Source organism: Saccharothrix sp. CB00851, from assembly GCF_001905065.1.
Lineage (GTDB): Bacteria > Actinomycetota > Actinomycetes > Mycobacteriales > Pseudonocardiaceae > Actinosynnema.
On sequence record NZ_LWLC01000056.1, the window covers coordinates 230687 to 288357 of the forward strand.

A 57671-nucleotide genomic window follows, 5' to 3' on the forward strand; every position below is an offset into this window, starting at 1 on the left:
GGCGCTAGGGTGGGGTGTGTAGCGGCTGGCGTGAGTGAACTCGGTGAGCGGTTCTCCCGGTGTCTTGTAGGGAGAGTGGGATGTAGCCCGTCCGCATCGCGGTGTGGGTGCTGAACGCACTGTGCGTGATGCTACTATCCGACTTGTCAGTTACCCCTGCGAGGAAGGCTCGGCGCACCATGGGCGTTCGGCGTGACTACGGCCAGTTCTGCGGGCTGGCCGGCGGGCTGAACGTGGTCGGTGAGCGGTGGACGCTGCTCATCGTGCGCGAGCTGCTGATCTCGCCCATGCGCTTCAACAACCTGCTGGAGAACCTGCCGGGCATCGGGCCCAACCTGCTCACCGACCGGCTCCGGATGCTGTCGGAGCACGGGGTGATCGAGCAGTTGCCGGTGGAGGGCGACTCGCGCGGCCGGATGTACCGGCTCACCGGGAAGGGCGCGGAGCTGCGCGAGCCGGTGCTGGCGCTGGCCAAGTGGGGCATGGGCTTCCTGGCCGAGGAGGACAGCAAGAAGGCCGTCCGCGACGAGTGGGGCTTCCTCGCGCTCCAGGCGATGATCGACCACGACCACGTCCCGGACGTGGACGAGACCTACGAGTTCCGCGTCGGCGACAGCAGCTACGCCATCGAGGTGCGCGGCGGCGAGATCTCGTTCGTCCTGGGGCCGGTCGAGACGCCCGATCTGACGATCACCTGCGCGGCGGGCGTGTTCGTGCGCATCGGGGCCCGGCTGCTCACCCCGTTCGACGCCATCGTGACCGGTGACGTGAAGGTGGACGGCCCGGCGGAGTCCATCCACCGCTGCACCAGGATGCTCGGCCTCGCCTAGCAGGTCGGCCGGAACGGTCTACGTGCGTCGTCGCGGGGACGTCCGGGTGACGCCCGACCGGGCGTAGGCGCCGGGGGTGGTGCCCAGCATCCGGCGGAAGTGGCGGGTCAGGTGGGAGCGGATGCACCCATAGGCGCCAGTCGACGTCGCCGGTACGAGACGGTGGCGACAGCCCCATACCGGCCGGAAGCACCCCGGCAGCCAGGCGCCCCACTCCGCCGCGGTGCACCGGCGGGCGAGGGCGAAGCGAAGGTCGGGTCGGCCCGGGCACGGTCGAGAACCACGTCGCGTCCATCCGGGATCGGCACCGCGAACCGGCCCGCGATCGCCGCGTCGGCCAGGGCCACCGGCCGGGTCGGGCTCTGACCGGGTGCGGAACCGCCGTTCGGCCGAGGGCGAGGCCCTGACCTGCGTGTCCCACGCGGACCCGGTGCCGGTAACGTCGTCGCGGCACGAGTGCCGGGGCGAGTGCGAGGCGGGGTGGGGGAATGGCGGGGCAGGCCGAACTCCTGCTGCGGCGGTTCGGCCGTCGGTACGCGGTGGTCGTGCGGCTGGCGACGGTGCTGCCGATCTGCGCGATCGCCCTGCTCAGGGTGAAACCGGAACAACTGCCGGCCACCGCGCTCACCGTCGGCGTCGCGATCGTGTGGACCTGCGGGTACGGGTGGTGGCTCCAGCGGACCGAGAGCGGGCTGCCGGTCGTGGTGGACGTGGTGGTGCTGCTCGGCGTGTCCGGGAGCATCTTCGTGACCGACGCCGTGCAGCACACCAACTACGGGTGGATCAGGCTCCTCGTCACGTTCGCCTGCGTGACCTACCAGTGGCACACGTCGCTGCCGGCGGGTGTCGTCGCGGCCCTGGTGGTCGACGGCGGGCTGCTGGTCGTCACCCGGGTGGAGGGCGCCGATCGCGACTTGGTGGTCTCGCAGGTCTGGATTCTGGTGGCGGCCGGGCTGTCCCGGGTGGCGTGGCTGCTGGTGCGGCGGGCCGCCGAACGGGCCGACCGTGCCGCCGCCGAGGCGGCGCGGGCGCGGCGGGACTCGTCGGTCGCGGCGGCCCTGCGGGCGGAGGAGCGGGAGTTCGCGGCATCGCTGCACGACACCGCCGCGGCGACGTTGCTGATGGTCGGCAGCGGGCAGGTGCCCGCCGGCAGCACCTGGCTGGCGGCGCAGGCGCGCCGTGACCTGGAGAGGCTGCGCTCCGGCCGCACGGACCTGCCCCGGCACGTCGACCTCGTGCGGCTGCTGCGCACCGAGGTGGAGGCCGTGCACCTGGACGTGGAGTTCGACGCGCCGACCCGGCTGCCGCTGCCGTCCGACGTGGCGACGGTGTTCGCCGACGCGAGCCGTGAAGCGCTGAACAACGTCCGGCGGCACGCGGGCACCACGCGGGCGACCGTCCGGCTCGACGGCGACGAACGGCGGCTGCGGCTGGAGATCGCCGACGCCGGCCGGGGTTTCGCACCCGACGAGGTCCCGGCCACGCGACGCGGGCTGCGGGAGTCGGTGCACGGCCGGTTGGGCCGCATCGGCGGCACGGCGACGGTCCTGTCCGGTGCAGGCGCGGGCACCGTGGTGCGGCTGGAGTGGCGTGATCGCGATGAGTGACACGGTCCGGGTGCAGCTGCTGTCGGGTCTGCGGGTCGCGACCCTGCTGGTCACCGCGGTGGTGGTCGGCGGGCTCGGCCTCGCCAACCTGGTGCGCCGGTGGGCTGCCCACGACTTCCCGCTCGTCCAGCTGACGGCGTGGGCCGTGCTGGTCGCCGTGCTCGCGGTCGAAGCGGTGCTGCTGGTCCGGCGCCGACCTTGGGGTCGGCTGCGCGTGCCCGCCGTCGCGGCGGTCCTGGTCGCGTTCGCGGCGGCCACCGCGACCCTGCCCGACGAGCGCACCGCGAGCAGCGTGGACTGGGCGTTCGGCGCGGCCAACTGGGTCGGCCTGGTGGTGCTGCTGGACCGTCCACTGCGGACGATCGCGGTGTTCCTGTGGGCGCACGAGCTGATCGCGCTGTCGCACATGCTGCTGTTCGACGACGTGCACAAGGGCGACCTGGCCCGGCTCGCCACCGGCTCGGTCACCGTGATCGGCTTCCCGCTGTGCGTGGCCGTGGTGGCGTCCGTGCTGCACCGGCTCGGCGCCGAAGCCGCGACCGCGGCCGCCGAGGTCGAGCGGTTGCGGACCGCGGAGGCCGTCGCGGTGCAGTCGCACCGGCGCAGGCAGCAGCGGTTCGCCGAGCTGTCCGCGGGCGCGATCCCGTTGCTGGAAAGGCTCGCCGACGGCTCGCTGAGCCCGCGGGACCCGGAGGTCCAGCGCCGCGGCGCGATCGAGGCCGCCCGGGTGCGGAGGCTGTGCGCGGAAACGGACGTGGTGACCAACCCCCTGCTGCACGAACTGCGCCACTGCGCCGACATCGCCGACCGCAAGGGCGTCGTGGTCGAATTGGAGGCACGAGGCGACTGGCCGACACCGCCGGTCGCCGTCCGGCGCGACCTGACCGACGCCGCGCTCACCGCCCTCGCGACGGCCGGTTCGTGGGCGAGGGTCACCGTGGTCGGCGACCGGGAACTGGTGTCGGTCAACGTGGTCGCGGACTGCGAGGAGGTCGTGCCGCCGAGCCCGGCGACGCCCGGCGTGCGGGTCGAGGTGCTCGGCCACGGGGGAACTACCTGGGTGGAGGCCGAATGGCAGCCGATGAGGTGATCACGGCGGTGATCGTGGACGACCACGCGGCGATCACCGCGGGCGTCCGGTACTGGTGCGAGCAGGCCGTGCCGCCGATCCGCCTGGTCGACGCGGGCGACCGGCTCGCCGCGGTGTGGACCGGCCCCGGTGCCGTCGCGGACGTGGTGATCTTCGACCTGGAGCTGGTGCCCGGTCGACCGGACTTCGCCGAGCTGCGCAGGCTGGTGGACAACGGCCGCCGGGTCGTCGTCTACTCGCAGCACGCGGACAGCGCCACCGCGCTCAAGTGCGTCGACCTCGGCGCGTTGGCCTACCTGACCAAGCGCGAGGGCCTCGACCACCTGATCCCCGCCATCAGGGCCGCCGCCCAGGGCCTGCCCTACACCGCGCCGTCGCTGTCCGGCGCGCTCGTCGCCGACGACGCCCCCGACCGGCCGCGCCTGTCCCCGCGCGAGGCGGAAGTGCTGCGGGCGTGGTTCACCTCGTCGTCCAAGGAACTCGTCGCCGCCAAGCTGAACATCACCGTGAAGACGGTCGACACGCACATCACCAGGGTGCGGGTGAAGTACGCGAACGTCGGGCGGACCGCGCGCACCAAGAGCGAGCTCGTGAGCCGGGCCCTGGACGACGGGCTGGTCACGCTCGCGGAACTCAACCAGACCGACACCGCGCTGTAGGGCGTTCACCGGACACCGCGCGGACCGCTGCCCGGTTACGGTCGGCACCCGGACACCGCCGGCGGACTCCCGCCTGCGCACCGCGCCTTGGTGGGGTAGGCGCGGTCCGTTGACGGGTCGGCGGGCGGTCCGCAGCGACCGCCGTGACGCGCGGGTCCCCGTTCGCCGAGTTCCCGAAGGCCCTGGTCGAGGAGGTTTGATGACGCACCCCGGTGCGCCACCGCACTACCCGCAGTTCCCTCCGCAAGGCGGGCAGTACGGACAGCAGCCGGGACCAGGACCGCACCCGCAACCAAGCCCGCCGCCAGGGCCGCATCCGGGGCCAGGGCCGCACTCGCAGCAAGGCCCGGGGCCGTGGGCAGGAGCGGGACCAGGGCCGCAGCCGGGGCCGGGGCCGGGAGTGGGGCCGGGAGTGGGACCGGGGCCGCAGCTGGGACCAGGGCCGGGAGTGGGACCAGGGCCGGGAGTGGGGCCGTGGGCGGGACCAGGGTTCGGGCCGGGGGCGGGGCAGGTACCCGGGCTGGGGCCGGGAGCTGGGGCGCCTCCCGGTCATCCGCACCAGTACCCGCCGGGCATGCCGGGTGGACCGCCTCCCCGAAGCGGCGGGAAGGGGCCGCTGGTCGCGGTGTTGGTCATCGTGCTCGTGCTCGGGCTGGGGGTCGGTGGGTACTTCGTGTACCGCGGACTGGACGACTCGGCCAAGGCGAAGCCGGTCGTGGACTCGTCCCAGGACCTGGAGAAGGCGCCGATCGGCTGCGCGATGTTCGACGAGGCCGAGGTGGCGCCGTACATCCCCGGCCGGATGGACTACGAGGTCGGCTCGGCCAACCCGGGGCCCGGCGAGTCGTACGACCAGGGCCAGTGCGCGTGGAACAACCCGGACTTCACCAAGCAGAAGGTCCGGCCGGCGCACGTGATCGTCACCAGCTACGTCTACCACGCGAACCTGAAGATGTCCGGCGTGGACCGGGCCAAGGAACACCTGGACCGGCGCGTGCGGACCAGAGCGGTCGCGGTGAACGTGGAGGACGCCGACGACGCCCTGCTCGTGGAGCAGAAGAAGGTCGACTGGTCGGTGGAGGTCGTCGTCCGCTACCACAACGTCGTCTACTCGATCGTCTACTCCAACCAGACCGAAGGCGCGAACGTCAAAGGCGGTGCGACCGCGCTGGCCACGATCGCGATCGGCAAGGTGGCGAAGGACGACTGAGCCGGCAGGTGCCGGTGGTCGGGGGACCACCGGCACCTGTGGGGAAACCGCGGTGCGGTTTCAGTTGGCGGGTTCGCCCGAGGGCGCGGTGAGGGTGGTGCCGAGGCGGACCGGGGTGCCGAAGTTCGGTGTGCCGTCCGCGTTCCAGGTGAACTTCTGGGCGCGGGTGGAGCGGTTCATGTCGCAGCCGCCGCTCGCCGAGTCGTTGGCGTGGTAGACGATCCAGTCCTCGGTGCCGTCCGGTGACTTGAAGAACCCGTTGTGGCCGGGTGCGTAGACGCCGTTGGCGTCGTTGCGCTGGAACACCGGGTTGGGCGACTTGGTCCAGTGCGCCCGGTTGAGCGGATCGGTGCCGGTGAGGGTGAGCAGGCCCAGCTTGTAGTCCGGGCCCCAGCAGGCGCTGGCCGAGTACACGATCATGGTGCGGCCGTTGTGGTACAGCGGTTCGCCGCCCTCGTTGACCGGGTGGGTCTGGCGTTCCCAGGACAGGGTCGGCTGGGAGATGGTGCGGCGGGAGCCGCTGATCGTGTACGGGTTGGACAGCGGGGTGATGGTCAGCGACTGCGTCCCGTCGGTCGCGCTGCCCAGCAGGTACAGCCGGCCGTTGTGCTGCAGGATGCTCGGGTCCAGCTCCCAGGTGTTGCCCAGGTCGGCCTTGAAGCTGTACGGGCCCATCGGGTCGGTGCCTGCGCTCTCCAGCACGTGCAGCCGCTGCGTCGGGTTGAAGTCCGGGACGTTCTGCCCGGCCACGTAGTACAGGTACCAACGCCCGTTGAGCAGGTGGAACTCCGGCGCCCACATGTTGCAGCACCCGTTGGGCCTGGTCAGGTTGAAGATCACCTGGTCGGCCGCGGTGGACAGGCCGGCCAGCGTGCGGGACCGGCGCATCGTGATCGTGGAGTTCCAGGTCGTCGTGGCCAGGTAGTAGTACCCGTTGTGGTACTGCAGCCACGGGTCCGGGCCGTTGCGCTTGATCGGGTTGGTGAACGTGCCCGGTGCGGGCGCGCCCAGCCTCACCAGCTGCCACTGCTGGTTCGTGCCACCGGTGTCCGGCCACTGGATCACCTGCGCGCCGTTCGCGGTGGAGAAGTCCAGCACGTCGACGGCCTTGCCGCTGGCGCGGTTGAGCAGCCGGACGTACCCACCGGCGGAGTCGGCGAGCCGGAACTGCTGACCGGTGCGGTTGGCGTCGGTGTTCTGCACCAGACCGGTGCGGTCGGCCGTGGACGGGAAGTCCAGCACCTTCCCGCTGTGCCGGGACTTCAGGCGGTAGTAGCCGCCGCCGGAGTCCACGAACTGCCACTGCTGCCACGCACCGTCGTTGCGCGTGTACTGCGAGATCCGCGCGCCGTCGTTCGTGGCGAGGTCGTAGACGTCCAACGCCTTGCCGCTGTTGCGGTTGACCAGGACGTAGGACGCGGTGGTGTCCACCACGGCCGCGGCGGCCGTGGGTGGTAGGGCCGAGGTGATGCCGCCGATGAACGCGGCGGTGGCCAGGAGGACGAGAGGCGTCCGGCGGCCGGTTCTGCTGATCGGTGTCAAGGTGCGCTCCCTGCGACGTTGCACGGGTTACCGGTCGTCAGCGGACGTAGGGCCAGCCGGCGGAGTCCCAGCCGAGCCAGTTGATGCCCAGCAGTGACGCGTTGTTGTCGGCGTAGTAGTGGTAGACGAGGATGTCGTTGTCGGTGTCGGCGAACACGTCCTGGTGGCCGGGGCCGTGGACGCTGCCTTGGCCGGCGAGGATCTCGGTGCCGCCGCCGGAGGTCATGGCCGTGCCGTTGCGGGCGACGTACGGGCCGGTGACGCTGGTCGAACGGCCCACCATCACGCGGTACGTGCTCGCCGCGCCCTGGCAGCAGCGGTCGAACGAGACGAACAGGTAGTAGTAGGAGCCCTTCTTGAAGATGTTCGGCGCCTCGATCGCGCCGCCGTTGCGGCCGGCGATGGAGCGGATCGTGGAGTCGGACCGCAGGCCGGTGGACGGGTTGAGCGCGATCATCTTGATGCCCGACCAGAACGAGCCGAAGCTGAGCCACCAGCGGCCCTGGTCGTCCACCACGAGGTCGGGGTCGATGGCGTTGAAGTTGTCGCTGGTGCGGGACTCGATGACCAGGCCGCGGTGGGTCCAGGTGCCGGAGTTGCCGCTGGGGCTGGTGGCCAGGAAGATCGCCGACCGGTTCGAGCCGAACGTGGAGGCCGAGTAGTACAGGTAGTACTGGCCGTTGCGGTAGGAGATGTCCGGCGCCCAGAGGTTGCGGCTGCCGTTGGTGTAGGTGGTGGTCCAGGAGGCGCCGTTGGGGAACACCGAGCCCGCGTTGCGGAAGGCGGTGCGGTCGGTGGAGGTCTTCAGCGCGATGTTGTTCCCGGTGTGCGCCACCAGGTAGCTCCCGTCCGGGCGCTTGACCACGCTCGGGTCGTGCACCCCGACGTCACCGGTCACGCGACCCGGTCCGGGGTAGGCCGACGCGTGCGGCGCGAGTGCGACCGTCACGGCCATTGTGGTCAACAGCGTCAAGGCCAGTTTTCTCAATGCGACCACGGTTTCCTCGAATTCCTCGGGTTGGGGGGTGGTGGCGGCGAGCTGGCGGCGTGGGTGTGGACGGGCAGCACTGAGCCCGACGCCACGGCGGTGCCGGGGCGAGGAGCGTGGGTGCTGGGCTCAGCGGGGGTGCGCGGACCTCGGTCGCCGATGGGCTGACGGGCGTGGCGCGGGGCTGTCGGAACACGGCAGCCCGGCGGCTCTGGACGTGCGCGGACCCATGCTTCGCCTCCTTGCGAGCAGGAATCGTCAAGCGCGACCGGGCGGGTGCCGGGTACCAACCGGCCGGGAACGCTCCCTGGAACCATACGAGAGGTCTCCGGCGCCGGCAAGCCTCCTGTTATCGCTAACAGCAGCAGCGCGCTGGTCGAACCAGTTCGAAGGGGTGAGCGTTTCCTGCGCTTGGCGGGCGTGGTCCGGGCTCTATGTTATCGCCAACATCGATCAAGAAAACATCCCGGGTCCGCTGTGGACGAAAGGGGGCCGGGGGAGCGATGTCCCCCGGCCCCGCCGCTGACCAACGCCACCCGTCGTGACTCGTCCACGTGGTCCCCCTCTTGGCCGTGTACACCGATCCGAAGTGTCTTCAGTGGATGGTCCCGGCCTCCCGAGCCGACGGCGCGGGCGCCGCCGACGGGCGCATCCGCGACGCCACGACCAGCGTGAGGACAACGACCACCGCCATGGCCGGGAACACGTCGGAGTACGCGGCACCCTCGGGCTCGGGGGTAGAAGGGGTTGACCGCGCCGGCGCCGCTCTCCAGCCGGGCGGACACCAGCACGCCGAACACCGCCGGACCGGTGCCCGCGCCCAGGAACTGGACGCCCTGGAGGACGCCGAGGCCGACGCCGACCTGGTCGCCGGGCAGTTCGGCCGCCGCGGCGCCGATGAGGGTCGTCATCACCAGGATGAAGCCGATGCCGAGGACCAGGCCCGCGCCGAGGCCGAGCAGGATGCCGCCCGGGATGTCGATCGGGCCGCGGCCCGCCGGCGAGTCGTCCGGGAGCACGCGCAGCGCCGGCGGCACCAGCACCAGGGCGACCACCAGCATGATCCAGGACAGCGCCGGCCAGCCGAGCCACTGCCCGACCAGACCGCCCACCGCCGGACCGGCCGCAGTGCCGACGCCCGCGCCCGCGGAGACCACGCCGATGCCGATCCCGCGCTTTTCGGTGGAGGGTTCAGGCCACCACGCCGTCGACCTGGAACGTCTGCACCTGACCGGCGCCGAACGGGACCCGGAGGACCTTGCCGCCGACGCGGGTGTCCCGGCGCTGGACGTACCGGTCGCCGCCCGCGGTGGTGGTGGACCAGCGCGTGACCACGCCGTCGGGTACCTGGCCGAAGCGGGACAGGTCGAAGGTGAGGGTCTGCGCGGAGCCGGTGTTGGCGGCCACGATGGCCAGGCGGCGCGCGGTGGCGTCGTAGGCGGCGACGGCCAGGTCGCTGCCCGTGTCCAGGATGCGCATGCCGGGTCGGATGTGGCGGGTGAACTGGGCCAGCACGTAGTACTTGGTCTCCACCGCGCCCGCGCGCAGGGTGCCGCCGTCGTACTTGATGGCGCCCCAGCCGGCGGTGGGGTCCATGACCTGCCAGTAGCACCAGGCGGTCGGATGCAGCCAGGTGAAGTCCAGCAGCAGGCAGCGGGCCGTCTGCAGGCCGGAACCGTCGCCGTCGCCGTGCTCGGAGTTCCACAGCACCTTGCCCGCCGCGCGGACGTCGCTGGACAGCAGGTCGCGTCGGCCGCCGGTGCCCTGGTAGCCGTGCACGTTGACCTGGTTCACCAGGCCCTTGGTGGTGGCGTCGAAGCTGTTCCAGGTGGTGCGGGCCAGGTCGTAGCCGGTCTCGTCGGACGCGGAGATCCTCGTGCCGCTCAGGCCCTGCCGGTTGAGCTCGGTGCGCAGGTGGGCCAGCACGCTGCGCTGCGTCGTGGCGTCGATCTTGCAACCCTCTTGGGTGCCGTTGGCGTGCCAGTAGTTGGAGGACGGCTCGTTGAACGGGTCGACAGTGCGGAAGTTCACGCCCCACTGGTCACGGGCGCGGCGCGCGGTGACGGCCAGGTGGTGGGCGTGCTGGCGGTGGTTCCACGGCTGGAGGTTGGTGTCACTCGCGCTCGCCGCGCCGGAAGGGTTGTGGTTGAGGCACATCCACCACATCGGCGAGTTGGCGAACAGTTCGCTCATCGCGCCGCGCTGGGTGGCCTTGACCAGGGCGGCGCGCTGCTTGGCGTCGGCGTTCCAGTTCCACGCCGCCGAGTTCGGGTCCTCGTTGTTCCAGTCCTGCCAGAAGCCCTCGATCTGCTTGAACCGAGGGATGTTCGGTGAGGCGACCATGCGCTCGCCGTTCACCGCGTTCCAACTGGACGCGCCGAGGTTGTAGCGGGCGATGTTCAGGCCGAGACCGGGCATGGCCACGCCGTTGTAGGTGACGGTCTTCGTGGTGAAGAACAGGTCGGCGAAGTCGTCCCGGTCGCCGAACACGTTGGCCCACCAGGCGAGGGAGGTGCCCCAGCCCTCCCAGGTGCCGTAGTTGACGCCGGGGTTCACGCCGATGGTGGCGTCGGCGCGGGCGGTGCCCGTGCCCAGCGCGCCGCTCGCCGCCGCGACACCGGCCGCGGCCAACACCGTTCTGCGGTTGATCATGAATGCTCCTGTCGGGAGTCGGTCATCGCTGAGCGGTGGCGGCGGCCGTCAGCCGGTCGGGGAAAGCGAGGCGGTGTTTACGCAAACATCGGTGACCTGACCGTAACGTCGGGTACACCGGGCTGTCCAGGGTCGGTCAACGTTGTCAATCGAAATCCAACGAAATCCGGCACGGATCCCGGCCTGTCATCGCGGAGTCAACAAAAGTGCACATCGGTGGCAGGGGTCGGCTCACCCGCCCGGGTCTCACGGTCGTGCGGGCCGGCGTTTCCCGGACGTGAGAGCGGGTATGGCCCCGACACGGGCTCGTATCGGGAACGCACGGAGGTGGCGATGTCCGCATACACCACTCGCGACCGGCTGGCGGACTGCCTGAAGGAGGTCGACTTCCCCGCGAACAAGGACGAGCTGATCTACGCGGCCCAGGAACGGGGGGACGAGATCACGGCGCGGGCGCTGCGCGCGATCCCGCCGGTCGACTACGCGAACAGGGCCGAAGTGGTGGCGTCGGTCCGGTTCGACGACGACACCATCACGCGCGCCAACCCCGGCGGGCGCTGAACCGGGACCGCGCGGAGTCCGGCCACACCGGTGGTCGCCCGGCAGGGTGAGGGGCGGCCACCGCGGACTTACCGTTCGGCCACTCGCCCGTGACGTTTCCGGGTGCTACGCGGGCGGGGCCGTGCTCGCCCGCACCACCAGCTCGGTGGCCAGCATGATCCGGGGCTGGGCCGGTGGCGTGTCCTGCGTGAGGCCGACGATCATGTCCGCGGCCGCCGCCGCCATGTCGCTGAGCGGCTGGCGGACGGTGGTCAGGGCGGGGATGGCCCACCGCGCCGGTGGCAGGTCGTCGAAGCCGACGACGCTGAGCTCCTGCGGGATGCGCAGGCCGGCTTCGTGCGCCGCCTGGTACACGCCGATGGCCTGCGCGTCGTTGAACGCGAAGATCGCCGTCGGGCGGTCGTCGAGGCGCAGCAGGTCACGGCCGTGGGCGAGGCCGTCCACGACGTTGAAGTCGCCGACGCGGACCAGCTCCGGGTCGACGGGGACCTCGGCGGCGTCCAGCGCGGCGCGGAAGCCGTCGAGGCGGGCCCGGCTGGACAGCGCGTGGGAGGGGCCGGTGATGGCGGCGATGCGCCGGTGCCCGAGGTCGAGCAGGTGGCGGGTCGCGGACAGGCCGCCGTTCCAGTTGCTGGTGCCCACGGTCGGGAACTCCTGTCCCGGGTCGCTGGTGGGGTCGACCAGCACGAACGGGATGCCGCGGCTCGCCAGCTGCGCCTGCTGGGCGGGGTTCGGCGCGGAGAAGACGGTGATCACGCCCGCGGGTTTGCGGGCCAGCACGCCTTCGATCCAGGTGCGTCCGGGCGTGTGGCGGCCGTGCAGCTCGGTGAGCACGACGGCGAGTTCGTGCTCGCTCGCCACGCGCTCCACGCCCTTGATGACCTCCATCGCGTAGGCGCCTTCGAGTTCGTGCAGCACCAGTTCGACCAGCGTGGCGCGGTTGGGCTTCTTCTGCCTCCGGTACCCGTGCTCCCGGATCACCTTCTCGACCAGCGCGCGGGTGACCGGGGCGACCTCCGCGTGCCCGTTGACGACCTTGGACACCGTGGCGGTGGACACGCCCGCCAGCTCGGCGATGCGCGCGATGGTCGCGCCACCGCGCCCGGCGGCATCGGTCGGGCGTCCGGTGGAGGCCATGGCGGAAGTCTAGTGCGGTCTCCCCGGCCCGAACCGTTCGGCTCGGCGCCCGAACGCCTTGACGGTCGACGTGACCGGCCTTACTGTCGGCCGCGTTAACATTCGGGGGGTTAGTCGAAACTTTCGGAGTGGATGGTCCACCGGCCGCCACTTGCCCGCCTTCACCCGTGCGGCCGGTCCCGACACCGATGTCAGGAGACGACACATGTCAGCACCAGCAGGCCGTGCCCGTCGCGTCCTCGCCGCGACAGCCGCCGCCGTCGTGGGCACGCTCGCCGTCGGCATGGCGGTGGCCGCGCCGTCGACGGCCGAGCCCGGCCCGACCCTGGGGCAGCTCGCCGCCGCCAAGGGCCGCTACTTCGGCTCCGCCACGGACAACCCGACGCTGGACAACGCGCCCTACACCGCCGTGCTGGGCAGCGAGTTCAACCAGATCACCGTCGGCAACACCCAGAAGTGGCAGTACACCGAACCCAGCCGAGGGCAGTTCGACTTCACCCAGGCCGACCGGATCGTCGCGTTCGCCCAGGCGCACGACCAGATCGTGCGCGGTCACACGTTGGTGTGGCACAACCAGCTCCCCGGTTGGGTCAACGACGTGCCCGCCGGTGAGCTGCTCGGGGTGATGCGCAACCACATCGCCAACGTGGCCGGGCACTACAAGGGCGAGGTCGTGCACTGGGACGTCGTCAACGAGGCGTTCGAGGAGGACGGCACCCGGCGGCAGTCGGTGTTCCAGCAGAAGATCGGCGACAGCTACATCGCCGAGGCGTTCAAGGCCGCCCGTGCCGCCGACCCGAACGCCAAGCTCTACTACAACGACTACAACGTGGAAGGCGTCAACGCCAAGAGCGACGCCATGTACGACATGGTGAAGTCGTTCAAGCAGCAGGGCATCCCGATCGACGGCGTCGGCCTGCAGGCGCACCTGATCCTCGGCCAGGTCCCGAGCACGGTGCGGCAGAACATCCAGCGCTTCGCCGACCTCGGCGTGGACGTCGCGATCACCGAACTCGACATCCGCATGCGCACGCCCCGCGACGCGGCGAAGGACGCCCAGCAGGCGGCCGACTACCGCACCGTCGTCAACGCCTGCCTGGCCGTGACCCGGTGCGTCGGCATCACGGTGTGGGACTTCTCCGACGGCTACTCGTGGGTCCCCTCGGTGTTCCCCGGCGAGGGCGCCGCGCTGATCTACGACGAGAACTTCACCAAGAAGCCGTCGTACTGGGCCGTGTACGAGGCGCTCGGCGGCACCCCGGTCACGACCACGACCACCACGGGCGGCAACACCTCCGGCTGTGCGGCGACCTACCGGGTGGTCGGCCAGTGGAACGGCGGCTTCCAGGGAGAGGTCACCGTCCGCAACACCGGCACCGCCGGCATCACCGGCTGGACCGTCAGGTGGACCCTCGCCGAGGGGCAGCGGCTGGGCAACGTGTGGAACGGCGTGTCCTCCACCAGCGGCCAGGAGGTGACCGTCCGCAACGCGAGCTACAACGGCACCCTCAACGCCAACGGCACCACCACGTTCGGCTTCATCGGCTCGTTCACGGGCGGCAACCCCACCCCGTCCGCCATCACCTGCACCACCGCCTGATCGGCAACCGGGGCGGGCGGCGATTCGTCCGCCCCGGTTCCCCCGGCACGGGCCGCCCGCCCGTTGACGAAACCAGACTTGTTCTATAAGAATTAGAACATGCTCTTCCGGGTTGACCCCAGCAGCAGCACGCCGCTGGGAGACCAGATCGCCGCCTGTGTCCGGAACGCGCTGATCAACGGCACCCTGGGCCCGGGCGAGCGGCTGCCGCCCGCGCGGGAGCTCGCATCGTCGCTCGGGGTGAACATGCACACCGTGCTGCGGGCCTACGCGGCGCTGCGGGACGAAGGGCTGATCGAGCTGCGGCGGGGACGGGGTGCGGTGGTCACCTCGGCCGGGCCGGACGAGCGGGCACGGCTGGCCGACGCGGTGCGGGAGGTCGCGGTGACGGCCCGGCGGATCGGGATGGGCGCCGACGAGGTCGTCGCCCTGATCAGGGAGGCGTTCGCGTGAACCAGACCTTTCGGTGGCTGACCGGCCTCGTCCTCGTGCCCGGCGCGGTGGTCGGTGTGACCGCTGTGGTGGTGTCGGGCTGGGTCGACCGCCTGCCCGCACGGATCGCGAACAAGGGCGGTGGCGGCAGGCCGGTGGTCAGCACGTTGGCCACCGAACCGCTGATCACGGTCGGATTGGCCGCGGTCGCCGGGTTGTGGTTGCTGGGTGTGGTGGCGTTCGTCGTGGCCGGCCGGAGGCTGCCCGCGGTGGCCGCGCACTGGGCGCGCACCGTGACCCAACTGCTGGTGGCGGTGCTGGTCACCGCGCTGTGCGGCGCGTTGCTGCTGACGCTGTCCACGGCGCTGGACACGCGGGGCCCCGAGGAAGTGCGGGCGCCGTCGACCCTGCTCCTGGTCGCGCTGCCGGTGTCGCTGGTGGTGGTCGGCGGGCTCGCGCTCGTGCTGGCCGGGCGGCGCCCCTCCGGGTTGCCGGTGGCCGGTGCGCCGCCCGCGAGCGCGGCCCGGATTCCGCTGGCCGAGGGGGAGCGGGTGCTGTGGAGCGAGCACCGCGTGCTGCGGCCGTTGGTGTGGGCCGCCGCCGGTCAGGCATTGCTCGGTGTGGTGATGGCGGTGGTGTTCGGGCTGTGGCTCGGTGTGGCGTTCGCGCCGGTCGGGTTGGTCGCGGTGGTGACCGGGGTGGTGACGTTGGCGGGCAGCCGGTACCGGTTGGTGGTGGACGAGCACGCGGTGCGGGTGGCCACCGGGCCGTTCCGGCGCGAGTTCCCCCTGACCGCAGTCGAGCACGCCACGAGTTCGCCGCTGAACGTCGGCGATTGGCTGACCGCGAACGTGCGGCACGGCTACGGCACCGTGATGGCACCCGTGCCGGGCCCGGCCGTGCGCCTGGCGTTCGCCGACGGCAGCGGGTTCACCGTGGGCTGCGAGGGCGCCGACACCGTGGCCGCCCTGATCAACGGCCTGCGGGACCGCGCGGTCTAGGCGAGCCCTCCGGTCGACAGTCGGGTTCCCCAGCCGGAAGTACGACGTCGGTCCCGGTCTTCCGGTTGGTGGAGCCGTGGCCGGATGCCTGATGATTCGGCCCCGCCTCCTCGGCCACGATCGGTGGCATGACGACGACAACGCCCGAGCGGGCCGTTCACCGATCGGCCCGGGGAGCCACGATGAAAGCGATCACCCAGCACCGGTACGGCTCGCCGGACGTGCTGCGGCTCAGCGAGGTCGATCGGCCCGTGCCAGCGGACGACCAGGTGCTCGTGCGGGTGCGGGCCGCGACGGTGAACGCCCGCGATTGGCACGTGATGCGCGGCGACCCGTACCTGGCGCGGCTCATGCCGGGTGTGATGGGGCTGCGCGGGCCGCGGGTGGGGATCCTGGGTACCGACTTCGCCGGTGTGGTGGAGGCGGTCGGTGCGCGGGTGACCCGGTTCCGGCCGGGTGACGAGGTGTACGGCGAGGCCGACGGCGCGTTCGCGGAGTACGTGTGCGCGTCGCACGACGTCGTGGAGCGCAAGCCGGCCAACCTGACGTTCGAGCAGGCGGCGGCGCTGCCGCTGGCGGCCAACACCGCGCTCATGGGACTGCGCGACCAGGGCCAGGTGCGGCCGGGGCAGCGGGTCCTGGTCAACGGCGCGTCGGGCGGTGTCGGCACGTTCGCCGTGCAACTCGGCAGGTGGCTGGGCGCCGAGGTGACCGCGGTGTGCGGCACCAGGAACGTGGAGCTGGTCGCCTCGCTCGGCGCGGACCACGTCATCGACTACCGACAGGACGACTTCACCCGCGACACCGGTCGCTACGACGTCGTGTTCGACCTCGTGGGCAACCACTCGTTGACCGCCCTGCTACGCACCCTCAGGGCCGGGGGCGCGCTCGTGCTGTCCGGCGGCGGCGTGTCCACCGGTGGCAGCCTCGTCGGGCCGATGGGTCTCATCGTGCGGGCGAAACTGGCGGGTGCGTTCATCCGCCGGCACCGGGTGCTCGTCCTCGAAGCGCGGCCGGGCCGGGAGAACCTGGCGACGCTGGGCGAACTCGCCGAAGCGGGCACGCTGGTGCCGGTGATCGACCGGACCTACGAGCTCGGCGAGGTGCCCGAGGCCATCCGGTACGTCGAGGACGAGCACGCCCGCGCCAAGGTCGTGATCACGGTGTGAACGCCGCCCCCACGGCGTCCAGACGACGTCCAGTCCCCGTCCAGCGCCGGCTGGGAGCGTGCCGGCAGCAGGCAACACGGACGGGGTGGACATGGGATCGAAACCTACCGGCAGAAGAATTCCGGCATTGACAGCGATAGTGGCGCTCGTGCTGTTCGGCGCGTTGGGAAACACGCTCCCGGCACAGGCCTCGGCAGCCCTCGGCCTCGGTACGCAGGAGGTCACGGCGGTACCCGGCGTGTCCGAGCAGAAGCCGGACGCCGCCAAGCGACCCGTCGGCCCGCGCTCGGTGGCCGAACTCGCGAACGGCTCCGCGATCGCGCTGCGCCCACAAGCCGCCGGCAAGGCACCGGGCATGGTCGAGAGCGCGCGGGAGGAGGACGCGGGCTGCACGCCCTACATCAGCGGGACGATCACCAAGGTCGGGCTCAGCGTGCGGATCGACTACCTGGCGGAAGTCCTCTGCAACTTCTACCTCGCGGGTGCCGGGCAGGCGTACCTGATCGAGCGGACGTCCGGCTCGCCGTACAACGGGCAGGTCGTCGCGGCGGCGACGCCGTTCTCGTTCGTCAACGGCTACTACGGCTACAGCTCCGGCGCGGTGATCATCGACGGGTACGTCTACGACGGCGGCGCCCGGATGGAGATCGGGTTCAACCTGGCGCTGCGGGCGTACAACGGCGGCATCTGGACCGGCTGCCTCGCGCTGCCCAACGGGCTGCGCTACCTGAGCGCCTGCTCCGGCCTCGGCACCGACACCGTGTCGGTCGGGGTCGGGTCCGGCGAGGTGTCCACCGGTCTCGCGCCCAACCGCCTGGCGGTGCTGGAGAGCCTGACGTCGCCCGGTTCCGCCAGCTACGACGCGTGGAACATCGGGCGGTTCTACCCGGACTACGCGGCGTACGAGTTCGACTGGAGCACCAACTACTGCAGCTGGGCGCCGGACAACCCGATCGGGTTCACGTTCGAGTCGGCCTGCGCCCGACATGACTTCGGATACCGCAACTACAAGGCCGCGCAACGGTTCGAGGCCAACAAGGCCCGGCTCGACCTCGCCTTCTACGGTGACCTGCAGCGGGTGTGCGCCACCTACCCCGACGCGGTGCGTCCCGCCTGCGACGCCCTGGCGAAGGTCTACTACGAGGCGGCGCAGAACTTCGGGTACCTGACCGCCACTCCCGAGCGGGGCGACGGCCACCGCGTTCCCGCCTGACCCGTCGCTCGGCCGACCCGACCTGCCGATCGACGAGTGCCTCACGGCGGAGCCCTCGGGCTTCGCCGTGAGGTTCGTCGCCCGTCGTCCAGGCGACCAACTGTTCCGGCACGGCCCGCCGCCCGGTGAAGTGCTGTCCCGGCTGGGAACCGCGGTGCGCGCCGAACTCCTCGTCCCACAGCGGCGCGCCGGAGAACCCCCGGTCGGTGGCGAACCCGAGCGCGGACTCCGCCTGCACCGCGGTGGCCCGGATCCGCACCGACCACCGCGGCCCGCCGACCCGGCTCCGACACCCGGAGTCGAGCAGATCCGGCGCGCCACCGCCGGCGAGTTCGACGTGGACCGGGCCCGCGGGTCTGCCGGGACGCCCGGGATCACGGGACCCGGGCCATCCCCGGTCGGTCAGATCAGCTGGAACTCGTAGATCGAGGACTCGACGTGGACCATGCCGTACTCGTTCGCGGCCGCGGCGATCGCCGGGGTCCACCCGATCAGCGAGCCCGGGATCTCGATCCGGTTCGACTGGTGCTTGCGCACGAGGAAGCCCATCTTCACCGCGAGGGCGACGATGGCCTGCGGGTCGCCCATGGTGTCGCTCGTGTTCATGTAGATGAGCCCGCCCTCGACCAGGTGCGGTTTCACCTCGTGGAAGAACCGCTGGTGGATCGAGTAGCCCGGGTCGAACACCGACTGCTCGATCGGCCGGTCGTAGGTGCGGTCCTCGCGCGCCCGGACGAGCGGCGGGTTCGACACGATCAGGTCGAACACGTCGTCCGGCCCGAGGGCGTGGAACAGGTCGCTGGTCAGCGCTTCCACCTGGTGCCCGACGCCGTGCGCCTTGGCGTTGAGTTCGGTGTTGGCCACCGCGGCGGGGTTGATGTCGGCCGCGACGACGCGCTCGCAGCCGCTCCTGGCGGCCATGACGCTCGTCACCCCCGCACCGCACCCGATTTCCAGGAACCGCGTGCCCGGACCGAGCGGCAGGGAGGAGGTGAAGGCCTCGGTCGCCGGGTCGGGCGGCCACACCTCGGGCAGGACGGTCCAGTCCAGTCCCATGAGCTGTTTGGTGCCGCCGACCTTGAGGAGGTCATCGGCCTGGGCGACCAGCCAATCGCCCACGTCTTCGGCAAACGTTCTGTCCACGGTTGTTCCTTGAAAGTCGGAAGTGTCGCCGGGGCGAATCGGCGATGGACGACGAGTTCGTGCCGGGCGCGCGCGAATACGCGCGGAGAACCCGCGTAAGCCCCCCTTCGGCTGGGGGCATGTTAGAGGGTGCCCGGGAACGCGACAAGGGTGCGTTCGACCCCGTGCCGGGATGACTTCGGGTGAACGGGTGGTGAACGCGTCTCGATACGTCGCGGAGTGGGATCTGGCGCGGTCGGAGGTATTTGTCGGCGACCCGTCCGCAGGCGGTGGTGGACCCCGTACGGCGGGCGCGGGATTGAAGTCGCGCGGATTTGAAAGTTTTTCTGGTTCGCCCCGCAACGGGTAGTGTGGTGATTCCCTGCGGCGCAGGTGTCCGGCCTGGTATGGCGGTGCTCGTGGGTGGGTGGATCAGGGCGGGCGCACGGCGTGCTGACCTGCGTGACGGTTCGGGTCCGGTCGGGTCGGGGTACGGCCGGTCAATCCCGGCCAATTGAGACGACGTTGGTCCGATTGAGGGATCGGGCGGTGATCCGGCCACTTCGGTGCGCACCGCGAGGTAGTGGTGGCAGTTCCATTGCCCTTCTCTTAACTTCACACAAATCAGGGTCGAATCCCCGGGAAAGGCTGTCCCCGGCGGTGCCGAAGACCCCCTTATAACGTACCGGCGAACCGGGGCTGTGATCGACGGGGCGTGACGAACTCGTCTCACAGCGTGGCAACCCGCGGCGTCCGGTGCAGGTCGGCGCCGCGGTGTCCGGCGCGCCGCCGAGGCGGTCGCGCACCCGGTCGTCCAGGCCGCGGGGGGTGCCGGATACCGGCGGGTCGGTTGCTTCGGGCGCGAATGTGAGGGCTCCGCACGGTTCGCGGAAATCCCCTGTGGCACAACGGTTCCGCTAGTCCAGGTGTGTCCGACTAACACCGTATGAAGATCCACTTCTGGCCCTCCGCGGCAATGTCGCGCACCAACCGGCAAGATCAACTTCGGTGAACCGAAGTGTGCGACTCGTTATCTCCGTGACTTCTCGGTCGCTACCGGGAATGTTCGCGCACGTACGGGCCGCAATCGTGCGACTACCTGCCGTAGCTTCGGTGAAACCTTTACGTGCCTGCGGCGTTCTGTGTATCGTCCGTCGCACGGAAGGTACTAACCGGACGTAGTTCGCAAACGGCGTAGTGAAAGCCTCCTCCCGGACGAATGGCCTCCGGAGGGGCTGATCTCGCATGGTTCGGGCGAACTGGGTCCGCCTATTTCGGATGTGCGGGTCCGAAGGATGGGGTAATAGGGCGCGAAGTCTCTCCGCCGACGTTGTGCCAGCCCTTGGCATCACGTCGGCAGGCGGCGCGCGCAAAATAACGTGTGGGGACGTTAGGGCGCGCTGCGCGCACTCTCATTCATTACAGGGGCGACTGGGGCATGGCGACAGTAGGAGTTATCGGCGCGGGCGTGATGGGCAAGGACGTGGCCATCACCTGTGCGGCCAATGGTTACGACGTTATTTTGTCCGATCACGATCCGGAGGTGCTCGCCGCGGCACCTCGGGACGCCCGTCAGCTCGTCCGGAAGTTCCGCATGATGTCCCCGGCGACGGGCTCGTGGAAAGCCGACGAAATCCTCGGTCGCATCCGGTTCAGCGCCGACCTGGGCGACCTCGCCGAGGCCGACTGGATCGTGGAGAACATCGTCGAGGACCTGGCCGCCAAGGAGCGGCTGTACCTCGACCTGCGCGACGTCTGCGGCGAGGGCGTGAAGATCGCCGCGAACACGAGCTGCATCTCCATCACCAAGCTCGGCGCCGCCCTGGCCCGACCGGAGGACGTCGTCGGCATCCACTTCATGAACCCCGTGCCGCTGCTGGAGTGCGCGGAGGTCGTGCGCGGCTTCCACACCTCCGCCGACACGATCAAGCGGGCCGAGGAGTTCGTCGGCTCGCTCGGCAAGCGGTCCATCGTGGTCAACGACATGCCGGGGTTCGTGTCGAACCGGCTCTCGCACCTGTTCATGAACGAGGCCGCCTTCCTTGTGCACGACGGGGTCGCCGAGCCGGAGCAGGTCGACGCGATCTTCAAGCTCGGCTACGGGCACCGGATGGGCCCGCTGGAGACCGCCGACCTGATCGGCCTCGACACCGTCGTGAACTCCCTGAACGTGCTCTACGAAGAGTTCCAGGACAGCAAGTTCCGCTGCTGCCCGACGCTGAAGAAGATGGTCGCCGCCGGTCTGCTCGGTCGGAAGAGCGGCCAGGGGTTCTACACGTACTCGGATCGCTGAACCGCAGAACCGCCGGAGCAGGGTTCACTTTGGGAGACGTCGATACATGAAGATGGTCAAGTGCGTCGTGTGGGACCTCGACGACACGCTGTGGCACGGCACCCTGTCCGCGGGCGACGACCTCGTCCTGCGGGAGGGCGTGGTGGACCTGGTCAAGACGCTGGACGCCCGCGGCATCCTCCAATCGGTCGCCAGCAAGAACAACCACGACGACGCGATGCGCAAGCTGGAGGAGCTCGGCCTGGCCGAGTACTTCCTGTACCCGCAGATCAACTGGAACAGCAAGTCCAGTTCCGTCGCCGCGATCCGGCAGAAGCTCAACATCGGCATCGACACGATCATGTTCGTGGACGACCAGCCGTTCGAGCGCGACGAGGTCGCCTTCGCCCACCCCGAAGTCGAGACGGTCGACTCGGCGGAGCTGGCCACGCTGCTGACGATGCCGCGCCTGAGCCCGAAGGTGGTGACCGAGGACGCGAGCCGTCGTCGCCTCATGTACCTGGAGGACCAGGCGCGCACCGAGGCCGAGTCGGAGTACCAGGGCGCCGCGGACGAGTTCCTCGCCGGCCTCGGGATGATCTTCCACATCGCCCGGGCGAAGGGCGACGACCTGCGGCGCCTCGAAGAGCTGACCGAGCGCACGAACCAGCTGAACTCCACCGGCATCCAGTACTCCTACGAGCAGCTCGAAGAGCTCATGCACAGCCCGGACCACGACCTGTGGGTGTGCGAGCTGACCGACCGCTACGGCTCGTACGGCAAGATCGGCATGGCGCTGGTGGAGAAGCAGGACGACCGCTGGACGATCAACCTCCTGCTCATGTCCTGCCGGACGGTGTCCAAGGGCGTCGGCACGGTCCTGCTGTCGTTCCTGCTCAAGCAGGCCGCGGAGAACGGCAAGCGCCTGTTCGCCCGCTTCCGCCGCACCGACCGCAACCGCCAGATGCTGGTGACCTACCAGCTGGCGAACTTCCGCGTGGTGTCGCACGAGGGCAGTGATTACCTGTACGAGAACGATCTCGCGGTGCGCCAGGAATACCCCGAGTACATCAAGGTCGAGATCGATGCATGACGAGGCGGTGGTGAACATGGCAGACGTCACGGTGGCCGACTACGCGGCCAACATCCGGGCCTACCTGCGGGAGAACATGACCGCGTTCAAGGACGTCGAGCTGGACGACGAGGACAACATCTTCGAGCGCGGCTTCTTCACGTCCTTGTTCGCCATGCAGCTCCTGCACTACGTGGAGTCGACGTTCGACGTCGAGGTGCCGGACGACTACATCATGCTGCGGAACTTCAGCTCGGTCCGCCGCCTCGCCGACATGGTCGCCGAACTGAAGAGAACAGCTGGTGAGTGAGGTAGACCCGGCCGACGTCATCGCGCGGGCACGGTCGTTCGCCGAGACCGAACTCGCACCGCGGGCCGCGGAGTTCGACCGCGAGGAGCGCCTGCCGCACGACGTCGTGCGCAGGATGGCGGACGAGGGCTTCCTCGGCGCGTCGATCCCGGCGAAGTGGGGTGGCCTCGGGCTGGACCCGTTGGCGTACGGCGAACTCACCGAGGTCATCGGCAAGGCGTGCGCCTCCACGCGCGCGCTGCTGACCGTGCACACGTCCATCGTGGCCACGACGCTGCTGGAGCTGGCGTCCAAGCGGCTCAAGGAGAAGTACCTCACCGCCCTCGCGCGCGGCGAGAAGATCGGCTGCTTCGCGCTGTCCGAGGAGAACGCCGGGTCCGACGCCGCCGCGGTGGAGACGACCTACACCAGGAAGGGCGACACCTTCGTCCTCAACGGACGCAAGAAGTGGACGTCCTTCGCCGGGATCGCCGACCTGTTCCTGGTCATCGCCTCCGACAACGGTGTCACGAGCGCGTTCGTCGTGGAACGGGACATGCCGGGCGTGGAGACCCGGCCGAAGTCCGGGTTCCTGGGCAACCGGGCGACGCACATCGCGGAGGTCGCCTTCGCCGATGTCGAGGTGCCCGCGGAGAACCTCATCGCGGGCATCGGCGCCGGCTTCGGCTTCGTGGTCAACACCGCGTTGCTGCACGGTCGGTACAGCATCGCGTGGGCGGGCGTCGCGCTGGCACAGGCGGCGCTGGAGGAGATGTGCTCCTACGCGACCCGCCGCGAGCAGTTCGGCGTCAAGATCGGTACCCAGCAGTTGGTGCAGAAGATGGTCGCGGACGCCGTCACGAACGTCGCCGCAGCGCGGGAGCTGTGTCGGCGCGCGGGCCGCTTCCTCGCGCCGCGCAACGCCGACGCGGCCATGGAGACCAACATCGCCAAGTACTTCTCGTCCACGATCGCCCAACGCGCGACGTCGGACGCGGTGCAGGTGCTCGGCGGGAACGGGTGCTGGTCGGGATACCCGGCGGAACGCCTGTTCCGGGAGGCGAAGATCCTCGAGATCATCGAGGGCACCTCGCAGTTGCAGCAGGTCATGATCGCCGACTTCGGCTACAAGAAGTACGCCAGGAAGAACCAGAGCCAATGAACCGTGTCCTATTCCGCGTGCCGCGAACACATCGGAGGCCGTCATGGCAAGCACCCCGCGCGACCGGGTGGTGAGGCGGCGATGACGATTCCCTGGGTCCTGGGCGCGCCGACCGAACAGGCGCTGCGTGACGCCGCCGGGCGGTTGCGCGATTTCGTCGTCGGCGGTGGCGCCGACGCGTGGGACGTGGGTCGCACGCTGGCGACGACCCGTCCGCCGCACGCGCACCGCGCGGTGCTGCTGGGCGGTGGCGACGACTTCGCCGAACCGCTGACCCTGCTCGCCCAAGGGCGGCCGAGCCCGCGGGTGGTCGAGGGCACGGCCACCGACGCGGCGCGGACCGCGTTCGTCTTCCCGGGCCAGGGCGCGATCTGGCCGGGCATGGCGGCCGAACTCCTCGACACGGCACCGGTGTTCGCCCGGCGCATCGAGGAGTGCGCCGACGCGCTGGCACCGCACGTGGACTGGTCGCTGGTCGACGTGCTGAGGTCGGACGCGCCGGACCTGTACGACCAGACGGACGTCGTGCAGCCGGTGCTGTTCTCCATCATGGTGGGCCTGGCCGAGCTGTGGGGTTCCTACGGGGTCCGGCCGCAGGCCGTCGTGGGGCACAGCATCGGCGAGGTCGCCGCGGCCTGCGTGTCCGGCGCGCTGTCCCTGGACGACGCCGCGAAGACCGCCGTGCTGTGGAGCCGCGCGCAGTCGACGCTGGCCGGTCGGGGCGGCATGGCCGTGGTGGCGCTGCCGGTGCACGAGGTGACCTCGTGGTTCGCCGAGCACGGCCACGACGTCGACGTCTCGGGCGTGATGGCGCCGCGCACGGTGGTCGTCTCGGGTGACCGCGAGGTGCTCGCGCTGGCGGCGGAGCAGTTGCGCGCCGCCGGTGTCTACGCCCACGTGACGTCCGTGCCGCTGGCCGCGCACTGCCCGCGGGTCGAGGAGGTGCGGGACACCGTGCTGACCTCCCTGGCGTCGATCAGCCCCCGCGCGTCGGACGTCCCGTTCTACTCCGGCATGGCCGGCGCGGCGGTCGACACCGCCGGGCTGGACGCCGAGTACTGGTACCGCAACCTGCGTCAGCCGATGCTCTTCGAGAGCGCGACCAGGGCCATGCTGGCGGACGGCTACCAGGCGTTCGTCGAGGTCACCGCGCACCCGGTGCTGACGCTGGCGCTGCGGCAGACCGCGGAGGCCGTCGGCGCCGCCGTGCCGGTGCTGAACTCCCTCAAGCGCGACGAGCAGCGCCTGGACCACTTCCTGATTTCGCTCGCCGAGGCGCACGTGCAGGGCCTGGCGGTGGACTGGGAGCCGGTGCTCGCCGGGCGCGGCCGGACGATCGACCTGCCCGACCTGGACGCCCCCGCCGACTCCCGCGCGGACGCCACGCCCGCCAAGCCCGCGGGCGGCGCGTCGCTGGCGAACCTGGTGTCGCAGCACGTCGCGGACGTGCTGGGCATCGGCACCGAGCTGCGCCAGGACGACTACGAGAAGAGCCTGTTCGAGCTCGGCTGCACGTCGGTCCAGCTGATCAGGCTGCAGAGCGGGCTCGCCCGCGAGCTGGGCGTCTCGCTGGAGAGCACGTTCATCATCGACCACCCCACCGCGAACGCGCTCACCGACGAGCTGACCCGACGGGTCGACCGGGACCGCGCGCCGGCCGAGGCGCGTTCCGGCCCGGTGCCCGCGGCGGGCGCGTTCTCCGCCGAGCCCATCGCGGTGGTCGGCATGGCGTTCCGGCTGCCCGGCGGCATCGGGACCCGCGACCAGCTCTGGGAGACGTTGAGCGGCAAGGTCGACGTGGTGCGCGAGGTGCCCGCCGACCGCTGGTCCCACAGCGACCTCGACACCAGCGAGGTGACCACCACCCAGGGCGGCTACCTCGACCAGGTGGACGGCTTCGACCCGCTGTTCTTCAACATCTCGCCCACCGAGGCCGAGTCGATCGACCCCCAGCAGCGCCTGCTGCTGGAGCTGACCTGGGAAGCCCTCGAAGACGCGGGGATGGACCCGACCGCCGCCGGGCGCGACCGGCGCGTCGGCGTGTTCGTCGGCATCTACACCAACGACTACGTCCAGGTCGCGAAGAACCTCGGGCACCCGGCCGAGCGGTACAGCTACACCGGCAACATGGCGAACTCGGCGGCCGGGCGGATCTCCTACACCTACGGCTTCGAAGGACCCAGCCACGCGATCGACGCGGCCTGCGCGTCCTCGCTGTACGCGCTGCACCAGGCCGGTCGGGAACTCCAGCACGGCGGCTGCGACATGGTCGTCGCCGCGGCGGTGAACCTGATCCTCAGCCCGGAGGGCCACGTGTCCTGGTCGCGGCTGCAGGCGCTGTCCCCGACCGGGCGGTGCCGCAGCTTCGACAACGGCGCCGACGGCTACATCCGCAGCGAGGGCGGCACGGTCGTCGTCCTCAAGCGCCTGTCGGACGCCGAACGCGACGGTGACGACATCCTCGCCGTGATCAGGGGTTCGGCGATCAACCACAACGGCCAGGGCGGCGGGTTCACCGTGCCGAGCGGCACCGCGCAGCAGCGCGTGGTCGAGGCCGCGATGGCCGAGGCGGGCGTCGGCATCGAGGACGTCGACTACGTCGAGGCGCACGGGTCGGGCACGCCGATCGGCGACCCGCAGGAGGTCAACGCGCTGGCCCGGGTCTTCGCGGGCAGGCGGGAGAAGCTGCGCGTCGGCAGCGTCAAGTCCAACCTCGGGCACCTGGAGTCCGCGGCGGGCATGGCGGCGCTGTGCAAGGTGATCGTGTCCATGCGGCACGGCAGGCTCCCGGCGACGCTGCACTTCCGCGAGGGCAACCGGCTGATCGACTGGGACGCCATCCCGATCGAGGTGGTGGCCGACGAGGTGCCGTGGGAACCGGTCGGCGACCGCCGCCGGGCCGGGATCAGCTCGTTCGGCATCAACGGCAGCAACGCGCACATGATCGTGGAGGAGTACGAGCCCAAGGCCGTCCCCGCGCGGCCGACGCCCGGCCTGGCACGCCTGCTGCCCGTTTCGGCGAAGTCGGAACCGGCGTTGCGCACCGCGCTGAGCAACCTGGCCGAGTGGAGCGAGGGCACCACCGCCGACCTCGCCGACATCGCCCACACGCTGGGGGAGCGGCGCGCGGCCCTGCGGCACCGGGCGGCGCTGGTCTGCGACTCCGTCACCGGCATCCCGGCCGCGGTCGAGACCGCGCTGGGCTCCCTGGCGACCCGGCCCACGGCCGACCCGGGCCAGGTGTTCGTGTTCTCCGGCCAGGGCACGCAGTACCCGGGCATGGCGCGTGAGCTGTACGAGCACGCCGAGGTCTTCCGGGACGAGCTGGACGAGATCGACCGGGTGTTCCGCCGCATCGGCGACGTCTCCCCGATCGAGGCCATGTTCGGCGACGACGAGGCACCGTTCCGGTCGCCGCGCCACACCCAGGCGATGATCTTCGCCGTCGAGCTGGCGCTCGCCCGGTACTGGCAGGCGCTCGGCGTCACGCCCTCGGCCGTGATCGGCCACAGCATCGGCGAGTACGCGGCCGCCTGCTTCGCGTCGGTCATGAGCCTCACCCAGGCGGTCGACCTGGTGACCCGCCGGGCGCGCGTGGTCGAAGCGTCCACACAGGACGGTTCCATGGCGACGCTGCTGTGCTCCCGGGAACGGGCGGAGCAGCTGCTGGCCGACTTCCCGGACGTCTCCGTCGCCGCGGTGAACGCGGCCGAGAACACCACCATCGCCGGTGCCACCGAGAGCCTGGCCGCGGTGCTGAAGGCCGCGCGCAGGCAGCGGATCTTCACCGAGCGGCTGGACGTCACGCACCCGTACCACTCGGCGCAGATGACCCGGGCGGCGGACGACCTGCACGAGCAGATCCGCCACCACGCGTTCGACCCGCCCGCCCTGCCGTGGATCTCCGCGGTGACCGGTGCGCCGGTCCCGGCCGATTCGCCGATCGACGCGTCGTACTGGAGCAGGCACCTGGTCGAGCCCGTCCTGTTCCGGGCGGCGGTCGGCAGCGCGATCGACGGTGGCGCGCGCGTCTTCCTGGAGATCGGTGCCACGGCCACGGTCGGCGGTCTCGTCGCGCAGGAGTTCGCGGACACCGCGGTCGTCCTGCCGAGCCTGCGGAAAGGACGGTCCGACACCCGGCAGCTGCTGGAGAGCGCGGCCGTGCTGTGGGAACTGGGGCGTTCGCTGGAGTGGGGCAGGCTGCCCGGCGGCGGGTCCGGCACCCTCGTCCGCGACCTGCCGCGCACCCCGTTCGACCGGCGCAGGACCTGGTACTCCGACAGTTCCGGGCAGCAGAGCGGTGAGGTGGTGGCGCGTCCCGTCGCCGTCGAGCAGGAAAGGACCGGTGAGCGGCGCATGGCCGAGCGGGAAGTGGTCGTCGCGTTCGTCAAGCAGAGCATCAGCCAGGTCACCGGTGTCGCCGTGGACGCGATCGACGAGTCGGTCCAGCTGTTCGCGCTGGGCATCGACTCGCTGATGCTGGTCCAGCTGGGCAAGCGGGTCGAGGTGGAGTACTCCCTCGACATCCCGATCAAGGCGTTCTTCGAGTCCCTCTACACGCCGGGGCTGCTGGCCGACTTCGTGCTGGAGCACCGGCCCGCCGAGGCGGCGCCGCTGGTCCCGGCCGAGCCGACCCCGTCACCGCAGCCGGGCGCCGCGGTGGCTCCGGTGGCCGAAGTCCGCACCCGGCTCGACGTCGGTGCCGCCGCGCAGGCGCCCGGCATCGAGGGCATCATCCGCTCGCAGCTGGAGATCATGCAGCAGCAGCTGGACGTGCTGGCGGGTGCGACCACGAGTGCGGAGGTCCAGGCACCCGCGCCGAAGGCGAAGACCCGCCAGGCCCCCGAGGTGCGCAAGGTCGGCACGTACACCAACAACATCGAGCTGGTGGACGACCGGCTCACCCCCGAGCAGGCCGAGTTCATCCGCGACTTCGTGGCCCGGTTCACCGCGAAGACCCCGACGTCCAAGGTGTACGCCGGTGAGCACCGCGAGGTGCTGGCCGACTGGATCGCCTCGCTCAACTTCAACCCCAGCATCAAGGAGACGGTCTACCCCGTCGTGTCGGCCCGCTCCAGCGGGGCGAAGTTCTGGGACGTGGACGGCAACGAGTACATCGACACCGCGATGGGCTACGGCGTCCACTTCTTCGGCCACCAGCCCGACTTCATCGTGGACGCCGTGCGCGAGCAGCTCGACCGCGGCTACGAGCTCGGCCCGCAGAACCGGGTGGCGGGCGAGGTCGCGGAACTGGTCCACGAGATGACCGGCGCCGAACGGGTCGCGTTCTGCAACACCGGCACCGAGGCCGTGATGGTGTCGGTGCGGCTGGCCCGCGCGGTCAGCGGCCGGGACAAGGTGGCGAGGTTCCTCACCTCCTTCCACGGCAGCTACGACGCCGTGCTGGCCGAGGCCGACGGTGAGGACAGCATCCCCACCTCGATCGGCATCCCGCAGTCGGCGGTGGACGACACGATCGTGCTCACCTACGGCAGCCCCGAGTCGCTGGACCGGCTGCGCCGCCACGGCGCCGAGCTGGCCGCCGTGCTGGTCGAGCCCGTCCAGTCGCGCAACCCGGCGTTGCAGCCCACCGAGTTCTTGCGCGAGTTGCGGGAGATCTGCACCGAGCACGGGATCGCGCTGATCTTCGACGAGATGATCGTCGGCTTCCGGGCCGCGCTGGGCGGCGCGCAGGAGTACTTCGGCGTCGAGTCGGACATGTCGCTGTACGGCAAGCTCGTCGGCGGCGGCATGCCGATCGGCATCATCGCCGGCAAGAGCAAGTACCTCGACGCCGTGGACGGCGGCGCGTGGAGCGACGTGGACGACTCCAAGCCCGCGGTGCCCACGACGTTCTTCGCCGGCACGTTCTGCAAGCACCCGTTGACGATGGCCGCCTGCAAGGCCGCGCTGACCCGCCTGCGCGACCACGGCGCCGAGGAGCTCACCCGGGTCAACCAGCTCACCGCGGACTTCGCGCGGCGGGTGAACGACTACTTCGAGGCGGAGGAAGTGCCGCTGAAGGTGGCGCACTTCTCCTCGCTGTACCGGTACGAGACGGTCGTCCCGCGCGACATGTCCCAGCTGTCGCTGACGCTGAACCTGTTCTTCAAGCTCATGGTGTTCCACGGCGTCTACGTGTGGGAGCGCCGGACCGCGTTCTTCTCCCTGGCGCACACGCGGGAGCACCAGGACCGGATCTTCGAGGTCATCCGCACCTGCGTGGAGGCGTTGCGCGCCGGTGGGTTCGACTTCCGGCGGTCCACCTCGACGGCACCGCGCGGCGTGCCGTCCGGCACGCGCCCGGTCCTGGCGCCGATCGCCGACACCGCGGTGTCGGAGCAGGAGAAGCGGGTCTACGTGCTGTCGCGGATGCGCGGTGGCAACGAGGCCTACCAGATCGTGACCGGCCTGCGGTTCGACGGCGTGCCGGACCGGGACCGGATCGTGGAGGCGTTCGGCGCGATCGCGCGCAAGCACGAGAAGCTGCGCGGCTACTACGAGATCGACGCGACCGACATCAAGGCCCGCGTCGCGCCGGAGGTCACCCCCGAGTTCCACGTCTTCGACCACGCGAGCGACCCCGCGTTGCGCCGCGAGGACGTCATCGCGGTGATGAACCGGCCGTTCGACCTGGCGAACCCGCCGCTGTGGCGCTGCGGGATCGTCATCGACGCCGACGGCACGCACCACCTGCTGCTGTCGCTGCACCACATCATCGCCGACGGCGGGTCGCTCGACATCATCCTGGACGACCTCGCCGACCACCTCACCCGCGGTGAGCTGGCGGACGTGCGCTCCGACGGCTACCCGGCGTTCGTGCGGCAGCAGGCCCGCTCGGTCGGCCTGCCCGCGTACGAGGAGCACCGGCGGTGGTGGCTGCGGGAGTTCGAGACCGTCCCGCCGCCGCTGAGCCTGCCGACCGACTCGCCGTACCCGCTGGTGAACGACTTCTCCGGGACGCACCACTACTTCCGGATCGACGACGAGCTGCACCAAGCGGCCAAGGCGGTGATCGAGCGGCACCGCACCACGCCGTTCATCTTCTACCTGTCGCTGTGGTCGGTGCTGCTGGCCAACGCCACGGGCTCCGACGACCTGTGCGTCGGCATCCCCCTGGACCAGCGGATCATCGGTTCGTTCGACGACACCGTGGGCATGTTCGCCCAGTCGTTGCCGCTGCGCATCCGCCCGACCGCGGACACCCGCGTGCCGGACCTGCTCCAAGCGGTGCGCGACACCAGCCTCGCGGCGGTGGACCACTCGTCGTACTCCTACGACGTGCTGGTCCAGGAACTCGACCTCGACCGCGACTTCGGCCGCAACGCCCTGTTCGACGTGATGTTCACCTTCACCAACGCCCGCGAGCGCGTGCACCGGTTCGGCGACGTCGAAGCCACGTCCGAGGACTTCGGCGTACCGCGCTCGATGTTCGCGCTGTCCCTGGAACTCACCGAGCGCGACGGCGGGCTGTTCGGCGACCTGAACTTCTCCGGCGTGTACGGCGAGCGGCGGATGACCGAGCTGGTCGAGCGGTACGTGGACCTGATCGCCCGGGTCGTGCGCGAGCCGGACCAGACCGTGGACGAGCTGTCCCGGTTGGACGACGAGACGCGGGACCGGCTGCTGACCTGGGGCACCGGGCCGGTCGTCGCGGACGTGCCGCCCCTCGCCGAGCTGTTCGACACGGCGTTGCGCGACCACGCGGGACGTCCCGCGATCCGCTTCGGCGGCGAGGACATCACCTACGCCGAGCTGGACGAGCGGGTGGACCGGTACGCCGGTCTGCTGCGCGGGCACGGCCTCGGCGAGCGCGACCTGGTCGGGCTGCTGCTGCCGCCGTCAGCGGAACTGGTCACGCTGATGCTGGCGGTCAACCGCATCGGTGCCGCGTGGCTGCCGATGGACGTGAAGGACCCGGCCAAGCGGCTGCGGCTGGTGATCGACACCGCCGAGCCGAAGAAGGTCGTCTGCACCGAGGCGCTGGCCGCCGCGGTGGACCTCGGCGACCGCGCGCTGGTGCCGCCGCCGGACGGTCCGCCCGCGGGGACCGCTCCCGCCGCGACGCCGTCCGGGGCCGACGACCTCGCGTACGTCATCTTCACGTCCGGCTCGACCGGGACGCCGAAGGGCGTCACGGTGACGAACGGGTCGCTGGCGAACTTCCTCGTCGGGATGCCCGAGGCGCTCGGGTGGGCCGAGCACAAGGCGGTGGGGTGCCTCACCACGCCGTCGTTCGACATCTTCCTCCTGGAGACCCTGCTGACCCTCGCCAAGGGCGGCACGGTCGTGGTGGCGGGCGAGTCGGAGGTCCGCACGCCCGCGGACATCGCCGCGTTCGTCGCGGCCAACGGCGTCGAGTACCTGCAGATGACGCCGACCCGGTTGCGCCTGCTGTTCGCCGACCCCGAGGCCGCCCGGACCACGTTGGCGCGGCTGGAGAAGCTCATCGTCGGCGGCGAGGGCTTCCCCGAGGACCTGTTGCCGCAGCTGGCGGAGCACGGGTCGCTGGGCCTGTACAACGTCTACGGCCCCACCGAGACGTGCATCTGGTCCAGCGTCAAGGACCTCACCGGCGCCACCGGGCCCGTCACCATCGGCACGCCGATCGCCAACACCACGTTCTACGTGCTGGACGACAACCTGCGGCTGGTGCCCGAGGGCACGGCCGGGAACCTGTGGATCGGCGGGCTCGGGGTGTCGCCCGGGTACCTGCACCGGCCCGAGCTGACCCGCGAGCGGTTCCGCGAGAACCCGTTCGGGTACGGCCGGATCTACCTCAGCGGCGACCGCGCGCTGTGGCAGGGCGGCGAGGTGCACTGCCTGGGCCGGGTGGACGACCAGGTGAAGATCCGCGGCTACCGGGTCGAGCTGGCCGAGATCGAGCTCGCGATCACCGGGCACGACCTGGTGACCGGCGCGGCGGTGATCGTCCAGCAGCTGCCGAGCGGCAGCCAGGTCATCCGCGGGTTCTACCAGGTGCGCGAGGGCGCCTACCTGGCGCCGGAGGCGTTGCGGGACTGGCTGGCCGAGCGGCTGACCGACTACATGGTGCCCGCGACGCTGTCCCCGGTGGCCGACATCCCCATGACGACCAGCGGCAAGGTCGACCGCAAGACGTTGGAGGCGCGGGCCGACCAGCCGGTGGAGACCGGGCGCACCGACGAGCCGCGCACGGGTGTGGCGCAGGAGCTGGTCGCGGCCTGGCGCAAGGTGCTCGGTGACATCCCGATCGGCTACGACGAGAGCTTCTTCGACCTCGGCGGCAACTCGTTCAGCCTCGTCCTGCTGCTGGAGGAGCTGCACCGGCAGTTCCCGGGCATGCTCGACGTGAGCGACCTGTTCGCGAACCCGACGATCGGCAAGCTGCAGAAGCACCTGGAGTCCCGGCTCGCCCGGCAGGACGCCGACGCGCTGCTGACCGGTTTCGGGGTGCGGCTGCCCGAGTCGTGGTTCACCACCGACGCCACGGACGACGGCCGGGTCGAGGCCGCGTTGCCCAAGCGGACCAGGGCCACCCTGGAACGGCTGCGCGCCGGCGGTGCCCACGACCCGGCGGACCTGGCGCACGTCGCGCTCGCGGTCACGCTCAACAAGGTGCTCGGCGAGGACGAGGTCTCGCTGTGCGTCGTGGCCGACGACGGCCGGGTGGCCGTGGTCCGGTTCGACTTCGCGGGCAAGGCCGACCTCGCCGAGGTGCTGGACGACTACCGGCGTCAGCTCGACGGCAACGACCGGCTCGACCTCGAACGGTTCGTCGCCTGCCGCGGCGTCGACCGCACGGTGTCCATCTCGTGCGGCAGCGCCCGGCAGTTGGAGGAGGCGGACCTGCTCGGCCACTTCGACGTCGTGTTCGCCATCGACGTCGAGGCCGACCCGGTCGCGGTCCGGATCGACTACGCCCGCGAGGTGGACCCCGCGCGGGTGGAACAGCTGCTGGGCGGCCACGTGAAGCTACTCGGAATCCTGGCCAAGCCCGCGTCGAAGGAGAAGGTGCAGTCATGAAGGATCTCGTGATCGTGTTCCCGGGGCAGGGCTCCCAGTTCGCGGGCATGGGCAAGAAGTGGTTCGACGGGCACGAGAGCGTCCGGGACCGCTTCGCGCAGGCGTCGGACATCGTGGGCTATTCCCTGGCCGACCTGTGCTTCACCGCGCCGCCCGCCGAGGTGACCAGGACCCGGTACGCCCAGGTCTCGCTGCTGGTGCTCAGCTACGCGATGTACGAGGTGATGACCGAGGGCCGCAAGATCCCGGTGTCGTCCATGACCGGGCACAGCCTCGGTGAGATCACCGCGCTGGCCGCGGCGGGCGCGCTGTCGTTCGAGGACGCGGTGCGCCTGGTGAAGGTGCGAGGCGAGGCGATGGAGAGCTGCGTCGCCGAGGGCGGCACGGGGATGATCGCCGCGGTGCGGATGCCGGTCACCGACGTGGAGAAGTGCGTCGAGGACTTCAACTCCGCGGGCCACACCGTGCAGGTCGCCAACTACAACGCCGAGACGCAGACCGTGCTGTCGGGCACGGTGGACGACCTCAAGGGCATGACCGCGTACCTGGAGGACCGCGGCGCGAAGGTGGTCAAGCTGAACGTGGCCGGCGCGTTCCACAGCACGTTCATGGCGAACGCGCTGCCGGAGTACACCAAGGCGCTGGACGCGGTCGAGTTCGCCCAGCCCGCCGTGCCGGTCTACAGCAACGTCACCGGCGAGGTGTACGAGGGCCCCGAGGCGATCCGGGAGGCGCTGGCGGTCCAGCTGACCAGTCCGGTGCGCTGGAGCGGCATCGTGTCGTCCCTGGTGGCGCGCAAGGCCGCGGTGTGGATCGAGGTCGGGCCGAAGCAGGTGCTCAAGAAGATGCTCACCGGCACCGTCGGCTCGGGCGAGGTCTACAGCCTGGACGAGGAGCCGGAGCAGGTCGGCGCGGTGCTCGACCAGCTCGTGGAGCTGAAGAAGCGCGAGCCGGGGCTGGTCGGGCTGTGCCTGGGCGCCGCCGCGGCCACGCGGAACCGCAACTTCGACGCCGAGGAGTACAACGAGGGCGTCGTGGCGTCCTACCGCAAGCTCCAGGAGCTGGCCAAGCTCGACCCCGAGACGCTCACCGACGAGCAGAAGCAGGACGCGCTGGACCTGCTGTTCACCATCATGAGGACCAAGCGGGTCCCCGAGGACGAGCAGCGCGACCGCGTGGAGTCGATCCTGCGGCGCACGGGTGACGTCGGCCTCCGGACGGTCGCGGGGGCGCTCACCACATGACCTCCCTGCTCGGTCTTGACGACCTGGACCTGACGGGACCGCCGGACGACGAAGACTCCGGTGTCCGCGTCACGCACTCCAGCCCGCGGAAGAAGGCCGAACCCGTCGCCATCATCGGGATGAGCGGCCGGGTCGGCGAGGCGGAGGACCTCGACCGGTTCTGGTCGAGCCTGCTGCGCGGCGAGGAGGGGTACCGCGACCTGTCGGACGAACGGCGCGCCGACGTGGACGCCTACCTCGCCGCACGCGGCGTGCGGCTGCCGATCGCGGCCGAGCGCTACTCCGGCGGCACCCGCCTGCCCAGCGTGTCCGAGTTCGACTACCGGTTCTTCTCGCTGTCCCGGCAGGAGGCCAAGTCCATCGACCCGAACCAGCGGATCTTCCTGGAGACCGCCTGGGCCGCGCTGGAGGACGCCGGCTACCTGAACAAGGACATCGGCGGCGGCAAGGTCGGCGTCTACGCGGGCATGTCGGCCGACTTCGGCGAGGACTACCGGGCGATGATCGCCGCGGTCGACCCCGGCGCGCCCGAGATCGCGGTCGCGGGCAACATCCGCTCGATGATCGCCAGCCGGATCGCGTACCTGCTGGACCTGCGCGGACCGTCGCTGCTGGTCGACACGGCCTGCTCGTCGGGCCTGGTGGCCGCCTACACGGCCTACCGCGCGATCCAGAACGGCGAGTGCTCGATGGCGATCGTCGGCGCGGTGAAGACCGACCTGTTCCCGGTCGACGCCGACGACGAGACCGGCATCGGCATCAAGGACATCCAGGACACGTTGGCGGGCGACCGCCGCACCCGGACGTTCGACCGGCGCGGTGACGGCACCAGCACCGCCGAGGGCTGCGTCGTGTTCGTGCTCAAGTCCCTGGAACGGGCGCGGCGCGACGGCGACAACGTGCACGCCGTCATCGTGGGCGGCGCGGTCAACCAGGACGGCGCGTCCAACGGCATCACCGCGCCCAACGCCGACGCGCAGGCCGACCTGATCACCGAGGCGCTCGCCGACGCGGGGGTCAGGGCCGAGCAGATCAGCTTCATCGAAGCGCACGGCACCGCGACCAGGCTCGGTGACCCGGTCGAGGTCAGCGGTATCGATCGGGCGTTCTCCCGGCAGACGGCGCGCAAGCAGTTCTGCGGCATCGGCACGGTCAAGACCAACATCGGCCACATGGACAACGCGTCCGGCCTGGCGGGTCTGGCCAAGCTCGTGCTGTCGCTCAAGCACCGCGTCCTGCCGGCGAGCCTCAACTTCGAGGAGCCCAACCAGAACATCGCGTTCGCGCAGACCCCGGTGTTCGTCAACGACCGGACCGTGCCCTGGTCGGACGACGACCGGGAGACGTTGTACGCGGGGATCAACAGCTTCGGGTTGAGCGGCACGAACTGCCACCTCGTGCTGCGCAGCGCGGACGCCCCGCCGGCCCGGGAACGCGCCGAGGTGTCGTGCTCGCTGCTGCCGCTGAGCGCCCAGAACACCCAGGGGCTGGTCCGGCTCGCCGAGCGCTACCGCGACTTCCTGGCCCGCCACGAGGTCGACCTCGCCGACCTCGCGTTCACCGCGTCGGTCGGTCGGCTGCACCACGGCGTGCGGGCCGCGTTCGTGTTCGAGAGCCGCGCGGAGCTCGACGCGCAGCTGGCGCAGTTCATCGAGGACGGCGCCGCGGCGAACCCGGACGTGAGCCGGGGCTCGTTCCGGCTGGTGCTGGACGACGGCGACAAGCGCGACCCGCACGACCTCACCCACGCCGAGCGCGACGAGCTGGACCGGGAGGCCGCGTCCGTGGTCGACCCGGCGGCCGATCGCGCGGCACTGCGCCGGTTGGCCTCGCTCTACACCCGCGGCGCCGACGTCGACTGGCGGCGGGCCGCGCCCGAGGGCGCCCGGCGGACGTCGTTGCCCACCTACCCGTTCGAGCGGTCCCGGTGCTGGGTCGAGCCCGCCGAGCAGGGCAGGCGGGGACTGGTCGACCGTGCCGAGGTGGTGCGCTCGCTCGACCGCGACACCGTCGTGTGCCGGCTCGACCCGGAGCACTTCTGGGAGCTGGCCGAGCACCGCATCCACGGGGTCAGCGTGCTGCCCGGCACCGGGCTGGTCGAGATGGTCGTGACGTCGGCCCGGCGGCTCGGCCTGTCCGGGTCGGACGTGACGCTGCGGGACGTGCTGTTCGCCGCGCCGCTCGCGGTCGCCGACGGCGAGGTCAAGGAGGTGCACGTCATCTTCGAGACCAAGGGCGATGTCACCGCCGTGACCATCGCCAGCCGGGACGCCGAAGGCGACTGGGTGCGCAACGCGCGGGCCGAACTGGTCCGCGGCACCGTCGCCGAAGCGGTCCCGCCGGTCGACGTCGAGGACCTGCGGCGGCGGTTGGACCGCGAGCTCGAAGAGCCCGAGGGCTCCGACCACGCCAAGGGGCTCGACGTCAGCGACCGCTGGACCGGGACGCTGGGCGACGGGCACGCCGACGCCGAGGCCGACGAGCTGCTGTACGAGTTCGAGCTGCCCGCGCGGTACCGGTCGGAGCTGGCGGACTACGTCCTGCACCCCTCGCTGTTCGACACGGTGATCAACGCGCCCAGCAACGTCTACGACCAGGAGCGGCTGTACCTGCCGTTCTCCTACGGCGTGCTGACCGTCCGCGACTCGCTGCCCGCCCGCGTGCTGGCCCACTTCCGCAAGCGGCCCGAGTCGGTGGACGGCGCGCTGTACGCGTTCGACGTGACCGTGGTCGACCCGACCGGCCGGGTGCTGCTGACGGTGGACAACTACTGCATCAAGTCGGCGGACGACGTGAACGTGCAGGGGCCGGGCGAGTACGGGTACGTGCAGGCCTACCGGCGCGTGTCCCCGCCGACGCCGCGTCAGGGCAGCGGGACGGTCCTGCTCTGCGGTGACTTCGGCACCGCGTTCGACGGTGTGCGCGGCGCGCTCGAATCCTCCGGCTACGACTGCGTCGCGGTGTCGAGCGCCGAGGACGTGGTCACCGACGAGCGCCGCGAGTTCGCCTTCGGCGTGCTGGCCTGCCTGCCCGCCGAGGACGCCTCGCTCGCCGAGGCCACGGGTGAGCCGGTCGAACGGGCCGTGGGCCTGCTCAAGCTCGTCTCCGACCGGCAGTTCACGTTCGCCGACGGCCTGTTGGTGCTGACGCACAACGCGCTCGCGGTCACCGGTGACGAGACCGCGGTGCACCCCGGCCAGGCCGGGGTGCTGGGCCTGATGCGCGTCGCGGCGCTGGAGTACAAGGCCCTCGGGATCCGTTGCGTCGACAGCGACGAGCGCACGGAACCGGCGCTGCTGGTGGCGGAGGCCACCGGCGCCGACCGGCCGCCGTTCCTGCTCTACCGGGACGGGCAGCCGCACGAGCCGCACGTGAAGCGGCACCCCATCCCGCTGCGCGGCGGCGAACGGGCACCGCTGCCCGGTGATGGCGTGACGCTGGTGTCGGGCGGCACGGGCGACCTCGGCACCGCCGTGGCGCGGCACCTGGTGGCGCGCGGTGTGCGCAAGCTCGTCCTGCTGGGTTCCGACACCGCGGACGGCACGCGGGCGGACTGGGCGGAGTTCGAGCGGGACCTGGACGTGTTCGAGGTCGTCCGGCTCGACCTGGGCGACCGGGACGCGGTCGAGCGGACCGTGCGCGCCGTGCGCGAGCGGCACGGCCGGATCTCCGGCGTCCTGCACCTCGCCGGTCGTCCCGGTGTCGGGTTCCTGTACACCAAGGACTTCGCCGAGTTCATGAAGGTATACCGGCCCAAGGCTTTGGGCGGTGTGCACCTGCACGAGGCCACGCTGGTGGACGCGCCGGACTACTTCGTCGCGTTCTCCAGCATCGCCGGGCTGCTGCTCGACCAGGGCCAGACCGACTACACCGCGGCGAACCTGGTGCTGGACAGCCTGGCCCAGCACCGCGACCGCGCGCGGCTGCCGGGGCTGAGCGTCCAGTGGCCCGCGTGGCGCGAGACCGGGATCGCCGAGCGCATGGGCGCGGCCGACGAGGACGAGCTGTTCCCGCCGCTGGACACCGCCGAGGCGGTGGACCTGCTCGACGCCCTGATGACGTCCGGTGACCCCGTGCCGGTGGTCATGCCCGGCCGGATGCGCAAGCCGGTCCGGCAGGCACCGCGCGAGGCCGACCGGGGCACCGGTGGGCGTGCCGTCGAGCTGCACGGCCTGGACGACGTCGGCGACCTCGAACGGGGAGTCGCGGCGATCTGGGCGGAAGCGCTCGACCTCGACGTGCTGGACGCGCACGAGGAGTTCGGCGACCTGGGCGGCAACTCGCTGCTGACCGCGCAGGTGCTCAAGCTCTATGACGAGCGCTACCCGGGTCTGATGGACATCACGGACCTCTTCCGCTACACCACCGTCGCCGCCCAGGTGGCCTGCCTCAAGGCCAAGCTGCACGTGGACGAACCGGCCGCCGGGGACCCGCCGCCCGCCGCCAAGGCCGACGAGGGCGACATCGACAAGCTGTTGGACCTGCTGGAGCAGGGCGCGATCACGGTCGAAGACAGGCAGGGTCTTCTCGAGGAAACGGACACCAGATGGACAGCGTGAAGGATTTCATCCTCGAGCAATTCGTCAACAAGCAGATCGACCGCGACCGCACCAAGAGGCTGCTGCTCGAACTGTCCGAAGCCAACCTGCACGAGGACATCGCGGTGATCGGCCTGGCCGGTCGGTTCGCCGAGGCCAAGAACGTCGATGAGTTCTGGGAGTTCCTCAAGGTCGGCCGGGATTGCATCCGCGACTACCCCCAGTCGCGCAAGGAGGACATGTACGACATCCTCCGCAACCCGTACTACGCGGAGGTCATGCTGGGCCGCCCGGTCGACGAGGCCGACCTCGACCGGCTCTACTCGGTGAGCGGGTACCTGGACCGGATCGACCAGTTCGACTCGCGCTTCTTCGGCATCCCGCCGTTGGAAGCCGACTACATGGACCCGAACCAGCGCATCGCGCTCGAAGTGGCCTACGAGGCGCTGGAGAACGCGGGCTACGGCGGCGAGAGCGCGATCGGGTCGCGGACCGGGGTGTTCCTCGGCCGCGACCAGTCGAACTACTCGTACTACCGGATGTTCTCCGAGCGGCACCCGATGCAGCTGTCCGGCTCGTGGGAGGGCATGGTCGCCAGCCGCATCTCCTACGTGCTCGACCTCAAGGGCCCGTGCATCATGACCGACACCGCGTGCTCCGCGGGCAGCGTCAGCGTGCACCAGGCCATCCAGTCGCTGCTGCTGGGCGAGTGCGACATGGCGCTGGCGGGCGGCATCAACCTGTCCTCCGGCGGCGAGCCGAAGACCAGCTTCCTGTCCGGCGCGACGATGGACAGCGTCGTGTCGGGCGACGACAGCGTGCGCACCTTCGACGCCCGCGCGAACGGCACGCTGTGGGGCGAGGGCGCGGGCATCGTGCTGCTCAAGCCGCTGAAGAAGGCGCTGGCCGACCGCGACCACGTGCGCGCCGTCATCAAGGCCTCCGCGATCAACAACGACGGCACCTCCAACAGCATCACCGCGCCCAACGCGCTGATGCAGGAGCGGGTCATCCTCGACGCCTGGGCCAAGGCCGACGTGCCGCCCGAGACGATCACGTACGTGGAGGCGCACGGCACGGGCACCGTGCTCGGCGACCCGATCGAGGTCAAGGGCCTGTCCAACGCGTTCCGCCGGCACACCGACCGCAAGCAGTTCTGCGGCATCGGCTCGCTCAAGACCACGATGGGCCACCTGGTGGCCGCGTCCGGGTCGGCGTCGCTGGCCAAGGTCGTGAAGTCGCTGGAGTCCGGCCTGCTGGCGCCGTCGGTGAACTTCGAGGTGCCCAACCCCTACATCGACTTCACCGACAGCCCGCTGTACGTCAACGACCGGCTCGTGCCGTGGGAGACCGGCGGCGAGCCGCGGCGGGCCGGGATCAGCTCGTTCGGCTTCATCCGCACGAACTGCCACATGGTGCTGGAGGAGGCGCCCCGCTACCGCGCCGAGCCGCAGCTGCGGGAGCGCTACTGCTTCACCGTCAGCGCCAAGACCGAGGCGGCCCTGACCGGGCTGCTGGACGGGTACGCGGCCGTGCTGGCGGACAGCCCGTGGTCGCTGGCCGACATCTGCTACACGTCCAACATCGGGCGCGGCCACCACGAGCACCGGGTGATGGTCGTCGCGGCGACGAAGGAGCAGCTGGCCGAGTCGATCGACCGGCTCCGGGAGCGCGGCCCGGGCACCGACGAGCAGCGCGGCATCTTCCACGGCGTGCACGCGGTCGTCAGCGACAAGCGGGGCGACCTGCGCCCCGGCGACATCACCGCCCAGACCGGCAAGCGGCTGTCCGACACCGCCAACGCCAAGCTCGCCGAGTACCGCGCGCGGGGCGAGCACTCCGCCCTCACCGAGGTGGCGAACGCCTACGTGCGCGGCGCCCGGGTCGAGTTCGCGGAGTTCTACGCCGACGAGCCGCGGCGGCGGGTGCCGCTGCCCACTTACCCGTTCGAGCGGATCCGCCACTGGGCCAAGCCCATGAAGACCAGCGTGCGCGGCTTCGCCACCGCCGAGCCGAACCCGCTGCTGGGCACGGAGGTCAGCCGCTCGGACGGCGGGATCGTGTTCGAGAACAAGCTGTCCGTCGACCGGCACTGGGTGCTCTCCGACCACCGGATCGACCACAAGCCCGTGGTGCCCGGCACGACCTACCTGGAGATGGCGCGTGCCGCGCTGGCCGCGTTGGAGAACACGCAGAGCATGCGGTTCGAGAACGTGTTCTTCCTCGTGCCCCTCGCCGTGGAGGAGGGGGAGGAGGCGACCGTGCGCACCCGGCTGGACCGGGTCGAGCGTGGCTACTCGTTCCAGGTGGCCAGTGCGCAGGCGGGGGAGTGGGTCACGCACGTCGAGGGCAGGATCAGCCCGCTGCGCGACGTCGCCCCGCTGGACGCCGTCGACGTCGACGACCTCAAGGCCGCCGCGATCGAGGTGACCGACCCGTACCCCACGGAGACCGACACGGGCGTGTTCCAGTTCGGCCCGCGCTGGGACAACGTCCGCGCGGTGTGGAAGCAGGAGACCGGCGCGCTGACCCTGCTGCGGCTGCCGGAGGGCGTGCCGAGCGAGAGCTTCGGGCTACACCCGGCCAAGCTCGACAACGCGGTGAACCTGATCTCGCAGAACAGCGGCGAGACGTTCCTGCCGTACCTGTACAAGAGCTTCGTGCTGCACCGGCCGATGCCGGAGACGTGCTACGCGCTGATCCGCACGGTCCGCGACGACAGCCGCGACGGCGAGACGATCACCTACGACGTGGACCTGGTCGACGTCGACGGGGTGCCGTTCGCGCGGATCACCGACTACACCGTGAAGAAGGTGGACTGGCGGCGGTTCAGCCTGACGGGACCGCGCCGGTACCTGGAGGTCGAGTGGCTGGCGGTGCCGCGGCCGGAGGCGGCGGTCGAGCCGGCGGTGTGGGCACCGGTGGTGCTGGACAACGCGGCGGGCAGGCGGCTCGTCGCCGAGGTCGAGGCGCTCGGGCACCGGGTCGTGCCGTGCTACGTGGGCGAGCGGACCGACACCGGTCGGGACGTGTTCGCCCTGGACGAGGACGGCGCGGCGCTGCTGGCCGAACGGCTGCGGCAGGAGGCGGTCGAGGGCGTGCTGTTCGCGACCGACTTCACCGCCGACGACGGCCTCACCCACGCGCAGCGGCGGGCGTCCGGCGTGGACGCGCTGTTCGAGCTGTACCGCGCGTTCGTGTCGCACCGGGTCAAGCTCGCGCACGGCCTGAAGGTCCTGGGCAAGCACGCCTGGCAGGTCGCGCCGGGTGACGGCGCCACCGACCCGCACTCCGCCGCCACCGAGGCGCTCGCGCAGGTCGTCGGGCAGGAGCACCGGCACCTGCAGGTGGACGTGGTGGACGCGCGGGCGGACGCGGAGCCGGCGTTCGTGCTGAAGGAATCCCTGAGCGGCGCGGGCGGTGTCCTGCGGGCCATCCGCGGCTCGGAGACCTACCTGCGGCGCCTGCGGTACGCCGAGGCCACCCCGGAGGAGTCCGGCGCCGAGGCTGCCGAACCGCTGTACGCGGGCGGGACGTTCGTGGTCACCGGCGGTGCCGGCGGCCTGGGTCTGAGCGTCGCCGAGGAGATGGCCCGCGAGGGTGCCGAGCGGATCATCCTGCTGGGTCGCCGGACCCTGGACGACGAAACCGCGCGGCGCGTCGGGGAGATCGCCGGCGCCGAGTACTCGGTGTGCGACGTGTCGCGGGAAGACGACGTGCGCGGGCTGGCCGCCCGGCTGCGGGAGGAGTCGGTCACGCTCGGCGGTGTCGTCCACGCGGCGGGCGTCGCGGGCGACGGGTTCCTGGCCAACAAGCCGCGTTCGGTGTTCGACGCCGTGCTGGCGCCGAAGGTTGACGGCAGCGTCGCCCTGGTGGAGCTGGTGAAGGAGCACCCGGGTGCCTTCCTGGTGTTCTTCTCCTCGATCACCGCGGTCACCGGCGGGCAGGGGCAGGGCGACTACTGCAGCGCCAACGCGTTCATGGACTCGCTGGCCGCGCGGGCACGGGCCGAGGGCGTGCGCGCGCTGTCGGTCAACTGGCCGACGTGGGCCGAGGTCGGCATGGCGGTGCAGTACGGGGTCGGTGACGGCGACTCGCCGTTCCGTGCGCTCACCGTGAAGGACGGCGTGGCCTGGCTGAGCCACTTCCTGCGCGACCCGGCCGACGGCGTCATCCCGTCCCGGTTCGACCTGGGCGTGCTGCGGGAACGACTGGACGAGATGCCGTTCCTGCTGGAGGACGACGTCGCCGACGCCGTCGCGCGGGCCGGTGCGGGCGGTGCGTCCACCGACGGGGAGGCGATCGAGGTCCGCCTCGTCGGCCTGTCCGACCCGAACGAGACCCAGCTGAGGATCGGCGCGGTCTACGGCGCGGTCCTCGGCCTGACCGAGGTCGACGCCCACGCCAGCTTCCAGGACCTGGGCGGCAACTCGCTGATGACGGCGCAGCTGCTGCAGAAGGTCGAGGACGTCTACCCCGGCCGGATCGACATCGCCGACCTGTACTCCTACGCGACCGTGACCAGCCTCGCCGGCTACATCGACGAGCGGATCGCGGCCGAGTCGGGTGCGGCGCGGAGCACCGCGGACGCGGGAGGTGTCGACCAGTCGCTCCAGGACGTCCTGGAGGAGATCGGCGACGCCGAGCTGATGACCATGTTCGCCGACACCGACGGTGCCGGGAGGAAGCAGTCATGACGTCGAGCGCGGAACTGAGGAAGGACCTGCTGCGGTACCTGCTCATGCAGGTCAAGCAGGAGGCGCTCGACGTCGACCGGGCCAAGGAGTTCATCCGGGCGATCGGCGACGCGGGCCGGGACGACGACCGCGTCGCCGTGGTCGGCATGGCCTGCCGCTTCCCCGGCGCGTCGGACAAGGAGCAGTTCTGGCGCAACCTGGTCGAGGGCCGTGAGTCGATCGGCGACTTCCCGCCGCTGCGGCTGGAGGACCTGCGGCGGGTCGAGGGCGGCACGGACGCCGTCCGCAAGGGCGGCTACCTGGACCGGGTCGACCTGTTCGACGCGGAGTACTTCGGCATCCCGCCGCACGTGGCCAAGCAGCTCGACCCGTACCACCGCGTCCTGCTCGAAGTGCTGGTCGAGACGATGGAGGACGCGGGGTACGCCAAGAGCGAGCTGTACGGGTCCAACACCGGCGTGTTCGTCGGCAACGACCACACCCACCGGCTGATCACGTCCTACCTGCCGTTCCTCTCGGAGCTGGACTTCTCCGCGATCACCGGGTCGTGGTCGGGCATCCTGGCCAGCCGCCTGTCGTACCTGCTCGATTTCCGCGGACCGGCCAGTGTCATCGACACCGGCTGCTCGTCCGCGCTGGTCGCGGTGGACGCGGCGATCAAGGCGCTGCGCAACGGCGACTGCGACACCGCCTTCGTCGCCGCGGTCAACCTGTTCCTGTCGCCGTCCAGCCTGGGCAACGAGACCGAGTCGGCCGACCAGCGGGTGCGGGCGTTCGACGCGGCGGCCGACGGCACGGTGTGGAGCGAGGGCGTGGCCGGGGTCTACCTCAAGCCGCTGTCGCGCGCGCTGGCCGACGGCGACCACGTCTACGGCGTCCTCCTGGGCAGCGCGGTCAACAACGACGGCCGCAGCAACGGCCTCACCGCCCCGAACGCCCAGGCGCAGAAGAACCTGCTGGTCAGCGCGTGGAAGCGGGCCGGTATCGCACCGGAGTCGGTGTCCTACATCGAGGCGCACGGCACCGGCACGACACTGGGCGACCCGATCGAGATCAAGGGTCTGACCAGCGCGTTCGCCGAGTTCACCGACCGCAGGCAGTTCTGCGCGCTGGGCTCGGTGAAGACGAACATCGGCCACACGGTCGGTGCCGCCGGTCTGGCGTCGCTGATCAAGACCCTGATGTCGCTGGACCGGCGGACCATCCCGCCGTCGATCCACTTCGACGTGCCGAACCAGCTGCTCGACCTCCCCAACGCCCCGGTGTACGTCGCCGACCGGCTCACCGAGTGGGAGGAGTCCGACACCCCGCGCCGGGCGGGCGTGAGCAGCTTCAGCCTGAGCGGCACGAACTGCCACGTGGTGCTGGAGGAAGCGCCCGCCCGCGCGGCGACGACCGACCAGGCGCGTCGGCCGCGGGTCTACCCGATCTCGGCGCGCAACGAGGAACTGCTGGTCCAGACGGCGGCGCGGCAGCTGGAGCACCTCGAACGCCACCCGGAACTCGGCCTGGCCGACGTGTGCTTCACCATGCAGGTGGGCCGCGAGCACCAGCCCGCGCGGGCGGTCATCGTGTGCGGCACCCGTGAGGGCCTGCTGGACGGGCTGCGGCAGTTGCTGAGCCCCGAGGACGCCGACGGCTCGCGCCTGGTGGACGGCGGCGTCGTGCTGCGCGAGGACCCGTCGTCCCTGCCCGGCGACTTCCGGCACCTCGGCGACGCGGTCACCGCCTTCCTCGCCGGCCGCGCGCGGCCGTTCGCGGGCCTGGAGCGGGACGCCGACGTGCGGCGGGTGCCGTTGCCGCCCCAGCTGTTCCACCACGTGCGGCTGTGGGACGAGACGGTCCGCGCCCAGCCGGCGCCCGGTGCCGAGGAGCAGGCGTCGGACGACCCGGTCGACCGGCTGCGCACCATCCTGGCCCAGCCGCCGCGCCTCGCCGGGCTGGACGAGTCCGCCGAGGACGCGGTGGCCCGCAAGGTGGTCGCCGGGGTGTGGTCCGACGTCCTGGGCTACCCGGCAATCCGCGGCGAGGACGACTTCTTCGCCCTGGGGGGCGACTCCATCTCGTCGGTGAAGATCACGCAGCTGCTCAACGCGGTGCTCGACGTCGACATCCCGCTGACCGCGTTGCTGGCCAAGCCGACGTTCGACGAGTTCACCGACCTGGTGATCGGCGACTTCGGCCTGGACGAAGGGCTGATCCGGGCGCGGCTGAGCGGGTCGGCCCGCCGCCCGGCGCAGGTGGCGCAGGTCCTGGAGGACTACGAGCTGCCGCTCACCGCGCCGCAGCGGAGCATGTACTTCGCCGGTCAGGTGGACGAGAACTCGGTGGCGTACAACGTCAGCGGCCTGACCATCCGCCCCACCCCGCTCGACGTGGCCGAGCTGGAGGAGTGGCTGCGGGTGCTGGTGCGCCGGCACGACAGCCTCCGCTCGACGTTCCACCTGCGCGACGGCGAGCCGTTCCAGCGGGTGCGCGCGGAGGTACCGGTCGCGGTCGAGCACCGGCGGCTGGGCGCCCTCGCGGAGGGCGAGAGCCACGAAAACGCGGCCCGCCGGGAGATGGCGCGGTTCGTCCGCCCGTTCGTCCTCGACACCGCGCCGCTGTTCCGCTTCGGCTACTTCGAGTTCGACGACGGCGTGTCGTGCGTGGCGATCGACATCCACCACATCATCACCGACGGCACCTCGATGGGCATCCTGTTCCGCGACCTCGGCGCCATCGCCGGGGGCGAGGCCCTGCCGCCGCTGCACCGGGACTACCGCTCGGCCGTCCGCGGGCTGCTGGAGCGGCAGGGCGGCGCCGACATGGTGCCGCACCGCGACTACTGGGTGTCCCGGTTCGCCGACGGCGCGCCGACGCTCCAGCTCACCACGGACCGGCAGCGGTCGGAGGCGGCCACCGCGGCGGGCGCGACGCTCTTCGCGTCGGTCGACGGCGCGACGCTGCAGGCGGCCAAGCGCTACGCGCGGGAGCACAACCTCACCCTCTACATGGTGCTGCTGGGCGTCTTCCAGCAACTGCTGTCCCGGCTGAGCGGGCAGGGCGACGTGGTGGTCGGGGCGCCGGTGATGGGTCGGCCCGACCTGACCTACCAGGACCTCGTGGGCATGTTCGTCACCACGCTCCCGATCCGGGTCACCGCCGCGCCCACGACCGGTGTCGGCGACTTCCTCGGCGGCCTGCGCACGACCGTGCTGGAGGCGTTCGAGCACCAGGCGTACCCGCTGGAGGCGCTGGTCGAGGAGCTGGACCCGCCGCGCGTGCCCGGCCGCCGTCCGCTGTTCGACGTCTGCTTCGTGCACCAGAACACCGACATGGGGCTCGATCCCGACGACGAGCAGGTCCTCCCGTTCGACGACGGCAGCGCCAAGTACGACATCACCCTCAGCACCAGGGAAGCCGACGGCGAGCTGCTGCTGGAGTGGGAGTACTCCACCGCGTTGTTCCGCGAGGAGACGATGGCGCTCTACGCGGAGCGCTACGCGACGCTGCTGCGGTCGTTCGTCACCGCCGCGGACGACGACCCGGTGGGCGCGCTGGAGCTGATGCCCGCCCGGGAGACCGAGCTGATCCGGTCGTTCGCGACGGTGCCGTCGCCGCCCCTGGACACCCGGGGCATCGCCCGGCTGTTCGAGGAGCACGCCGCCGCCGACCCGGACCGCACGGCGCTGATCGCCGACGACCGGCGCCTGTCCTACGGTGAGCTGAACGCCAGGGCCAACAAGGTCGCGCGCAGCCTGATCCGGCTGGGTGCGACGCCCGGCTCGCCGGTGGCGCTGCTCGTGGACCGCTCGTTCGACACGGTCGTCGCCATCCTCGGCGTGCTGAAGGCGCGGTGCTACTACGTGCCGCTGAACACCGACTTCCCCGCCGAACGGCTGCGGGTGATGGTGGACGATTCCGGCGCGGGCATCCTGCTCACCACCGGCGCGCGCATCGGTCAGGCCGCGGAACTGGTCTCCGACCGGCTCCGGATCGTGGACCTGCAGGCGCTGGTCGACTCGCGGGCCTCCACCGACAACCCCGGGCTGCCGGGCAGCAGCGACGACGAGGCCTACGTCATGTACACCTCGGGGACGACCGGTGTGCCGAAGGGCTCGGTGATCCGGCAGCGCAGCGTGCTGCGGGTCGTCCACCAGTCCGTCTTCTACGCCGCCGACCCTGGCGACGTGTTCCTGATGATCTCGGACTACTCGTTCGACGGCTCCGTCTACGACATGTACGGCGCGCTGACCAACGGCGGGTCGCTCGTGGTGCCGGACAAGGAGTCCGTGCTGGACCTCGACCGGCTCGGCGCGGTGATCGAACGGCACGGCGTCACCAGCTTCTTCATCACCGCGGCGATGTTCAACGCGCTGGTCGACCACGCGCCCGGCTTGCTCGGCAGCCTCCGCAGGTTGATCTTCGGCGGCGAGATGGCCTCGCCGGTGCACGTGAAGCGGGCGTTCGACCTGCTGGGGCCGGGCCGGCTCGCCAACGGTTACGGGCCGACCGAGACCACGGTCTTCGCGGCCGTGCACGTGTTCGACCAGCTCGACCGCGACGACGCGATCCCGATCGGCAGGCCCATCAACGACACCTCGCTGTGGGTGCTCGACGAGCAGCTCCGCCCGGTGCCGGTCGGCGTCAGCGGCGAGCTCTACGTCGGCGGCGCGGGCGTGGCCGACGGGTACCTGAACAGGCCGGAGCTGACCGCCGAGCGGTTCGTGCACTCGCCCGCCGTCCCCGGCGAGCGGCTGTACAAGACCGGCGACATCGTCACCTTCAAGACCAACGGCCTGCTCTACTACACCGGCCGCGTCGACCAGCAGATCAAGCTGCGCGGCTACCGCATCGAGCTGGCGGAGATCATCCAGGTCGCCTTGGACGAGCCCTACGTCCGCTGGGCGCACGCGGGCGTGCACGAGGTCGCCGAGGGCAACCGGAGCCTGTGCCTCTGGGTGGGCTACGAGGACGGCCGGGAGCACGACGAGCCGGTGCTGCGCGCGGCGCTGGCCCGCCGGCTGCCGGACTACATGGTGCCGTCGTTCATCATCCGCGCGGACGAGGTGCCGCTGAACGCCAGCGGCAAGGTCGACGCGGCGCGGCTGCCGAAACCCGACTTCACCGCCGGTGCGACGGCCGCGGCGCCGGAGACCGACTCGCTGCGGGTGCTCGCCGACGCGTGGCACCACGTGCTGGGCGTCCCGGTGGACGACATCGACGCGAACTTCTTCGCGCTGGGCGGCGACTCGATCAAGGCGATCCAGATCGTGGCCCGGCTCAAGGAGCAGGACGTCCAGGTCCGGGTCGCGGACCTGCTCGGCAACGCGACGCTGCGGACGTTGGGCGAGAAGCTGGTCGACTCCGCCGGTGCCGGCCCGGGTGGCTACGACCAGGCACCGCTGTCGGGCCCGATCACGCCGAGCCCGATCCAGCAGGCGTTCCTCGACGACCTGGCCGACCGAGCCCTGGTGTTCAACCAGTGCCTGCTGGTCACCCCGCCCGGACCCGCGCCGCTGGACGGCCTGGTGCGCGCCGCCGAACGGCTCGTGCGCTACCACGACCTGCTGCGCGTCGCAGTGGACGACCAGGGCGGGCTGACCGTCCGGGACGTCGACGCACCGTCGCTCGTCCACGGCGAGGAAGCACCGGAGGGGCTGTCCGACGCCGACCTCACGGAGTACCTGCGCACGGTGCAGGCGCGGGTGGACGTGCGGGGCGGCCCGGCCGTGAGCCTCGCCGCCGGGCTGGGGGAGGGGCGCGGGCAGTTCGCCATCGCGATCCACCACTTGGCCGTGGACGTCGTGTCGTGGGGCGTCGTGCTGGAGGACCTGCTCGCCTGCCTCGCGGACCCCGACGCCGAGCTGCCGGCCAAGACCATGCCGTTCCCGGCGTGGACGGCCGAGGTGAAGCGGCGGGCGCGTGACGGCGGCTTCCGCGCGCAGCTGCCCTACTGGCTCGACCTGGCGCGGACCGCGGGTGACGCGGGCGAGGTGTTCGCAGAGCACGACGTGACGCGGTCCGAGACGACCACGACGGTCGTACGGCTCGCGGAGACCGACGACTTCGCGCTCCTCGACGCCGCCCGGGAGGCCCACGGCGCGAGCGCCGCCGAGACCGTCCTCACCGTCGTGGCGCGTGCGCTGGCCTCGGTGACCGGCCGGGACCGCGTGCTGTTCACCCTCGAAGGGCACGGCCGCGAGCCCATCGCGGGCGACCACGACCTCAGCCGGACGATCGGCTGGTTCACCAGCACGTTCCCGCACCTGGTCGAGGTCGGGCAGGACGTCGCCGACACCCTGGACGCGGTGCGCCGCTCGTTCGAGCGGCTGCCGGACCGGGGCGCCGGGTTCTGCCCGCTGCTCCGGTTCGACGAGGGCCTCGGCGAGGACCGGGACGCGCTGGCCGCGGTCCGGCCGGGCGTCTGCTTCAACTACCTGGGCGACCAGGACGGTACCGACGGCTCCGACGGCGTCGCCGTCACCCACCTCCCGGCGGACATCACCACCGACGCGGACGTCCGCTCACCGCACGCCCTCGACATCATCGCCACCCGCAGCGGCCGCGACCTCCTGGTCGAGGTGCGCTACCCGCGCTCGTGGGAGTCGAGCGGCTTGGCCCGCAAGCTCACCGGGGCCGTGGACACCTCGTTCCACGAGGTCCGCGACGCCCTGAAGTCCGGTGGGCCACGGGGCTTCCAGGTGTCATCGCCGATCCGCCAGGACGTGCTCGCCGACATCCTGCTGGATGTCGCGGGCGGGAACTGACCGGCGCATGACGACGACCGAACACCCCAGCACCGGCCGACGGCCACCACGACCCGATCACCGCGTCAGGGCGAAGTAGAGAGCCTGGTTCATGGTTGACAAAGACAACATCGAGTCCATCTCCGGCCTGGCCGCGATGCAGAAGGGCATGCTGCTCAGCCATGCCGTGGACACGGCCTCGGACGCCTACGTGGAGCAGTTCGACTTCGTGATCTCGGGCGAGGTGGACGTCGAACACCTGCGCACCGCGCTCGCGGGCGTGTCCCGGACCTACAGCGTGCTGCGCACGATCTTCTCGTACCGCAACACCGACGAGCCGTACCAGATCGTGCTCAAGGAGTGGGCGCCCGCGCTCGACGTCCGCGACTACCGCGACCGGCCCGAGCTCGACCGGGACGTCGAGGAGTTCAAGGTCGCCGACCGCGCGAAGGGCTTCGACCTCAGCACGGACGTACTGCTGCGGGCGACCCTGATCCGGGTCGGCGACCGGCGCTGGCGGCTGGTCTTCACGTTCCACCACATCATCCTGGACGGCTGGTCGCTCGGCCCGCTGTTCGGCACGATGGTGGGCTACTACGAGGAGCTGACGACCTCCGGCTCGTTCCAGCCGCGGCACGAGGTGATGCCGTACCGCGACTACATCGCGTGGTACGAGCGGCAGCGCGGCGAGGACGCCCGGCGGTTCTGGGCGGAGGTGCTGGACGGCTACGAGAACGAGGCCGTGCTGCCCGCCGACCCGCGTCCCGGCGGCTACCGCGGCGCCACGCACCGGTTCGTCCTGCCCGCCGAGCTGCACGACGGGCTGAAGCGGTTCGCCCAGGAGGCGCAGGTGACGCAGAGCGCCGTCTTCCAGGCCGCCTGGGGCGTCGTGCTGCAGAAGTTCAACTACGCCGACGACGTCGTCTTCGGCAGCGTCGTGTCCGGCCGCGGCACCGAGCTGGGCGGCATCGGCGAGGCCGTGGGGCTGTTCGCGAACACGCAGCCGGTCCGCGTGACGGCCGGCGCGGACCAGGACTTCGGCGGGCTGTGCCGCGACGTGCAGGAGTCCTACCTGCGCGCCAACGCCTTCGAGCACTACGCCCTGCACGAGATCCAGGGCGTCACCCCGCTGAAGAACAAGCTGCTCAACCACGTCGTCGCCTTCGAGAACTACCCGCTGTCCCAGCAGCTGCAGGACTTCGGCGGCGACGAGGGCGACGGGCTCGCGTTCGAGGGCGTGGAGGTCTTCGAGCGGACGAGCTACGACCTGCACATCGTGGTCAACCCCGGCGCCGAGTTCGCGATCACGCTCGCCTACAACGAGAACCACTACGCTCCGGGGCTGATCCGGGAGCTGGAACGCTGCCTGGTGCGCGTCTTCACGGCCGCCGTGGACGACCCGCGGGTGCGGGTGGCGGACATCGCGCTCGGCGACGGCCGGTCGGAGGACGCCCCGGCGGCGCAAGCGGCTCCGTCCGCGCTGTTGGACTCGTCGGTGGTGGACGTGTTCGCCGACGTCGTCGCGTCCCACGGCGACAAGACCGCGCTGGTGTGGCGGGGCGAGGAGTACAGCTACGCCGAGCTGGACCGCTGGTCGGACGCGGTCGCGTGGGAGCTGAAGAACCGCGGCGTCGTGCCGGGCACGGCGGTCGGCGTGCTCGCGGACCGCCGCCCGGAGCTGATCGCGGCGATCCTCGGCCTGCTCAAGAACGGCAACTTCTACGTCCCGATCGACACCAAGGACGCCAAGCCCAGGGTCGAGTACGTCGTCGCCGACGCGGGCGTGGAGCACCTGTGCACGGTGCCGGAGTACGCCGACAAGGTGCCGTCGTCCTCCCGGGTGCTGCTGGTGTCGAGGCCCGCGGGCGACGTGCCGCCGTTCCCGCGTCGGCGCAACCTCAACGGCGCCACCGCCTACCTGATGTACACGTCGGGTTCCACCGGCACACCCAAGGGCTGCCGGATCACCCACCGCAACATCCTGCGCCTGGTCGCCGACCAGGAGTTCTTCGACTTCCACGACCGCCAGGTCGTGATGTTCACCGGCTCGCCCGCGTTCGACGCCAGCACGTTCGAGATCTGGGGGACGATGCTGTTCGGGGCGACCCTGGTGCTGGCCGACGAGCTGGACGTGCTCGACGGCGACCTGATGCGCGAGACGATCAAGCGCAACCAGGTGACGGCCATGTGGCTCACCTCGCCGCTGTTCAACCAGCTGTGCGCCTACGACCCGACGATCTTCGACGGGCTGGAGCACCTCCTGGTGGGCGGCAGCGCGTTGTCGGTCCAGCACCTGGTGAAGGTCCGCGCGGCCTGCCCGGACCTGCGGATCACCAACGGCTACGGCCCCACCGAGAACACCACGTTCTCCACGACGCACGAGATCCGCCCCGAGGACCTGCGCCGCGAGCGGATCCCGATCGGTCGCCCGCTGGCGCACTCCTCGGTCCACGTCCTGGACCGGGGTCTGAACGTGCTGCCGCCGGGCGCGATCGGCGAGCTGTGCGTCGGCGGCGACGGCGTGTCGAGCGGCTACCACAACCGGCCGGACCTCGACCTCGCCACGTTCGTCACGGTGCCCGCGCTGCCCGGCCGCCGGCTGTACCGCACCGGCGACCTCGTCCGCGAGCTGCCCGACGGCACGCTGGACTACCTCGGCCGCGCCGACGACCAGGTCAAGATCAGCGGTTTCCGGGTCGAGCTCGGCGAGGTGGAGAGCGTGCTGCGGTCGCTGGACCGCATCGAGGACGCCGCCGTGATCTGCGTCGAGGTGGACGGGGAGAAGAGCCTGCGCGGCTACTACGTCGCCCCGGAGCCGATCGCGCCGGACGCGGTGCGGCAGGCGATGCTGAAGAAGGTCGCACCGTACATGGTGCCCGCGGGCCTGGCGCAGCTCGACCGGATCCCGTTGAACAAGAGCGGCAAGGTCGACCGGACCCGGCTGGCGGAGATCCGGCCCGAGCCGGAGGCGGCCCGGCAGGCGCCGGACCTCGGCCCGGTGTCGGACGTGGTGCGGATCCTGGTCGACATCATCGCCGACCTGGTGCCCGTCGAGGCCATCGACGTCAACCGCAACTTCTTCGACCTGGGCATCAACTCGCTCAACCTGCTGACGATCAACAACCGGCTGCGCAAGGTGCTGGACCGCAACGTGCCGCTGGTCCAGCTCTTCCAGCACACCTCCATCGCCTCGCTCGCCGCCTACCTCGACAGTATGGGCAACGCCGACGAAGCCGACGCCGACGAGGCCGAGCCCGAGGACACCTTCGCCGAGCAGGAGCAGGAGGAGGAGCGCGCCTTCTCGGCCAGCGCGCTGCTGCTGGAGATCGCGGACGAAATCGCCGAGGAACTCGCCGCCGAGCTTGAAGAGGAGCTCTGACCATGCCGGAGAACAAGGCCGTCAAGCGCCGGGAGACCGGGCTGGAGATCGCCGTCATCGGCATGGCCGGCCGGTTCCCGCAGGCCGAGGACATCGACCGCTTCTGGGCCAACCTGGTCGACGGCGTGGACGCGATCTCGCGCTTCACCGACGACGAGCTGCTCGAGATGGGCGTGGCCAAGGCGACGCTGGACGACGAGAAGTACGTCCGGGCCAAGGGCGTGTTCCCGAACATCGAGTACTTCGACGCGGATTTCTTCAACTACACCCCGGCCGACGCGACGCTGCTCGACCCGCAGGTCCGCGCCCTGCACGAAGAGGTGTTCCACGCCCTGGAGGACGCGGGCTACTCGGCCGAGGGCCGGTCGGAGGCCATCGGCCTGTTCCTCGGCGCGACGAACAACCTCGCGTGGGAGACGCACACCCTGACCAGGCACATCCTGGAAACCGGCATGACGTTCACCGGCATGCAGCTCAACGACAAGGACTTCGCCGCCACCCGGATCGCCTACGCCCTGGACCTCAAGGGCCCGGCGCTCACGATGCACACGGCGTGCTCGACGTCGTTGGTCGCCATCGACATGGCGTGCCGCAACCTGTGGACCGGCGCGTGCCAGATCGCGCTGGCGGGCGGCAGCGGGCTGACCCTGCCGCACAAGAACGGGTACCGCTACCAGGAGAACATGATCCACTCGCCGGACGGCCACTGCCGGCCGTTCGACAAGGACGCGGGCGGCACCGTCGAGGGCAACGGCGTCGGCGTCGTGGTCCTCAAGCGCCTGGAGACCGCGCTGCGCGACGGTGACCGCGTCTACGCGGTGATCAAGGGCTCGGCGGTCAACAACGACGGCAACCGCAAGGTCGGCTACACCGCGCCGAGCATCGAGGGACAGGCCGAGGTCATCCGCAAGGCCTACCGGGTGGCCAACGTGCCCACCTCCGAGGTGTCCTACATCGAGACCCACGGCACCGGCACCGCGCTCGGCGACCCGATCGAGGTCGAGGCGCTGCGCAAGGCGTTCGGGGCGGGTGAGCCGGGCACGACGGGCCTGGGCTCGCTCAAGGCGAGCATCGGTCACCTCGACACCGGCGCGGGCGTGGCCTCCCTGATCAAGACGTGCAAGATCCTCGAACACCGGACCGTGCCGCAGAACCCGCACTTCGCCGAGCTCAACCCGAACATCGACCTCGACGGCAGCCCGTTCTACGTGGTGGCGGAGAAGCGGGAGCTGCTGCCGAAGCGGTCGGCGGCCGACGAGGTGCTGCCGCTGCGCGCGGGCGTCAGCTCGTTCGGCATCGGCGGCAGCAACGCGCACGTGGTCCTGGAAGAGGCACCCGCGGCGCCACCGACCTCGACCAAGGGCCGGGCGTACAACACGTTCCTGGTGTCGGCGACGTCCGCCGACGCGATCCGGCGGATCAAGCAGAACTTCGTGGACCACCTGGCGGCGCACCCCGACGTCGACGGCTCGGACCTGGCGTGGACGCTGCAGAACCGCCAGCGCCGCCTCGCCTACCGCTACGCGGTGGAGTTCACGGACGCCGACCAGCTGCGCGAGCGGCTCCAGGAGTCGCTGGACGCCGAAGAGTCGCCCGCGCAGGTGCACAAGAACGCGCGCGGAGACGTCTACTTCCTGTTCAGCGGCCTGGGCGCGCAGCACCTGCGGATGGCCCGCGACCTCTACGAGAAGGAAGCGGTCTTCCGGGCCCACCTGGACGAGTGCTTCGCGATCAGCACGGCCCTGGGCAGCGAGGTGCCCCGCGAGGTCTTCTTCGGTGACTCGCCGGAGGCCGAGAAGCAGCTGAACAACATCGAGATCACGCAGGTCCTGCTGTTCATGCTGGAGACCTCGATGGCGCGCACGCTGATCGGGTGGGGCCTCAAGCCGAAGGGCATGGTCGGGCACAGCACCGGCGAGCTGGCCGCCGCGTGCGTGTCCGGTGTGTTCTCGCTGGAGGACGGCATCCGCCTGGTCCAGGCGCGGGGCAGCCTCATGGACACCACGGTCGAAGGCGCGTTGACCTCCGTGCGGGCGCCCGAGGACGTCGTCCGGACCATGCTGACCGACGAGCTGGCCATCGCCGCGGTGAACGGCCCGGAGGACTGCACCGTCTCCGGCGAGCCGGCGGCCATCGCCGAGCTGGAGCGGCAGTGCACCGAGCGGGAGATCAAGTTCGCGCACATCGAGGCCGACCACGCCTACCACTCGCAGTACATGGACTCCATGCTCGGCCGGTTCCGCGAGGTGCTGGACGGCGTGACGCTGCACCAGCCGAAGATCCCGTACCTGTCGAACGTGACCGGCACGTGGATCACCGCCGCGCAGGCCACCGACCGCGACTACTACTGCAAGCACGCCCGCGAGACGGTGCGGTTCAAGGACGGCGTGGAGGCGATCCTGGAGCGTGGCGGCACCCTGTTCGTCGAGGTCGGGCCGGGCAAGTCGCTGTCGTCGTTCGTGCGCGCCATCGGCCGTGACGCCGACGTCACCACGGTCAACATGCTGCGTCACCGCATGGAGGAGATCGGCGACGACGAGCACCTGGCGCGTGCGGTCAAGAAGCTGTGGGAGAACGGCGTCTCGCTGGACTGGAAGGCGTTCCACAAGGGCCGCGAGCCGCGCAAGGTGAAGCTGCCGCTGTACCCGTTCGAGAAGGTCGAGTTCCCGGTCGACATCGAGGAGTTCCAGCGGATGCTGGACGGCCCGGGCGACGGCAGCACGCGGGTGGTGACCGCCCGGCCCGCGCGGCAGACCGTCACGGGGACCGTCACCGCGGCGCCCGCGGCGGCCTCGCGGCTGACCTGGGCGCCGTCCGTGCACCCGGCCTCGACCGGGAAGGAGCAGCCGAAGGTCCTGGTCGTGCTCACCGACGACCGCCGCCGGGTCAAGCGGGTGCTGGACGAGGTGCCGCACTGGCGGGCGCTCTACGTCACGTCCGGCCCGGAGTACCGGTTCGACCGGCAGTCCGGCGCGGTGGTCCGCCCCGGCGACGCCGACGACCTCCGCCGGCTCGTGGCCGACCTGGAGGACCACTCCCTGGCGGGTGACACGTTCGTGGTCGACCGCGCGGACTACGCGTCGGCGGTGGCGACCGTCCGGGGGCTGTGCGCGGTCATCCCCGACATGCGCGAGCGGTGCGTGAAGGACGTCGTGGTGCTGGACAGCGGCGACTTCCTGGGCACCCGCGGCGACTTCCTGCCGCTGCTCATCGGCGTCAACCACGAGCACCCGGAGTTCCGGATCAGGGCCGTCCGGTGCGACGCGGCGCTCGCCGACCGCGGTGGGCGGGACGCGTGGCGCGAGTCCCTGCGCCGGGAGCTGGAGGCGCACCGGCCCGACGATGTCGCGGTCCGCTACGAGCGCGGCCGGCGGCTCGTGCCCAGGATGGTGCCGCTGGACGGCGGCGGCACGGCGGCGGGCGGCGCCGTGCGCACGGTGGTGCTGAGCCGCCGGCGCGACGTCGAGGA

28 protein-coding genes (1 of these 28 cut by a window edge) are annotated in these 57671 nt (G+C 71.0%); 22 read left to right on the top strand and 6 right to left on the bottom strand.

Annotated features, from left to right (window positions below; genetic code table 11):
- Positions 1-179: 179 nt before the first annotated feature.
- The 5 genes from A6A25_RS38205 to A6A25_RS38225 all read left to right on the top strand — a co-directional run bounded on the left by A6A25_RS38205 (position 180) and on the right by A6A25_RS38225 (position 5396).
- A complete protein-coding gene (locus A6A25_RS38205) occupies positions 180-830 on the top strand; it encodes a winged helix-turn-helix transcriptional regulator (protein WP_073898804.1) in 651 nt (216 codons plus the stop codon).
- Between the two features lie 488 nt (positions 831-1318).
- Positions 1319-2437 (top strand): sensor histidine kinase, encoded by a 1119-nt coding sequence (locus A6A25_RS38210; protein ID WP_073898806.1) that lies wholly within the window; start codon positions 1319-1321, stop codon positions 2435-2437.
- Positions 2430-3527, top strand: coding sequence for a hypothetical protein (locus A6A25_RS38215; protein WP_143193684.1), 1098 nt, complete (start codon positions 2430-2432; stop codon positions 3525-3527). Before A6A25_RS38210 ends, A6A25_RS38215 begins: the two co-directional genes overlap by 8 nt.
- On the top strand, positions 3509-4186 hold the full coding sequence (locus A6A25_RS38220; protein WP_073898810.1) for a response regulator: 678 nt from the start codon (positions 3509-3511) through the stop codon (positions 4184-4186). Before A6A25_RS38215 ends, A6A25_RS38220 begins: the two co-directional genes overlap by 19 nt.
- 625 nt (positions 4187-4811) lie before the next feature.
- Complete coding sequence (locus A6A25_RS38225; protein WP_073898812.1) at positions 4812-5396, top strand: hypothetical protein; 585 nt, start codon at positions 4812-4814, stop codon at positions 5394-5396.
- A 60-nt stretch (positions 5397-5456) separates the two neighbouring features.
- Here the strand turns inward: A6A25_RS38225 and A6A25_RS38230 are convergent, their stop codons facing one another.
- The 4 genes from A6A25_RS38230 to A6A25_RS38245 all read right to left on the bottom strand — a co-directional run bounded on the left by A6A25_RS38230 (position 5457) and on the right by A6A25_RS38245 (position 10578).
- Positions 5457-6938, bottom strand: a complete 1482-nt coding sequence (locus A6A25_RS38230) for a family 43 glycosylhydrolase (RefSeq protein WP_241829140.1) — start codon at positions 6936-6938, stop codon at positions 5457-5459.
- A gap of 37 nt (positions 6939-6975) precedes the next feature.
- Positions 6976-7893, bottom strand: coding sequence for an arabinan endo-1,5-alpha-L-arabinosidase (locus A6A25_RS38235; RefSeq protein ID WP_073898815.1), 918 nt, complete (start codon positions 7891-7893; stop codon positions 6976-6978).
- Positions 7894-8363: 470 nt separating this feature from the next.
- Positions 8364-9083, bottom strand: coding sequence for a hypothetical protein (locus tag A6A25_RS38240; RefSeq protein WP_073898817.1), 720 nt, complete (start codon positions 9081-9083; stop codon positions 8364-8366).
- Between the two features lie 34 nt (positions 9084-9117).
- Positions 9118-10578, bottom strand: coding sequence for a beta-1,6-galactanase (locus A6A25_RS38245; protein WP_073898819.1), 1461 nt, complete (start codon positions 10576-10578; stop codon positions 9118-9120).
- A 333-nt stretch (positions 10579-10911) separates the two neighbouring features.
- Between A6A25_RS38245 and A6A25_RS38250 the strand changes: the two genes are divergently transcribed.
- Positions 10912-11139 (top strand): DUF2795 domain-containing protein, encoded by a 228-nt coding sequence (locus A6A25_RS38250; RefSeq protein WP_073898821.1) that lies wholly within the window; start codon positions 10912-10914, stop codon positions 11137-11139.
- Positions 11140-11244: 105 nt separating this feature from the next.
- On the opposite strand, the gene A6A25_RS38255 is transcribed toward A6A25_RS38250, so the two are convergent.
- Positions 11245-12276: a LacI family DNA-binding transcriptional regulator gene (locus tag A6A25_RS38255; RefSeq protein ID WP_073898823.1), complete on the bottom strand. Its 1032-nt coding sequence runs from the start codon at positions 12274-12276 to the stop codon at positions 11245-11247.
- A 205-nt stretch (positions 12277-12481) separates the two neighbouring features.
- On the opposite strand from A6A25_RS38255, the gene A6A25_RS38260 reads away from it, so the two are divergent.
- The 5 genes from A6A25_RS38260 to A6A25_RS45105 all read left to right on the top strand — a co-directional run bounded on the left by A6A25_RS38260 (position 12482) and on the right by A6A25_RS45105 (position 17691).
- A complete protein-coding gene (locus tag A6A25_RS38260; RefSeq protein ID WP_073898825.1) occupies positions 12482-13876 on the top strand; it encodes an endo-1,4-beta-xylanase in 1395 nt (464 codons plus the stop codon).
- 99 nt (positions 13877-13975) lie between these two features.
- Positions 13976-14329: a GntR family transcriptional regulator gene (locus tag A6A25_RS38265; RefSeq protein WP_073898827.1), complete on the top strand. Its 354-nt coding sequence runs from the start codon at positions 13976-13978 to the stop codon at positions 14327-14329.
- On the top strand, positions 14326-15309 hold the full coding sequence (locus A6A25_RS38270) for a hypothetical protein (RefSeq protein ID WP_073898830.1): 984 nt from the start codon (positions 14326-14328) through the stop codon (positions 15307-15309). The genes A6A25_RS38265 and A6A25_RS38270 overlap by 4 nt, the downstream gene beginning before the upstream one ends.
- A gap of 182 nt (positions 15310-15491) precedes the next feature.
- A complete protein-coding gene (locus tag A6A25_RS38275; RefSeq protein WP_073898832.1) occupies positions 15492-16478 on the top strand; it encodes an NAD(P)-dependent alcohol dehydrogenase in 987 nt (328 codons plus the stop codon).
- 127 nt (positions 16479-16605) lie between these two features.
- Positions 16606-17691, top strand: coding sequence for a phospholipase (locus tag A6A25_RS45105; RefSeq protein WP_198933003.1), 1086 nt, complete (start codon positions 16606-16608; stop codon positions 17689-17691).
- A gap of 402 nt (positions 17692-18093) precedes the next feature.
- Here the strand turns inward: A6A25_RS45105 and A6A25_RS38285 are convergent, their stop codons facing one another.
- A complete protein-coding gene (locus tag A6A25_RS38285) occupies positions 18094-18834 on the bottom strand; it encodes a methyltransferase (protein ID WP_073898834.1) in 741 nt (246 codons plus the stop codon).
- A gap of 1417 nt (positions 18835-20251) precedes the next feature.
- Here A6A25_RS38285 and A6A25_RS38290 point away from each other — a divergent pair.
- The 11 genes from A6A25_RS38290 to A6A25_RS38340 form a co-directional block, all read left to right on the top strand.
- On the top strand, positions 20252-21106 hold the full coding sequence (locus tag A6A25_RS38290) for a 3-hydroxyacyl-CoA dehydrogenase family protein (RefSeq protein ID WP_073898836.1): 855 nt from the start codon (positions 20252-20254) through the stop codon (positions 21104-21106).
- 46 nt (positions 21107-21152) lie between these two features.
- Positions 21153-22178: an HAD-IIIC family phosphatase gene (locus A6A25_RS38295; RefSeq protein ID WP_073898838.1), complete on the top strand. Its 1026-nt coding sequence runs from the start codon at positions 21153-21155 to the stop codon at positions 22176-22178.
- Positions 22171-22467: a phosphopantetheine-binding protein gene (locus tag A6A25_RS38300; protein WP_073898840.1), complete on the top strand. Its 297-nt coding sequence runs from the start codon at positions 22171-22173 to the stop codon at positions 22465-22467. The genes A6A25_RS38295 and A6A25_RS38300 overlap by 8 nt, the downstream gene beginning before the upstream one ends.
- Positions 22460-23608, top strand: a complete 1149-nt coding sequence (locus A6A25_RS38305; protein WP_073898842.1) for an acyl-CoA dehydrogenase family protein — start codon at positions 22460-22462, stop codon at positions 23606-23608. Before A6A25_RS38300 ends, A6A25_RS38305 begins: the two co-directional genes overlap by 8 nt.
- 81 nt (positions 23609-23689) lie before the next feature.
- Positions 23690-33613 (top strand): hybrid non-ribosomal peptide synthetase/type I polyketide synthase, encoded by a 9924-nt coding sequence (locus tag A6A25_RS38310; RefSeq protein ID WP_073898845.1) that lies wholly within the window; start codon positions 23690-23692, stop codon positions 33611-33613.
- Positions 33610-34857, top strand: a complete 1248-nt coding sequence (fabD, locus tag A6A25_RS38315) for an ACP S-malonyltransferase (protein ID WP_073898847.1) — start codon at positions 33610-33612, stop codon at positions 34855-34857. Before A6A25_RS38310 ends, fabD begins: the two co-directional genes overlap by 4 nt.
- Positions 34854-39416: a type I polyketide synthase gene (locus A6A25_RS38320; protein ID WP_073898849.1), complete on the top strand. Its 4563-nt coding sequence runs from the start codon at positions 34854-34856 to the stop codon at positions 39414-39416. Before fabD ends, A6A25_RS38320 begins: the two co-directional genes overlap by 4 nt.
- Positions 39404-44092 carry a type I polyketide synthase gene (locus A6A25_RS38325; RefSeq protein WP_073898851.1) on the top strand — a complete coding sequence of 1563 codons (4689 nt, stop codon included), beginning with the start codon at positions 39404-39406 and terminating at the stop codon, positions 44090-44092. Before A6A25_RS38320 ends, A6A25_RS38325 begins: the two co-directional genes overlap by 13 nt.
- A complete protein-coding gene (locus A6A25_RS38330; protein ID WP_073898853.1) occupies positions 44089-50844 on the top strand; it encodes a non-ribosomal peptide synthetase in 6756 nt (2251 codons plus the stop codon). The genes A6A25_RS38325 and A6A25_RS38330 overlap by 4 nt, the downstream gene beginning before the upstream one ends.
- A 91-nt stretch (positions 50845-50935) precedes the next feature.
- The gene (locus A6A25_RS38335; protein WP_073898855.1) at positions 50936-54202 is read left to right on the top strand and encodes a non-ribosomal peptide synthetase; all 3267 of its coding nucleotides are present in this window, start codon (positions 50936-50938) and stop codon (positions 54200-54202) included.
- A gap of 2 nt (positions 54203-54204) precedes the next feature.
- On the top strand, positions 54205-57671 hold the 5' portion of the coding sequence (locus A6A25_RS38340) for a type I polyketide synthase (RefSeq protein ID WP_073898857.1). The gene runs 2449 nt beyond the window's last position; only the first 3467 of its 5916 coding nucleotides appear in the window; it begins with the start codon at positions 54205-54207; the stop codon falls past the right edge of the window.

Excerpts from the sequence above, each read along its gene's own strand:
- A6A25_RS38205 (WP_073898804.1), top strand. The coding sequence starts at position 180 with ATGGGCGTTCGGCGTGACTACGGCCAGTTCTGCGGGCTGGCCGGCGGG.
- A6A25_RS38210 (WP_073898806.1), top strand. The coding sequence starts at position 1,319 with ATGGCGGGGCAGGCCGAACTCCTGCTGCGGCGGTTCGGCCGTCGGTAC.
- A6A25_RS38215 (WP_143193684.1), top strand. The coding sequence starts at position 2,430 with ATGAGTGACACGGTCCGGGTGCAGCTGCTGTCGGGTCTGCGGGTCGCG.
- A6A25_RS38220 (WP_073898810.1), top strand. The coding sequence starts at position 3,509 with ATGGCAGCCGATGAGGTGATCACGGCGGTGATCGTGGACGACCACGCG.
- A6A25_RS38235 (WP_073898815.1), bottom strand. The coding sequence starts at position 7,893 with ATGGCCGTGACGGTCGCACTCGCGCCGCACGCGTCGGCCTACCCCGGA.
- A6A25_RS38245 (WP_073898819.1), bottom strand. The coding sequence starts at position 10,578 with ATGATCAACCGCAGAACGGTGTTGGCCGCGGCCGGTGTCGCGGCGGCG.
- A6A25_RS38250 (WP_073898821.1), top strand. The coding sequence starts at position 10,912 with ATGTCCGCATACACCACTCGCGACCGGCTGGCGGACTGCCTGAAGGAG.
- A6A25_RS38255 (WP_073898823.1), bottom strand. The coding sequence starts at position 12,276 with ATGGCCTCCACCGGACGCCCGACCGATGCCGCCGGGCGCGGTGGCGCG.
- A6A25_RS38260 (WP_073898825.1), top strand. The coding sequence starts at position 12,482 with ATGTCAGCACCAGCAGGCCGTGCCCGTCGCGTCCTCGCCGCGACAGCC.
- A6A25_RS38265 (WP_073898827.1), top strand. The coding sequence starts at position 13,976 with ATGCTCTTCCGGGTTGACCCCAGCAGCAGCACGCCGCTGGGAGACCAG.
- A6A25_RS38275 (WP_073898832.1), top strand. The coding sequence starts at position 15,492 with ATGAAAGCGATCACCCAGCACCGGTACGGCTCGCCGGACGTGCTGCGG.
- A6A25_RS38290 (WP_073898836.1), top strand. The coding sequence starts at position 20,252 with ATGGCGACAGTAGGAGTTATCGGCGCGGGCGTGATGGGCAAGGACGTG.
- A6A25_RS38295 (WP_073898838.1), top strand. The coding sequence starts at position 21,153 with ATGAAGATGGTCAAGTGCGTCGTGTGGGACCTCGACGACACGCTGTGG.
- A6A25_RS38300 (WP_073898840.1), top strand. The coding sequence starts at position 22,171 with ATGCATGACGAGGCGGTGGTGAACATGGCAGACGTCACGGTGGCCGAC.
- A6A25_RS38310 (WP_073898845.1), top strand. The coding sequence starts at position 23,690 with ATGACGATTCCCTGGGTCCTGGGCGCGCCGACCGAACAGGCGCTGCGT.
- fabD (WP_073898847.1), top strand. The coding sequence starts at position 33,610 with ATGAAGGATCTCGTGATCGTGTTCCCGGGGCAGGGCTCCCAGTTCGCG.
- A6A25_RS38320 (WP_073898849.1), top strand. The coding sequence starts at position 34,854 with ATGACCTCCCTGCTCGGTCTTGACGACCTGGACCTGACGGGACCGCCG.
- A6A25_RS38325 (WP_073898851.1), top strand. The coding sequence starts at position 39,404 with ATGGACAGCGTGAAGGATTTCATCCTCGAGCAATTCGTCAACAAGCAG.
- A6A25_RS38330 (WP_073898853.1), top strand. The coding sequence starts at position 44,089 with ATGACGTCGAGCGCGGAACTGAGGAAGGACCTGCTGCGGTACCTGCTC.
- A6A25_RS38335 (WP_073898855.1), top strand. The coding sequence starts at position 50,936 with ATGGTTGACAAAGACAACATCGAGTCCATCTCCGGCCTGGCCGCGATG.